This window comes from Thermostichus sp. MS-CIW-25 (assembly GCF_054060015.1).
Window position 1 is genome coordinate 1 of the sequence record NZ_JBSSCS010000016.1, and the last position, 55,402, is coordinate 55,402.

The 55,402-nt window shown below is 58.9% G+C and carries 55 protein-coding genes, 1 tRNA gene and 2 pseudogenes (1 of these 58 cut by a window edge); 31 read left to right on the forward strand and 27 right to left on the reverse strand.

Going from position 1 to position 55,402, the window contains the following annotated elements:
- Positions 1–141: 141 nt before the first annotated feature.
- From ACVWZ1_RS07380 to ACVWZ1_RS07410, 7 genes are all read right to left on the reverse strand, one after another.
- Positions 142–708, reverse strand: a complete 567-nt coding sequence (locus ACVWZ1_RS07380) for a GDYXXLXY domain-containing protein (protein ID WP_457502995.1) — start codon at positions 706–708, stop codon at positions 142–144.
- 26 nt (positions 709–734) lie between these two features.
- Positions 735–1,601: a bifunctional hydroxymethylpyrimidine kinase/phosphomethylpyrimidine kinase gene (gene thiD / locus ACVWZ1_RS07385; RefSeq protein WP_457502996.1), complete on the reverse strand. Its 867-nt coding sequence runs from the start codon at positions 1,599–1,601 to the stop codon at positions 735–737.
- Positions 1,602–1,774: 173 nt separating this feature from the next.
- Entirely contained in the window at positions 1,775–1,981 is a 207-nt protein-coding gene (locus tag ACVWZ1_RS07390) for a hypothetical protein (protein ID WP_414332282.1), read from the reverse strand.
- A 518-nt stretch (positions 1,982–2,499) separates the two neighbouring features.
- Positions 2,500–2,817 (reverse strand): 2Fe-2S iron-sulfur cluster-binding protein, encoded by a 318-nt coding sequence (locus ACVWZ1_RS07395; RefSeq protein WP_011434371.1) that lies wholly within the window; start codon positions 2,815–2,817, stop codon positions 2,500–2,502.
- Positions 2,817–3,074: a DUF1816 domain-containing protein gene (locus ACVWZ1_RS07400; protein ID WP_011434370.1), complete on the reverse strand. Its 258-nt coding sequence runs from the start codon at positions 3,072–3,074 to the stop codon at positions 2,817–2,819. Before ACVWZ1_RS07400 ends, ACVWZ1_RS07395 begins: the two co-directional genes overlap by 1 nt.
- Before the next feature lie 22 nt (positions 3,075–3,096).
- Entirely contained in the window at positions 3,097–4,233 is a 1,137-nt protein-coding gene (gene rlmB / locus ACVWZ1_RS07405) for a 23S rRNA (guanosine(2251)-2'-O)-methyltransferase RlmB (RefSeq protein WP_457502998.1), read from the reverse strand.
- Positions 4,234–4,266: 33 nt separating this feature from the next.
- Positions 4,267–4,698 carry a ribonuclease III domain-containing protein gene (locus ACVWZ1_RS07410; protein WP_414427940.1) on the reverse strand — a complete coding sequence of 144 codons (432 nt, stop codon included), beginning with the start codon at positions 4,696–4,698 and terminating at the stop codon, positions 4,267–4,269.
- 207 nt (positions 4,699–4,905) lie between these two features.
- Between ACVWZ1_RS07410 and ACVWZ1_RS07415 the strand changes: the two genes are divergently transcribed.
- Entirely contained in the window at positions 4,906–5,106 is a 201-nt protein-coding gene (locus tag ACVWZ1_RS07415; RefSeq protein WP_457502999.1) for a CsbD family protein, read from the forward strand.
- Positions 5,107–5,112: 6 nt separating this feature from the next.
- Here ACVWZ1_RS07415 and ACVWZ1_RS07420 read toward each other — a convergent pair whose 3' ends face one another.
- From ACVWZ1_RS07420 to ACVWZ1_RS07430, 3 genes are all read right to left on the reverse strand, one after another.
- On the reverse strand, positions 5,113–5,601 hold the full coding sequence (locus ACVWZ1_RS07420) for a photosystem I reaction center protein subunit XI (RefSeq protein WP_457466516.1): 489 nt from the start codon (positions 5,599–5,601) through the stop codon (positions 5,113–5,115).
- A 99-nt stretch (positions 5,602–5,700) separates the two neighbouring features.
- Positions 5,701–5,820 carry a photosystem I reaction center subunit IX gene (locus tag ACVWZ1_RS07425; RefSeq protein WP_011434365.1) on the reverse strand — a complete coding sequence of 40 codons (120 nt, stop codon included), beginning with the start codon at positions 5,818–5,820 and terminating at the stop codon, positions 5,701–5,703.
- A gap of 52 nt (positions 5,821–5,872) precedes the next feature.
- Positions 5,873–6,418, reverse strand: coding sequence for a Photosystem I reaction center subunit III (locus ACVWZ1_RS07430; RefSeq protein WP_414342216.1), 546 nt, complete (start codon positions 6,416–6,418; stop codon positions 5,873–5,875).
- Between the two features lie 195 nt (positions 6,419–6,613).
- Between ACVWZ1_RS07430 and tsaD the strand changes: the two genes are divergently transcribed.
- A complete protein-coding gene (gene tsaD / locus ACVWZ1_RS07435) occupies positions 6,614–7,714 on the forward strand; it encodes a tRNA (adenosine(37)-N6)-threonylcarbamoyltransferase complex transferase subunit TsaD (RefSeq protein WP_457466517.1) in 1,101 nt (366 codons plus the stop codon).
- On the opposite strand, the gene mnmG is transcribed toward tsaD, so the two are convergent.
- Positions 7,672–9,609, reverse strand: a complete 1,938-nt coding sequence (mnmG, locus tag ACVWZ1_RS07440; protein WP_457503001.1) for a tRNA uridine-5-carboxymethylaminomethyl(34) synthesis enzyme MnmG — start codon at positions 9,607–9,609, stop codon at positions 7,672–7,674. The two genes, tsaD and mnmG, sit on opposite strands and share 43 nt — an antisense overlap.
- Positions 9,610–10,106: 497 nt before the next feature.
- Here mnmG and thrC point away from each other — a divergent pair, with 497 nt between their 5' ends.
- From thrC to ACVWZ1_RS07460, 4 genes are all read left to right on the forward strand, one after another.
- Entirely contained in the window at positions 10,107–11,447 is a 1,341-nt protein-coding gene (thrC, locus tag ACVWZ1_RS07445; protein ID WP_457503002.1) for a threonine synthase, read from the forward strand.
- A 104-nt stretch (positions 11,448–11,551) separates the two neighbouring features.
- On the forward strand, positions 11,552–12,073 hold the full coding sequence (locus ACVWZ1_RS07450; RefSeq protein WP_011434359.1) for a fasciclin domain-containing protein: 522 nt from the start codon (positions 11,552–11,554) through the stop codon (positions 12,071–12,073).
- A 36-nt stretch (positions 12,074–12,109) separates the two neighbouring features.
- Positions 12,110–12,385 (forward strand): ubiquitin-like small modifier protein 1, encoded by a 276-nt coding sequence (locus ACVWZ1_RS07455; protein WP_011434358.1) that lies wholly within the window; start codon positions 12,110–12,112, stop codon positions 12,383–12,385.
- 26 nt (positions 12,386–12,411) lie between these two features.
- Positions 12,412–12,990 (forward strand): DNA-3-methyladenine glycosylase, encoded by a 579-nt coding sequence (locus tag ACVWZ1_RS07460; RefSeq protein WP_011434357.1) that lies wholly within the window; start codon positions 12,412–12,414, stop codon positions 12,988–12,990.
- A 196-nt stretch (positions 12,991–13,186) separates the two neighbouring features.
- Here the strand turns inward: ACVWZ1_RS07460 and ACVWZ1_RS07465 are convergent.
- A pseudogene (locus tag ACVWZ1_RS07465) lies at positions 13,187–13,370 on the reverse strand (hypothetical protein); the annotation flags it as partial.
- A 50-nt stretch (positions 13,371–13,420) separates the two neighbouring features.
- Between ACVWZ1_RS07465 and ACVWZ1_RS07470 the strand changes: the two are divergent.
- Positions 13,421–14,641 (forward strand): peptidase C39 family protein, encoded by a 1,221-nt coding sequence (locus ACVWZ1_RS07470; RefSeq protein WP_457503003.1) that lies wholly within the window; start codon positions 13,421–13,423, stop codon positions 14,639–14,641.
- Between the two features lie 322 nt (positions 14,642–14,963).
- Entirely contained in the window at positions 14,964–16,913 is a 1,950-nt protein-coding gene (locus tag ACVWZ1_RS07475; RefSeq protein ID WP_457503004.1) for an NHL repeat-containing protein, read from the forward strand.
- Positions 16,914–16,959: 46 nt separating this feature from the next.
- Here ACVWZ1_RS07475 and ACVWZ1_RS07480 read toward each other — a convergent pair whose 3' ends face one another.
- Positions 16,960–18,105 (reverse strand): energy transducer TonB, encoded by a 1,146-nt coding sequence (locus ACVWZ1_RS07480; protein WP_457503005.1) that lies wholly within the window; start codon positions 18,103–18,105, stop codon positions 16,960–16,962.
- Between the two features lie 299 nt (positions 18,106–18,404).
- Here ACVWZ1_RS07480 and ACVWZ1_RS07485 point away from each other — a divergent pair, with 299 nt between their 5' ends.
- A complete protein-coding gene (locus ACVWZ1_RS07485) occupies positions 18,405–18,881 on the forward strand; it encodes a VOC family protein (protein ID WP_414349864.1) in 477 nt (158 codons plus the stop codon).
- Between the two features lie 18 nt (positions 18,882–18,899).
- Complete coding sequence (locus ACVWZ1_RS07490; RefSeq protein ID WP_457503006.1) at positions 18,900–19,781, forward strand: Tab2 family RNA-binding protein; 882 nt, start codon at positions 18,900–18,902, stop codon at positions 19,779–19,781.
- Between the two features lie 440 nt (positions 19,782–20,221).
- Here ACVWZ1_RS07490 and ACVWZ1_RS07495 read toward each other — a convergent pair whose 3' ends face one another.
- Together ACVWZ1_RS07495 and ACVWZ1_RS07500 are read right to left on the reverse strand one after the other, a co-directional pair.
- Positions 20,222–21,607 (reverse strand): FGGY-family carbohydrate kinase, encoded by a 1,386-nt coding sequence (locus ACVWZ1_RS07495; protein WP_457503007.1) that lies wholly within the window; start codon positions 21,605–21,607, stop codon positions 20,222–20,224.
- A 165-nt stretch (positions 21,608–21,772) separates the two neighbouring features.
- Positions 21,773–22,258, reverse strand: a complete 486-nt coding sequence (locus ACVWZ1_RS07500; protein WP_414358164.1) for a 2Fe-2S iron-sulfur cluster-binding protein — start codon at positions 22,256–22,258, stop codon at positions 21,773–21,775.
- Positions 22,259–22,433: 175 nt separating this feature from the next.
- On the opposite strand from ACVWZ1_RS07500, the gene ylqF reads away from it, so the two are divergent.
- The 5 genes from ylqF to ACVWZ1_RS07525 all read left to right on the forward strand — a co-directional run bounded on the left by ylqF (position 22,434) and on the right by ACVWZ1_RS07525 (position 28,195).
- The gene (ylqF, locus tag ACVWZ1_RS07505; RefSeq protein WP_457503008.1) at positions 22,434–23,285 is read left to right on the forward strand and encodes a ribosome biogenesis GTPase YlqF; all 852 of its coding nucleotides are present in this window, start codon (positions 22,434–22,436) and stop codon (positions 23,283–23,285) included.
- 233 nt (positions 23,286–23,518) lie between these two features.
- Entirely contained in the window at positions 23,519–23,884 is a 366-nt protein-coding gene (locus ACVWZ1_RS07510) for an NAD(P)H-quinone oxidoreductase subunit M (RefSeq protein ID WP_011432289.1), read from the forward strand.
- A gap of 80 nt (positions 23,885–23,964) precedes the next feature.
- Positions 23,965–24,390: a DUF2996 domain-containing protein gene (locus ACVWZ1_RS07515; protein WP_457503009.1), complete on the forward strand. Its 426-nt coding sequence runs from the start codon at positions 23,965–23,967 to the stop codon at positions 24,388–24,390.
- A gap of 564 nt (positions 24,391–24,954) precedes the next feature.
- Positions 24,955–26,430: a glycogen synthase GlgA gene (gene glgA / locus ACVWZ1_RS07520; protein ID WP_457503010.1), complete on the forward strand. Its 1,476-nt coding sequence runs from the start codon at positions 24,955–24,957 to the stop codon at positions 26,428–26,430.
- A 157-nt stretch (positions 26,431–26,587) separates the two neighbouring features.
- The gene (locus ACVWZ1_RS07525; protein WP_457466527.1) at positions 26,588–28,195 is read left to right on the forward strand and encodes a glycoside hydrolase family 57 protein; all 1,608 of its coding nucleotides are present in this window, start codon (positions 26,588–26,590) and stop codon (positions 28,193–28,195) included.
- A gap of 118 nt (positions 28,196–28,313) precedes the next feature.
- Here ACVWZ1_RS07525 and ilvB read toward each other — a convergent pair.
- Positions 28,314–30,113: pseudogene (gene ilvB / locus ACVWZ1_RS07530) on the reverse strand (biosynthetic-type acetolactate synthase large subunit); the annotation flags it as partial.
- Positions 30,114–30,324: 211 nt separating this feature from the next.
- On the opposite strand from ilvB, the gene ACVWZ1_RS07535 reads away from it, so the two are divergent.
- Together ACVWZ1_RS07535 and ACVWZ1_RS07540 are read left to right on the forward strand one after the other, a co-directional pair.
- Complete coding sequence (locus tag ACVWZ1_RS07535) at positions 30,325–31,902, forward strand: phospholipid carrier-dependent glycosyltransferase (RefSeq protein WP_457503011.1); 1,578 nt, start codon at positions 30,325–30,327, stop codon at positions 31,900–31,902.
- Positions 31,903–32,011: 109 nt separating this feature from the next.
- Positions 32,012–33,076: a Gfo/Idh/MocA family oxidoreductase gene (locus ACVWZ1_RS07540; RefSeq protein ID WP_457503013.1), complete on the forward strand. Its 1,065-nt coding sequence runs from the start codon at positions 32,012–32,014 to the stop codon at positions 33,074–33,076.
- A gap of 339 nt (positions 33,077–33,415) precedes the next feature.
- Here the strand turns inward: ACVWZ1_RS07540 and ACVWZ1_RS07545 are convergent, their stop codons facing one another.
- Positions 33,416–33,643, reverse strand: a complete 228-nt coding sequence (locus tag ACVWZ1_RS07545; protein ID WP_414408210.1) for a Uma2 family endonuclease — start codon at positions 33,641–33,643, stop codon at positions 33,416–33,418.
- A 32-nt stretch (positions 33,644–33,675) separates the two neighbouring features.
- Complete coding sequence (locus tag ACVWZ1_RS07550) at positions 33,676–35,538, reverse strand: transglutaminase domain-containing protein (protein WP_457503016.1); 1,863 nt, start codon at positions 35,536–35,538, stop codon at positions 33,676–33,678.
- Between the two features lie 198 nt (positions 35,539–35,736).
- On the opposite strand from ACVWZ1_RS07550, the gene ACVWZ1_RS07555 reads away from it, so the two are divergent.
- Positions 35,737–36,594, forward strand: coding sequence for a sulfite exporter TauE/SafE family protein (locus ACVWZ1_RS07555; protein ID WP_457503017.1), 858 nt, complete (start codon positions 35,737–35,739; stop codon positions 36,592–36,594).
- Positions 36,595–36,648: 54 nt separating this feature from the next.
- Here the strand turns inward: ACVWZ1_RS07555 and ACVWZ1_RS07560 are convergent, their stop codons facing one another.
- On the reverse strand, positions 36,649–36,870 hold the full coding sequence (locus tag ACVWZ1_RS07560; protein WP_414357796.1) for a hypothetical protein: 222 nt from the start codon (positions 36,868–36,870) through the stop codon (positions 36,649–36,651).
- Between the two features lie 124 nt (positions 36,871–36,994).
- Here ACVWZ1_RS07560 and ACVWZ1_RS07565 point away from each other — a divergent pair, with 124 nt between their 5' ends.
- From ACVWZ1_RS07565 to ACVWZ1_RS07585, 5 genes are all read left to right on the forward strand, one after another.
- Positions 36,995–37,639, forward strand: a complete 645-nt coding sequence (locus ACVWZ1_RS07565; protein WP_457503019.1) for a DUF3038 domain-containing protein — start codon at positions 36,995–36,997, stop codon at positions 37,637–37,639.
- Positions 37,640–37,697: 58 nt separating this feature from the next.
- The gene (locus ACVWZ1_RS07570; RefSeq protein WP_457503020.1) at positions 37,698–38,660 is read left to right on the forward strand and encodes a DUF4335 domain-containing protein; all 963 of its coding nucleotides are present in this window, start codon (positions 37,698–37,700) and stop codon (positions 38,658–38,660) included.
- Positions 38,661–39,068: 408 nt separating this feature from the next.
- A complete protein-coding gene (locus ACVWZ1_RS07575; protein ID WP_457503021.1) occupies positions 39,069–40,106 on the forward strand; it encodes a CobW family GTP-binding protein in 1,038 nt (345 codons plus the stop codon).
- Positions 40,107–40,197: 91 nt separating this feature from the next.
- Entirely contained in the window at positions 40,198–40,524 is a 327-nt protein-coding gene (locus ACVWZ1_RS07580) for a hypothetical protein (RefSeq protein WP_238376924.1), read from the forward strand.
- Positions 40,525–40,526: 2 nt separating this feature from the next.
- The gene (locus ACVWZ1_RS07585; protein WP_011432797.1) at positions 40,527–40,748 is read left to right on the forward strand and encodes a hypothetical protein; all 222 of its coding nucleotides are present in this window, start codon (positions 40,527–40,529) and stop codon (positions 40,746–40,748) included.
- 45 nt (positions 40,749–40,793) lie between these two features.
- On the opposite strand, the gene guaA is transcribed toward ACVWZ1_RS07585, so the two are convergent.
- Positions 40,794–42,344, reverse strand: a complete 1,551-nt coding sequence (gene guaA / locus ACVWZ1_RS07590) for a glutamine-hydrolyzing GMP synthase (protein WP_457503022.1) — start codon at positions 42,342–42,344, stop codon at positions 40,794–40,796.
- A gap of 343 nt (positions 42,345–42,687) precedes the next feature.
- Between guaA and ACVWZ1_RS07595 the strand changes: the two genes are divergently transcribed.
- The 3 genes from ACVWZ1_RS07595 to ACVWZ1_RS07605 all read left to right on the forward strand — a co-directional run bounded on the left by ACVWZ1_RS07595 (position 42,688) and on the right by ACVWZ1_RS07605 (position 44,972).
- A complete protein-coding gene (locus ACVWZ1_RS07595; protein ID WP_457503023.1) occupies positions 42,688–43,713 on the forward strand; it encodes a hypothetical protein in 1,026 nt (341 codons plus the stop codon).
- Entirely contained in the window at positions 43,710–44,492 is a 783-nt protein-coding gene (gene rsmG, locus ACVWZ1_RS07600) for a 16S rRNA (guanine(527)-N(7))-methyltransferase RsmG (protein ID WP_457503024.1), read from the forward strand. The genes ACVWZ1_RS07595 and rsmG overlap by 4 nt, the downstream gene beginning before the upstream one ends.
- A 195-nt stretch (positions 44,493–44,687) precedes the next feature.
- Entirely contained in the window at positions 44,688–44,972 is a 285-nt protein-coding gene (locus tag ACVWZ1_RS07605) for an RNA recognition motif domain-containing protein (protein ID WP_011432793.1), read from the forward strand.
- 68 nt (positions 44,973–45,040) lie between these two features.
- Here the strand turns inward: ACVWZ1_RS07605 and ACVWZ1_RS07610 are convergent, their stop codons facing one another.
- Both ACVWZ1_RS07610 and ACVWZ1_RS07615 read right to left on the reverse strand, forming a co-directional pair.
- On the reverse strand, positions 45,041–45,874 hold the full coding sequence (locus ACVWZ1_RS07610; RefSeq protein ID WP_457503025.1) for a metal ABC transporter permease: 834 nt from the start codon (positions 45,872–45,874) through the stop codon (positions 45,041–45,043).
- A gap of 24 nt (positions 45,875–45,898) precedes the next feature.
- Complete coding sequence (locus ACVWZ1_RS07615) at positions 45,899–46,660, reverse strand: metal ABC transporter ATP-binding protein (RefSeq protein ID WP_457503027.1); 762 nt, start codon at positions 46,658–46,660, stop codon at positions 45,899–45,901.
- 63 nt (positions 46,661–46,723) lie between these two features.
- On the opposite strand from ACVWZ1_RS07615, the gene ACVWZ1_RS07620 reads away from it, so the two are divergent.
- The 4 genes from ACVWZ1_RS07620 to ACVWZ1_RS07635 all read left to right on the forward strand — a co-directional run bounded on the left by ACVWZ1_RS07620 (position 46,724) and on the right by ACVWZ1_RS07635 (position 51,717).
- Complete coding sequence (locus ACVWZ1_RS07620; protein WP_414357325.1) at positions 46,724–47,662, forward strand: metal ABC transporter solute-binding protein, Zn/Mn family; 939 nt, start codon at positions 46,724–46,726, stop codon at positions 47,660–47,662.
- A gap of 72 nt (positions 47,663–47,734) precedes the next feature.
- On the forward strand, positions 47,735–49,540 hold the full coding sequence (aspS, locus tag ACVWZ1_RS07625; RefSeq protein ID WP_457466537.1) for an aspartate--tRNA ligase: 1,806 nt from the start codon (positions 47,735–47,737) through the stop codon (positions 49,538–49,540).
- A 219-nt stretch (positions 49,541–49,759) separates the two neighbouring features.
- Complete coding sequence (gene fabI, locus ACVWZ1_RS07630; protein WP_011432788.1) at positions 49,760–50,536, forward strand: enoyl-ACP reductase FabI; 777 nt, start codon at positions 49,760–49,762, stop codon at positions 50,534–50,536.
- A gap of 32 nt (positions 50,537–50,568) precedes the next feature.
- On the forward strand, positions 50,569–51,717 hold the full coding sequence (locus ACVWZ1_RS07635) for an AI-2E family transporter (RefSeq protein ID WP_414341734.1): 1,149 nt from the start codon (positions 50,569–50,571) through the stop codon (positions 51,715–51,717).
- Positions 51,718–51,870: 153 nt separating this feature from the next.
- Here ACVWZ1_RS07635 and ACVWZ1_RS07640 read toward each other — a convergent pair whose 3' ends face one another.
- The 3 genes from ACVWZ1_RS07640 to ACVWZ1_RS07650 all read right to left on the reverse strand — a co-directional run bounded on the left by ACVWZ1_RS07640 (position 51,871) and on the right by ACVWZ1_RS07650 (position 53,565).
- The gene (locus tag ACVWZ1_RS07640; protein WP_011432786.1) at positions 51,871–52,767 is read right to left on the reverse strand and encodes a sulfatase-like hydrolase/transferase; all 897 of its coding nucleotides are present in this window, start codon (positions 52,765–52,767) and stop codon (positions 51,871–51,873) included.
- Positions 52,755–53,195, reverse strand: a complete 441-nt coding sequence (locus tag ACVWZ1_RS07645; RefSeq protein ID WP_414374744.1) for a LapA family protein — start codon at positions 53,193–53,195, stop codon at positions 52,755–52,757. Before ACVWZ1_RS07645 ends, ACVWZ1_RS07640 begins: the two co-directional genes overlap by 13 nt.
- Positions 53,196–53,493: 298 nt before the next feature.
- Positions 53,494–53,565, reverse strand: a tRNA-Val gene (locus ACVWZ1_RS07650).
- 156 nt (positions 53,566–53,721) lie between these two features.
- Here ACVWZ1_RS07650 and ACVWZ1_RS07655 point away from each other — a divergent pair.
- Positions 53,722–54,474 carry a segregation/condensation protein A gene (locus tag ACVWZ1_RS07655; RefSeq protein ID WP_414349871.1) on the forward strand — a complete coding sequence of 251 codons (753 nt, stop codon included), beginning with the start codon at positions 53,722–53,724 and terminating at the stop codon, positions 54,472–54,474.
- A gap of 151 nt (positions 54,475–54,625) precedes the next feature.
- Here ACVWZ1_RS07655 and ACVWZ1_RS07660 read toward each other — a convergent pair whose 3' ends face one another.
- Both ACVWZ1_RS07660 and ACVWZ1_RS07665 read right to left on the reverse strand, forming a co-directional pair.
- A complete protein-coding gene (locus tag ACVWZ1_RS07660; protein WP_011432782.1) occupies positions 54,626–55,081 on the reverse strand; it encodes a DUF6679 family protein in 456 nt (151 codons plus the stop codon).
- Positions 55,082–55,198: 117 nt separating this feature from the next.
- On the reverse strand, positions 55,199–55,402 hold the end of the coding sequence (locus ACVWZ1_RS07665; RefSeq protein ID WP_457503028.1) for a folate/biopterin family MFS transporter. It continues 1,224 nt past the right edge of the window; 204 of the gene's 1,428 nt are visible here — the last part of the coding sequence; its start codon lies off the right edge, out of view — the gene reads right to left on this strand; its stop codon occupies positions 55,199–55,201.

Sequence of the window (55,402 nt, forward strand, 5' to 3'; positions counted from 1 at the left end):
GGCTTGCCAACTGCAGGGCTACCGTTCGCGCCAGCGGGCCGGAGGCCTTAAGCCCGCCCTGTACTGCGAAGCAGTCAGGGTCGGGTAGTTTACAATATGGTGATTAATTGTTAAAGCGTTAAAGCCGGGCAGAATGAGCACTTAGTACCGATGCTCCCCTACCCAGAGGCCGACCAATGCTGCCTTGCCCCAGGGATCCACTTTCACTTCTGCCCGCGTGGCTTCAGGGTAACGCCGAATATCCTCTTCCAAGGCATCTCCAATCGCTTCGGGAATAAAAAATTCTTCGGTTCCCAACTTGAGCTGCTGCCCGTCAAACCAGCCTCGCAGTACTTTCTCTTCAGGCTGCAAATCTTTGGGCATCTCCCGGCTGACACCGATTGCTCGCCAAGGTTGAGTGGGATCCCCTGCGGGGGGAGCTAAGCGCAGATAAAGGATCCCTGGCGTCTCCAAATCAGGTAACCAACCCGGCAGTTGCTCTAGGGTGGAGCGCCGACCGACGACGTAGCCCAAGGCCACATACCGGCCCCGCAAAAGGTCATAGGGATCCACAGGGGCCGTTTGCAGGTAGATCGTGGTTCCGACAGCAAGGGTCAGCGCTTGCCGAGCCGGTATCAGCAGAACGATACCCAGTTGCAGCAGTAGGGGTAGCCAAAACCGCCATTTGGGCAGGGATCCCTTCCTAGAAAGATTCAATGGGCCAGCCATAGTAGCCAGAGAGAGGGACTTCTCTCTTATGGCACAGGTTCGCCGATCCCGGACAGAAGCGGGTAGAAGTGCCCCACTGGCCCCTGACCTGACCCGATGGCCAAAGGATGTCGCAGCGCTTCTGTTACATAGGCTTTGGCCGCCACTGTGGCCGCCAAGGGATCCCTGCCCCAGGCCATCTGTGCTGCAATGGCCGCCGAGAGGGTACAGCCGGTGCCGTGGGTGTGGCGGGTGGGGATCCGCTCTGTTTTCAGCACTTCCAGTCGCTCGCCATCGAACCACACATCCACCCCCTGCAGTTCCCCCGGCATACCCCCACCTTTGACCAACACCGCTCCACAGCCCAGGGTGCGAATCTGCTGAGCCGCCGTTTGCATATCCGCCAGGGACTGCAGCTGCAGCCCCGTTAAAATTTGCGCCTCATAGCGATTGGGGGTCAGCACCTGGGCCAAGGGGATCAGCCGCTCGCGGATGGCCTGAATGGCTTCATCTGCCAGCAACTTTGCTCCCGTGCGGGACACCATCACCGGATCCACCACCAGAGGCCGCAACGCCCAGCGCTCCACCTGACGGGCTACCTCCAGCACGATCTCGGCATTCAGCAACATGCCCGTCTTGATCCCTTGCACCCCAATGTCCTGCACCACGGCCTCAATTTGGGCGGCCACGGCTTCGGGGGGCAGCGCCTCGACCCGGCTCACCCCAAGGGTATTTTGGGCAGTCACGCAGGTCAGGGCAGAGGTACCGTGTACCCGTTGGAAAGCAAAGGTGCGCAAATCCGCTTGGATCCCTGCTCCCCCACCACTGTCGGATCCAGCGATGGTGAGGGCGACAGGGGGGTGCTGCTCGGCCAGCAGTGGAGCCGGAGTTGGTTCAGATGCAGAGACAGACATTGGCCAAACGACAAAAATGGGCAAGGGTACCGATAGCCATTTCCATCAATCAATATGAACCATCTCTTTAACGTAGCAATGAAACTGTTGGTTCTCGATTGGTCTGAGACCACTGGGGTATTGGGAAAACTCTTGCAGACGTCTGTCAAGAAGCTGACTAAGAGTGAGTTGTCCTAGTCTAAATCCGAGTAGCCCTCATCAGTGGTGGCGACCACCTCAACCCAGGCTCTATCCCCCTCCACCGCCGTCAAGCTCCAGCGCAGAAGCCGAGCCGGCTGGCCCAGCTCCCGGTCAACTTGCTGACAGAGGGATTGCTCCAGTTGCGGGGCAGAGAGAGGCGAGCTCAACGGCAGAGATAGGTGCAACAAATGCAACTTCACAGGAGTCGAGAACTGATCTCGCCAAGGAAACAGACTTACTTTCGATAACTTCTAACACTAAGAATCCAACAATATAAACTCAACAATATAAACTAATGTAGTATTTTCAGATTAGGCTGAGACAGCCGGGCTACTGAGAAAAACCTTTTGGGCCCCTGCATTATTGCTCCGCAACGCTGACGCGACCAAGGTTTTAGTTGTGGGTACAGTGTCCTAGTTTGAATCGAAATGACTACAACACCTAGTGACATACTCCCGACCCCGACTGCTGTCAGTACGGAGCGGGCTTCTCGCTTCATCGGGGAGCCTACGCAAGAACCCTCCACGAGCAGACACGGAATGTCCTACCGCGTAGTTGCACCAGATTCCGGCAAAAGCCGTTTTGTGCAACTACTCCTATCATACACCATGTGGGGGTATCTGTATCCCGGCACTGACCCTACGGGTACAGTGCGGGGCTTAGCTACCCCCACACCCCCATAAGCTAACAAGTAGACCTGAACAGAAATCCGGCACGGTTAGGAGCCAAACTGCAAACGGTAAACCTCTTCCTCTTGATCGGTCTCCACCTCCAAATCGGAGGTAGCATAGGCTACACACAGCAGCACAAACCCTTGGGCCTGCAGTTCTGGCCCAATCCCCATTGCCTCTGTCTGAGTCACAGATCCCGACTTCAGCCGCCCCGCACAGGTAGTGCAAACCCCCGCCTGACAAGAGGAAGGCAGCTCTATCCCGTGTTCAAGAGCAGCTTGTAAAACCGTCTGATCCGCAGAGGCAGGGAAGCGGTAGGTTTGGCCGCGGTGATGAAGGGTTACTTGATAAGCCGTAGCAGACATCAGGAACGGGCTCCCGACGGAGTACGGGTCACCGTCAGAGACTGTGGCTGGCGCATTTTCTTCACCAGAGCCTGGATCTTTTTGGCTCCTTCCTTTTGCAGGTCGGCGATGTAGTGGCCTTTGAGCCGCTCCGCCTCAGCTTCATCGGAGAAGGGGCCGTAGTAGTAGGTGCAGTCCTCGGTGGTGATCTCGATCCAGACCGACAGGCCGCGCAGCTTATCCAACAGACTGACCAAAGGGTTGCTCACGGGATCCATCCCCCATTATCAAGTCTAGCAATCATTGGATGTCCTTTTGCAATCCCTTAGATTCTACTACTTTTATTGACGATTTGTTGAGGAATGTATCAACCTCAGGGCGTTTGAGGTGGTGGGGAGAGCGCTGCCGGTGGATTTCGTAGAGGGCAATGCCGGCGGCCACAGAAGCATTCAAGCTTTCAGTACGGCCTGCCAAGGGAATGGACAGCAGTTGGTCACAATGGCGCTGTGTGAGCAGGCTAATCCCTTCCCCCTCGGATCCCACCACCAAGGCAATGGGCCGTTGAAAATCGGCTCTATAGATGAGGTCAGTCCCTCGGCTGGTGGTGCCATAAACCCAAAACCCCTGCTCTTTGAGGTATTCCAAAGCCCGATTCAAATTCACCACCCGCGCCACCGGCAAGGTGGAGAGGGCTCCCGCCGCTACCTTCATCACCGTCGAGGTGACTCCTGCTGCCCGCCGCTGGGGGATCACCATCCCCTGCATGCCAAAAGCCTCCACACTACGGGCAATGGCTCCCAAGTTATGGGGATCCTGGATCCCGTCTAGGACTACCAGCACCGGATTGGGGCTGGCCTGCCGGCTTCTTTCCACCAAATCCTCCAGATCCATGTACTGATAAGGCGTGGCTTGGGCAGCGATACCCTGGTGGTTGGCGCCAGCCGTGAGGGCGTTCAGCCGCTTTGGAGAGACTTCGTCGATAACAGTGCCCCGCGCTTTGGCTTCTTCCAACAGAGACAAAAATTGGGGGCTGTAGCGCAACCTCGGCAGGATCCAAACCCGGTTGAGGGTGGCTTGACTTCTCAGGGCGGCCAGTACCGTCTGGCGACCGTAGATGATCTCTTGCTCCAGCTCGGTCTCCGGATTCCCGTCGGCCTGAGGCTGAACTTCCCCTGGCAAGATCCCTGTCTCGCCAGTGGAGAGGCCGGGATCCAGCTCGCCTACTGGTTGAGGAGCCATCTTGCCTTGGGGCCACTGCCGTTGCGCGTCGCGACGGATGGGCTTCACTGGAGCCTCTCGGAGGGCAAGCTTGGGATCCCCGTCTCGGCGTTTGGGCCGCTGTACCCGCTTGCTAACGGATTGCCCTGCCCTTCGCGGCTGCAGTTTGCCCGAGCGAGACAGCCGTGAAGCAGGTTTGCGCTGAGAAGTCTTGGGCATGGGCGTGGAAGATGGAAAGACGGAAAGACTATCCTAACCTTCCCACTCGCCCAGGGTCTCAGCCAAAACATCAGTGAGGGCGAGGATATGGCGCAGCCGTTCGGGATTGGCCAGGTAGAGATAGCCCAGAACCGTTTCCAGGCCGCTGGCGTTTTGGTAGTCGGCCAGAGGCAGATGTCGGGGTGGGCGACCGCAGCCATTGCGACCCCAGCGGACAATTTCCTGCTCCTCGGGGCTGAGATGGGGCAACAGGGCCAACAGCAACTTGGCCTGAGCCGAGCCGCGTACCCGCCTCACCACCTGCTGATGATAGCGCTCCAGTCGATCCGGAGGAAATAGCCGTTGCCGCCGCACGTGCAGTTCGTAAATGGCGTCTCCCAGGTAGGCCAAGGCTGCGGGCGATAGGCGGCGAATCTCGGCCAAGGAGAGCCTTTCAGAAGTGGGTTCGGACAGCAGATCGTTCACAGCAGCTCACGAAAGATAGGCAGAAAAATCTCTAGAACCGCTGTTATCGGCTCATTGCAGAATTCAGTCCATGCTAAGACAAGCTTCCTCTGGTCTGCCAGCCCGACCCACCCTCTTTGCTGCCTTGCAGGTGATTTGGATCACGAGGCCCAAAGAGAAAAGGTGCTATCGAGTAGACAGGGCAAAGCCGGTGAAGGGGCCGATGTTATGAGCCTTGAAAAGCAAGTTGGAGCCACTGCCAAGAATCTGGAGAGCAAAATCCAGGAAATTGTGGGTGAGCTGGCCAGCGATCAGCGTGAAAGGCTGGAAGGTAAGGCCGAGCAAACAAAGGCAGCCACCCACCCTGGAGTCGAGGATGCTCGAGAAGCGATTAAAGACGTTGTGGATGATCCAACGGATGGCCAATAGCTCCAGTTAAGATGCGGGGACAAGGAGATCTGCATTCAGCAAAAGCAGGTAGGCGACGATCGCCCCCCCCATGCCCCCTACCAAGAAGCCGGCAGCCAATTCGCTCCAAGATTGGGATCCCTTTACCGGCCCTGTGTTGCGCTGCGAGGTGACAGAGCCGTAGAGAGAAAGGGCCGCCGTCAGGATCAGGATCAGGCCACAGGCTCCCAAAAAGCCGCTCAGCAGACCGATGGGCTCGTTGCGCAGCGGCCCCAGCTTGGCAAAGGGGCCGACCAGCCAATAGCCGTGGGCCATACCGATTTCCAAGCCCCGCCAAATGGAACTCAATCCCGGTCGGTTGATGGGCAGCCAGTCGATCAACAGCCGGACAACAGGTGTGTGGTTGATCGGTGTCCAGAGATCGCCAATTTGCGGATCTCCCTCAGGGACGGTGACACATCCCTCATCCATATTCAACCTATTCAACGGAGCAGGCTCGGCATTGGGTTCGACCATTTCAGCAACTCTGTGTCTGGTTCAAGAGAGGATGGAAAAAAGCTCAAAAAAGCAGGGATCCCGTCGGGCATGGTTGCACTGGGGATCCCTGGCCTACACTCAGAACGTCAAAATGTCGGGGAAGAAGCGATTGATCTCGATGAACAGGGCAAAAACGAAGCTGGAAAACAGGATAAACGCCACCGGAGCAGTGGTGAGAAACTTGGTGAAGTCAGCCATAGATGCCTCTCAAAGATTGAACAGATCGAGTTAGAAAGCCGGGCTCAGCTCCTCAGCGGGGCGAGATGGGCACAGCCGCTTCCGGCTCTCGAATTTCGCCACTGGCAATCTCCTTGAAAGCAGCAGCAGGCCAAGCCAAAGCCGTGAGGAAACACCGCAGCGCCAGCGGTACATCGATCAAGCTTTCTTTCATCTCGGGGCTATCCTCATCCCGAACCGCGATGAGGTAAGAACGCCCGGCCCAGCCCAGCCAACCGGCGATATAGAGGAAAAGCAGGCCGGGGATGAGAAACTCGCCCGCATGGTTCAACCGACCATCTGTAACCAGGTGGGGCAGGCCCTCTTCGCCGCAGAGCAGCTTGCTGTAGCGCTCAAAGCGCTTGCTGGTTTGGGCCAGCTTTTGCTGGTAGACGGGAGCCATAGCAGGGCTGGCGTTGAGGATCTTCTCCTCTAGGCTGCTCAGGCGTTCGTTCATCAGAGCCTGAAAAGCGGGAACTTCGCTGCAAGGTTTCAGACCGATCAAGGGCTCTGCCTGCACAGATTGGGCGAGGCCAAGCGCGATGCAAAGGGCCAAAAGAAGGCTTAAAAAGGTTCGCATAGCAGGATGTGTCCTTGAGGTAGGGGTCTAGGATCTGTCCAAATGCTAAGGGATGCTAAGTGCAGCAACAGGCACTAAACGGTTAGTATCATACTCCTGAGCGCCTCGCCCCGACGGATCCTGAGTTTTAGCTCACACAATTCTTAATTTAAGGATCCCAAGGCTTTCCTATTCCTTTCCCCAGCTTGCTCTCCCATGCCCCGCGTCCTTGCCATCGAAACCAGTTGTGACGAAACGGCTGTGGCTGTGGTGGCGGCGGATGCAGCCTGGCCGGGGTTTGCCCCACGGCAGCTCAGCTCCGTGGTGGCCAGCCAAATCGACCTTCATGCTGCTTACGGGGGGGTGGTGCCGGAGGTGGCCTCTCGTCAGCATGTGGAAACCTTGCCCTTTGTGCTGGAGAGGGCTCTGCAACAGGCAGGATTGGAGGTGGCCGAGGTAGATGCCATTGCCGTAACCTGTGCGCCGGGCCTGGTGGGATCCCTGCTGGTGGGGCTGATGGGGGCCAAGACCCTGGCTTTGCTTTACGACAAGCCCCTGATCGGGGTGCACCATCTGGAGGGCCATCTCTTCAGCGGCTTTTTGGCCGAGCCCGATCTGCGCCCCCCCTGCCTATGCCTTTTGGTATCGGGAGGCCATACCAGCCTGATTTGGATGAAGGACTACGGGGACTACCAGACGGTGGGCCGCACCCGCGACGATGCTGCCGGCGAGGCATTTGATAAGGTGGCGCGGCTGTTGGGGCTGGGCTACCCGGGGGGGCCGCAGATCGACCGTTGGGCCCAGCAGGGGGATCCAGAGCGGTTCCCGCTGCCAGAGGGCAAAGTGGATCATCCCTACGACAGCAGCTTCAGTGGCCTAAAAACGGCAGTGTTGCGCCTAGTACAGCAGTTGCGGCAAGAGGGCCAGGAGTTGCCCATTGCCGATATTGCCGCCAGCTTTCAAGCCTGCCTGACCGGTGCACTTGCCCAAAAAGCGGTGGCCTGTGCCGAAGCGCTGGGCCTCTCGACACTGCTGCTGACGGGAGGGGTAGCTGCCAATCGGGAGCTGAGGGCCCGCCTCACAGAAGCAGCCCGGCAAAGGGGGTTGCGGGTGGTGATCCCGCCGATTGCCCTTTGTACCGACAATGCGGCCATGATCGGGGCGGCTGGTCTCTGCCATTGGCTGAGAGGGGAGGTCTCGCCGCTGGAGCTGGGGGTAGCCTCGCGCATGCCCCTAGAAGGGATCCCTTCCCTCTACCTGGGTGGGGGCGGAGCTCATACAGAAGAACAGACGGGATCTGCCGCAGCCGTCCTCTGACGTTGCCTCACCTCAAGGTAGATGAGCAGCGCGTTGATGTCGGCGGGGTTGACACCGCCGATGCGGGCCGCCTGGCCCACGGTTAGCGGGCGCACCGCCGAGAGCTTATCCCGCGACTCTTTGGAGAGGGTGGGGATGGAGTGGTAGTCCAGATCGGGGGGCAGAGGGCGGTGGTACTGCTTGCTCACCTGCTCAATTTGGCTTTGCTGCCGCTGGATGTAGCCGCTGTATTTGACGGCAATTTCCGCTGCTTCCTGCTCAAAGGGATCCAGCTCCGCATCCCCCAGCCCCAGTTCCAGGAGATGGGAGTAGTGAATCTGGTTGCGGCGCAAGATCTCGGCCAGGGTGGCGGATCCCTTGATCCCCTGCCCTGTCAGTTGGCTTAGTTGGATGCCGGCCAGGTCGTGGGCCTTCACCCGCTGCGTTTCCAGGCGCTCGATTTCTGCGGCAATGCGCGCTTGCTTGGCTTGGAACAGGGCCCAGCGCCGGTCATCGATCAAGCCCCATTCTCGCCCCAGGGGGGTGAGCCGTTGGTCGGCATTGTCGGAGCGCAGGATGAGGCGGTATTCGGAGCGGCTGGTGAGCATGCGGTAGGGCTCCCGCAGTTCTTTGGTGCAGAGATCGTCGATGAGGGTGCCGATGTAGCTGGACTCCCGCGGCAGGGTGACCAGGGGCTTGCCTTGAACCAGGCGGGCGGCGTTGATCCCGGCTATGAGCCCCTGAGCTGCCGCCTCTTCGTAGCCGGTGGTGCCGTTGATCTGGCCGGCGCAAAACAACCCCTGCACCTTTTTGGTCATCAGAGTGGGGTAGAGCTGGGTGGCCGGCAGATAGTCGTATTCCACCGCATAGGCAGGCCGCAGCATGACGCACCGCTCCAGGCCAGGCAAGGAGCGCAACATCTGGATCTGGATTTTCTCAGGCATCCCCGTGGAGAACCCCTGGATGTAGAGCTCCGGCAGATCCCGCCCTTCCGGCTCAATAAAAATCTGATGGCTTTCCTTGTCGGCAAAGCGGACAATCTTGTCTTCGATGCTGGGGCAGTAGCGGGGCCCTTTGGCCTCCACCCAGCCGCCATAGACAGGGGTTTCGTGGAGATTTTCCCGGATGATGCGGTGGGTCTCTGGGGTGGTGCGGGTCAAGTAGCAATCCATCTGCTCCCTTGGCACCCACACCTCGGGGTCGAAGCTAAACCAGCGCACATCGGGATCCCCCGGTTGCCGCTCCATGACCGAAAAATCCACGCTGCGCCGATCCACGCGGGCAGGGGTGCCGGTTTTCAGCCGGCCCGTTTCAAAGCCCAGTTGGCGCAGGGTGTCGGTCAGCCCTTCCACGGCAAATTCCCCTGCCCGTCCGGCAGCTTGCCAGTGGCGACCAATCCAGATGCGCCCCCCCAAAAACGTGCCGGTGGTCAGGATCACCGCTCGGCAGCCGAAGATGGTGCCAAAGTGGGTGACCACGCCCACCACCTCGTCGTTGCGCCCCAACACCAAATCGGTGACAGTGCCCTCGCGAATCGTCAGGTTGGGCTGGTTTTCCACCACCGAGCGCATCACCCGCGCATATTCCCTTTTGTCGGTTTGTGCCCGCAGCGCCCACACCGCCGGCCCCCGCGAGCGGTTGAGCACCCGCTTTTGCAAATAGGTGCGGTCGGTAACTTTGCCCATCTCGCCGCCGAGAGCATCGATTTCGTGCACCAGCTGCGATTTGGCCGGGCCGCCGACGGCAGGGTTACAGGGTTGCCAGGCGATCTTGTCCAGATTCAACGTCAGCATGAGGGTGTTACAGCCCAGCCGCGCTGCCGCCAATGCTGCCTCACAGCCGGAGTGCCCCCCGCCAACCACCACCACATCGTAGTGATCGAGAAAATCAAGGCTATCCTGTCCAACTTTGAGCATAAGGTGGCAATTCCAAAATGAATAGCCGGGATCCCCGGTCTTTTAATTTTCAGGTTATTTCAGCTCGCTTATCCAGCTTAGCGATGGCGGCAACGGATAGGGTTATTTGCGACCGGCCTGAGGCAGGCAGAGCAGTAGGGAAAGTTTTCTGTTGCCCTGGGAAATAAAGTTGGGTAGAGGCTCAGTTCCCAGCCTAAGTCACCTGATTGAAGAGTTGAAGAGACCTCAGGGCGCTGGGATCAGCTCCCCCAAGGCTGCCGATAGCAGGGGATCCCAGAGGAAAGGGCAGAGTCGCCCAAGGGATGCTGCGGCTCATACAAACACCAGACAGCCCGCCTGAGAGAGCCAAGCACCGATTCCATTATCCTCAACCGGATCTAATCCAGACTATTTTAGTCGGGTTTAGTTGACGCGGCAGATTGCGGGTGATAAGATTCCCCCCAACGATAGGTAAGTTCAATCCAGCGCCCACCCTTTCCTTCACCTTGAGGCTGCCCATGTCCCAAACTCTTTCCGAACGCCCGCTCAGCCCTGCCGATTCCCCGTTGGCCTCTGCCTTGCACAGCTCCAAGGTGGGCTTCAGCCGTTTGCGCTGTCGGGAGTGTGGCGCCGAGTATGAGACGGTCGCCAAGCATGTTTGTGAGCTGTGTTTCGGCCCCCTGGAAGTGGCTTATGACTACGACTGGCTGAAGCGCACGGTTAGCCGTCAGAGCATCCAGGCCGGGCCGCATTCCATCTGGCGCTATCGGCCTTTTCTGCCAGTAACTTCTGAAAAGCCCATCGATGTGGGCACCGGCATGACCCCGCTGGTTAAGGCGGAGCGGCTGGGTCGGCGGCTGGGGTTAAAAAATCTTTACATCAAGAACGATGCCGTCAACATGCCCACCCTTAGCTTCAAGGATCGGGTGGTGTCGGTGGCGCTGACCCGCGCCAAGGAGCTGGGTTTTACCACCGTTTCCTGCGCCAGCACGGGCAATCTGGCCAACTCCACCGCTGCTATTGCCGCCCACGCCGGCTTGGACTGCACCATCTTCATCCCGGCGGACTTAGAAGCGGGCAAAGTGCTGGGATCCCTGATTTACAACCCCACCGTCATGGCGGTGGAGGGCAACTACGACCAGGTGAACCGCCTCTGCGCCGAGGTGGCGGATCGCTACGGCTGGGGCTTCGTCAATATCAACCTGCGCCCCTACTACTCGGAAGGCTCCAAAACCCTGGCCTACGAGGTGGTGGAGCAACTGGGCTGGCAACTGCCGGATCAGGTAGTGATCCCGCTGGCCTCGGGATCCCTGTACACCAAGGTTTACAAAGGCTTCCAGGAGTTTGTGAAGGTGGGGCTGGTGGCGGATAAGCCGGTCACCTTCCACGGCGCCCAGGCGCAGGGATGTTCGCCCATTGCCCAAGCCTTCCGCGAGGGACGGGATTTTGTCACTCCGGTTAAGCCCAATACCATCGCCAAGTCCATCGCCATCGGCAACCCTGCCGACGGGATCTACGCCCTGGACATTGCCCGCAGAACCGGTGGGCAGATCGCAACGGCCACGGATCCCGAGATCATCGCCGGCATTAAGCTCCTGGCCGAGACCGAAGGCATCTTCACCGAGACTGCCGGCGGCACCACCATTGCCGTGCTCAAACACCTGGCAGAATCCGGTCAAATCGATCCGGAGGCGGTTACAGTAGCCTACATTACTGGCAACGGTCTGAAGACCCAGGAGGCGGTTCAAGCCCACGTAGGCCATCCGCTGGTGATCTCGCCCAGGCTGGAGAGCTTTGAACAGGCTTTGGAGCGGGCCCGCACCCTGGAGCGGCTGGACTGGCAGGAGGCATCAGTATGAACTCGGTTTGCAGGGAAGACCCTCTCCATTGCCTCTTAACAGGATCTTAATGAAGAACTGTTAAGATCCCTGGCGTAGACCTATTGGCTCAGGAGCTTTGCACAATGCCTATCTTTCCTTCTGTTCAACGCCTTGTTCGCCGTTGGATCCCGTTGGCGGCTGTAGTGGCCCCGCTTGTCTTTGCTCCTGCGGCCCAGCCTCAAGGGCTAAACACCATTGCCGTTGAGCTGGAAACTTTGCCCAGCAGCTACTCGACGCTGGCGGCAGCTTTGCGGGCGACGGGCCTGAATACGGCGTTGGCAGGGCCGGGGCCGTTCACGGTCTTTGCCCCTTCCGATGTGGCCTTTGGGCAACTGCCGCCGGGTACGGTGGAGACGCTGTTGCAGCCGGCCAGCCGGGCTCAGCTCACCCGCATTCTCACGTATCATGTGGTGCCGGGGCGGATTACCTCGTTTGACCTGCGGCCCGGCCAATCGACCACTCTGACCACCTTGGCAGGGCTGCCGCTGCAGGTGCAGGTGGGATCCGATGGCAGCATCCGGGTCAACGGGGCTAACGTGAACCTGGCGGATATTCCAGTTTCCAACGGCGTGATTCACGGCATCGATGGGGTGCTGCTACCCTAGTTTTTTGATGTTGGTTAATGGACGAGGCATTGGGCTATGGCAGTCAAGGTGCTGATTCCCAACACGCTGCGGGCGCTCACCCAGGATCAGGGGGTGGTGAATTGCGAGGGATCCACCATCCGCGAATTGTTGGATGCTTTGGAACAACGCTGTCCGGGGATTAAGGCGCGGCTGTGCGATGAGAAGGGGGAATTGCGCCGCTTCGTCAACTTTTATGTGAACAGCGAAGACATTCGCTTCCTCAAGGGATGTGACACCCCTCTGCAAGATGGGGATGAGGTGAGCATCGTCCCTGCCGTTGCTGGGGGCTGAGGGCTGCCAAGCCTGCCGTGGACGCTGTGGAGTGGTTGAGCCAGCCGGCCCCGCTGGTGGCACCTGCCTTGCTGGGCATGGTTCTGGTGCGGCAATTTGCCGATGGGCTGCAGGTGCGGGCCCAGATCGTAGAGACGGAGGCCTACACGGCTGGGGATCCGGCCTGCCATGCCTACCGCCGCAAGACCCAACGCAACCAGGTCATGTTTGGCCCGCCAGGGCATCTCTACATCTATCGCATCTACGGCCTCTACCACTGTCTAAATATCGTTACCGAGCCAGAAGGGATCCCGGCGGCGGTTCTGATCCGGGCAGCTCAGTTGGATCGCCTGCCAGACTGGATCCCGGCCAACAAACAGAATCAGCCAGCACGGGCGGCGGCGGGGCCGGGCCTGCTCTGTCAAGCACTGCGGATCGACGGATCCCACAACGGCTGGCGGCTAGAGCGGGCGGAAGCCGGCCAGGAAGGCATTTGGCTGGAGGGATCCCCCTCTTGGCAAACGCAGTTGTCCATCGTCCAAACCACCCGCATCGGCATCACCCAAGGAGCCGAGATCCCCTGGCGCTGGTACATTGGTGGACATCCGGCGGTGTCGCGCTATTAGTGGGGGCAGGCGGACAATGCTCGCAGAAGGCAGTGGCTAAAGGACTCCGTCCCGCTTACGCGAACGGCAGGGGCTGCCTGGGCTGGTCAGCGGGGTTGTGCTGCTCTTGCTGGGGTTGCCCACGTTGGCCCAGCCTGTTCCAACTTTTCCAGGACTGATACATTTACGCTGAACACTGCTGAACATCACTGTTCAACTATGCAGCGATAGCATTCTGTTTGTTTCCAACCAGAATGGCGGTATCCCGCAAAGCTTTGAGTAGAATACCCAAAGCGCAGTTTCCGTGTCGTCTTACTACCAATTTTCTGCTTTGCTTTGGCTACCATGTTGGCAGACTCGAAAGTAAACAGAAAGATCAACTGGTAGTAATCCGTACTGAACATATTATACATTATTTTCAGTATAGTTGAGCTTATTATTGACTAGAGTCATGCTCTTGACGATGCAAGCCCAGACCCACTTCACCTATCGCACCGGGTTTCAGCGCTGGCGGGCGGGAGAAGCTCAGGGGTTTCAGGACTGGTCAACCCAAGGGATCCGCCTGAACGCCCGAGGGCAATTGGTCTTGGATCCAGAGGGTTTGCGGCAAGAAGTCAGCCTTGAAGAGCCTGAGGTGGCGCTAAGGACTCCGTCCCGCTTACGCGATCGGGGGCGCCCTTTCTATCCCCTTGGCCCCTACTGGGTGGGAGAAGCCACCAGCCCAGCAGTCCCCACCAGCTTCCCTATGGTCGGGGCAATCGCTTCCTGGAATGCCACCACGCCCCCCGGCACCTGGTTGGAACTGTGGATTCGGGCCAAGCTTTCAGACCGCTGGACAAAGTGGTATCACGGCGGGGTATGGGCTGCGGATCCCTTGACTCTGGCCAGCCACTCAGTGCAAGGACAAGGGGATGAGGATGGCAACCTGTACACGGACTTGCTGGTGCTCAAGGATACCCTCAACGGAGCAGAAGCCTTCCAGGTCAGGGTGCGCCTGTTCACGCAAGAGCCAGGCCGTTCTGCCGTTGTGGATCAGGTGGCAGTTGCCATTTCCAACGAGCCGGTCAGGCCCAGCCGCCTATCCCCTGGGGATCCCAGCCGCTGGGGCAAAATCTTGGATCTGCCTTGGTGCTCCCAGATGGTGTACCCCGATGGGGGAGAGGTCTGGTGTAGCCCCACCTCTTTGGCGATGGTGATGGCCTACTGGAAGCGGGATCCCCGCCCCTGTGAGGTGTTGGTGCGCGCAGCAGTGGCCGGTGTGTATGACCGGGTTTACCAGGGCCATGGCAACTGGGCTTTCAACGTCGCCCATGCTGCCGAGCAAGGTTTGTCCGGCGTGGTGGCGCGGCTGGAGAGCTTGGCTCAAGCAGAAGCCTGGATCGCGGCAGGGGTTCCGGTGATCCTCAGCTATGCTTGGGGTGAGGGAGAACTGGAAGGGGCGCCAATTCCCAGAAGCAACGGCCATCTGGCGGTGCTGGTGGGGTTTGCTCGCGGCAGCGGTGCGGAGCAGTTTAGCCACGGGGATCCCATCGTCCACGATCCGGCGGCCAAAACCAACGAAGAGGTTCGCCGTACCTACCGCCGCGAACAGCTAGAGTCGTTGTGGCTGGAGCACTCCGGGGGTACCGTCTACTTGATTCATCCGCGAGAGTGGCCTGTCCCCACTCTATAGCCGAACCGGGCGAACGCGGGCAGCATCGACTTACAGCGCTACCGCTATGGCCTGGATGATTTCCTGGCCGCTGAAACTGCTATCTGGTCTTTCGGTGGGGATTTGAGTAAGGATAGATGGAGTGAGGAGTGCGACTCACCTGCGGGTGAGGATGGTTGGTCATGAATAGGAATGCGGTTCAGGGGCCAAGGCATTGGTCGAGGTGGCTCCTGCGGCAGAGAGAGTGCTGGGCAATTCTCGCCGGTTTGTACGCTGATGAAGGTAAGCGTGGGGGTTTGGGTTTCCGCCATTTCCCAGTTTGTGGGAGGGGATGAGCTGCATCATGCCACGACGGGCTTCCCTGACACCGCTACCTTGGCCTGCGCTGAGTGCCTTGGTGCTGGCTCTCTCGGGCTGTGGCGAGCTTTCTTCTTCTAGTCTGTCTCCCAGCGTTGTTCCCCCTGCGGCCCTACAGCCGGTTTTAACTCCAACTCCTCTCCCTCCCTCCCCGCTTTCTCTGACTTTCGAGCAAGCCCGCCAGTCCGGCTTGTCGGTGCCCAGCAACCGCATCGTTCTGCTGCTCCAGGAACAGGGATCCGATCTGGTGGCCCAGCTACCGGCCTCAGAGGTGGATCGCTGGCTGGCTCGCACTCCCACCTGGCCGGGGGTGGAAGGGATCGACCTGAGCATTACCCTGGGCACCTATCGCCAAACCGCCACTGCCCCTCTGCGCCCGGGGCAACCGGCCACTTTCACCTTCACCAATCCTCCCGCCGGGGAAGCGGAGCTCAGCGCCATCGCCTATCGGGGATCCACCACTCTGGCGCAGGGGAAGGGATCCCTGACCCTTTCTGCCCGCTCTGAGGGTTCTGGCGGTGCTAACCGTCCTCCCCAAGACACAGAGCGCCAGCGCCGCCTTTCGATGTTGGTGCTCTCTGAGGTGGGGGTACCGCTGCTGCACACCAGCTCGGCAGCGCCCACCCTTGGCCAGCCGTTGCTGCTCTCAGGGGAAAATTTGGAGCGGGTGGAAACAGTTCTCTTTGCTGCAGCAGCCAATCCCGAGCGCATCCTGAGGGGGGAAATTCGCTCCCGCAGCGGTGACCGTTTGGTGGTGATGCCGCCTTCTTCTCTTTCCGGCTCAGTTTGGGTTGCTGTTGCGGATGCTTCCGGGCAAGGGTTGGGCACTCTGGTCTACGATTGGCCTGCCGCTACTCCTTCCCCCAGCCCCTCTCCCACCCCCGCTGCTCCAGCAGCATCGGCCTGGGTGGTGGAAACTTTGCTGGATGGCCGCACCTCGCCCGCGGCAGATCCTGTCGGCAACGCCCCTGATAACACCGGCACCGAGTCCAGGATCTACCTGCAGCAAATCAGCGGCATTGCTGTGGATCCTGAAGGAGCCTTCTATTTAGCCGATAGAGCCCAGCACCGCATCTTCCGGCTGTCTCCAGAGGGGGAATTGGAAGTTTGGGCCGGCACAGGCCAAGCAGGCCGCCGCGACGGAGCAGCCAATCAAGCTCAGTTTGACTCCCCACAGGGGCTGCTCTGGGATCCCAGGGGGGGATTGTGGGTGGCCGACAGCGGCAACCATTGCCTGCGCTATATCAACCTGCAACGACAGGTGAGCACCTTTGCCGGCACTTGTATAGCCGGATACCGAGATGGGGGGCTTGACCGAGCTCAGTTCCGGGAGCCATCTGGGCTGGCTTTGGGTTCAGATGGCAGCCTCTACGTTGCCGACCGCGCCAATCGCCGCATCCGCCGCATCACCCCTGCAGGTGAAGTGACCACGGTTGCCGGCACCGGCCAGCCGGGATCCGTCGATGGCCCAGCAGAACAGGCCCAGCTCCTGCAGCCCACGGCTCTGGCGGTGGATAAGGAGGGGAACCTCTGGATTGCCGATGGACATCGCCTGCGCCGGCTCTCTGCTGGCGGACGAGTGACCACCCTCTCCGGGGCAGAGCCAGGCTATCGGGATGGCCCCCTGGCAGAGGCCCGTTTTCAAACCCTGGGGGGGCTGGCCTTCGATGCGGCAGGCAACCTCTGGGTGGCCGACCGAGATAACCATCGCATTCGTCGTCTTCAGCCTGGGGGACAAGTTTCCACCTTGGCCGGACAGAATCAGCGCGGTTGGCAGGATGGCCCCACCTCGGCAGCCCGGTTTGAGCAGCCTGCCGGCTTGGTAGTCTTAGCGGATGGCAGTGTGGTGGTGGTGGATGCCGGCTTGCCGGGCTTGCGTCGCATAAGCCGCGTTGCCTCTGGGCCCGCCACCCCAACTCCTGTGGGATCCCTGTAGGCTCTTGCCAGGCCGCCGTCTTTTGGGTTTCGCAGGGATCCCCTCCTCAGTTGGCGGATCCCCCTACAGTCAACTGGCCCAGCACGTTGATATCAAAGGTGAAATTAATCGTCACCGAGTTGCCCTCATAAGCCTCAGGCAGGGGCAGGAAGGGGGCTGCCCTCTGGATAGCCGTCAGCGCCGCATCATCGGTTTGTTGGCTGCCAGACGTGCGCCCCAGGCGAATGCTCTGCAGATCGCCAGCTCGACCCACCGTAAAAATCACCACCGTGCGACGCGAGGTGCCGGTCTGTCCAGGGATCCAATTTTGCTCCACTTTCCGCTGCAAAGCGGCCAGCCAGGGGCCCCAATCCACATCGGCCCGCGCTGCCACACTGGGGGGATTGGGAGCGGATTGGGTGGGGTTGGCCAATCCACTAGCTCCACTGCCCTGGATTCCGGCTCCATTGCTGGGAGCAGAGGCACTGACCGGAGGCCCCAACTGGGAAGAGTCAGAGGGCCGCTGGGCGGGAAGAACCTCTGTCACCGGTTGCGGAGCGGGCGGAACGGGAGCCAATTGGCTGGGATCCGAAACCCGCTCGCTTGGCTGCACGGGCAAGGGCTCCGCAGTCGGCGGGGGAGTGGGCCTTGGGGAGGGAGCAGCCGCCACGGGCGGTGGAGTCTGGGTTGGAGTAGGTCTGGGGGCAGGCGTGGAAGGTGGCGGTGCCGCAGTCGGGGTCGCGGTGGGCTGAGGGGGAGCGGGGGTTGGGGTAGGTGTGGGCGTGGGTGGAGGGGTTGGAGTTGGGGTTGCCAGGGCAACTGCAGCCGGGGCAGGTGTTGGTGGAACAGGGGCAGGCTGCTGGGGTGGCGGCGGTTGGGGTCTTGGCGGCGGCGGCGGAGGGGCCTCCTGGGGAGGGGCGGCCTGAGATTGAGGTGGACTGCCTTGAGACGGAGGGGCTTCTACCCGCTCACCCCCATCGCGGGAATCAACTTCTGAAACCAGATCTGCTTCCTCTGGGGGCTGCAGATCTTCTGGATCCAGAAGGATAAACTCAATGGCTTCTTGTTCTGGCTCGCGAGTGAGCCAAAGCCGCCCCAAGTGGAGCAATCCCAGCAGCACCAGCACGTGCAGCAGCAGCGACAGCGCCACCATCCAAAAAAAGTTGCGAGATTCATCCTCGCGGCGGCGCTGCTCAATCCAGATGCTGGTCATAGCCAAGATTGCCCTTTCCTTTCTTCAACGCTCTCAACACACCGAGTTGTCTGTTGCAGACTGGGCCACGGGGGTAACACCCCAGCTAGTGTTATAGCATCCGAGCAGTTGGCACTCCTGCGCAAAGGCGTATAGTCTATCTCGGGCTCGGGAAGGGATCCCACCTTGCAGCAGCTCTAAGATCGCCTACCTTGAAAAGAGCGGGGATCCCATTAGCCGGGGAAAAGCCCCACAGCTCGGGGTGCTGGCTCTGATGTTGGCTGGTGGGGCACTTTTGGTGGCTTTTTAGGAGCGACGTTATGGAACCCATCCGCTTTCATCTGGCCTTTCCAGTTGCCGATATTGCCTTGGCCAAGGCCTACTACGGCGATGGCTTGGGCTGTGAGATCGGTCGAGAAACCTCTGCTGCCGTTATTTTTAACCTGTACGGCCATCAACTGGTGGCCCACCTCACCCACGAAGAGCTGACGCCCCAGCGGGGCATCTACCCTCGTCATTTTGGCCTGATCTTCCCTACCCAAGGGGATTGGCAGGCGCTGGCCGACCGTGCCTTGGCGCGGGCCTTGCCCTTTTATCAAGAGCCGCGCTGGCGCTTTGTTGGCACCCCCTTGGAGCATGGCACCTTCTTTTTGCAGGATCCCTTCCATAACCTGCTGGAGTTTAAGTACTACCGCCACGCTTCCGCCATTTTCGGGGAGCGGGAATTGGCCTTGGTCGGGGACAGTGCTTCCCACCGCTCGCGCGAACGATCCCCGGCCCGCTCAAGTGGCATGTAGTGCAAACAGGAGGAACCTTTGGCCACTCAACCCCTGCGTTCTGGCCCTGCGCGCGGCCCTATCTGGCAGATGGATTTCAACGCCGTCCCCCTGCGGGATGAGCAGAACCGAAGGGTTTGGGAGCTGTTGGTATGCGATCCCACCGGCCAGTTTCGCCAAGCGCAGTATTGCAGCAACCAAGAGGTGAACAGCACCTGGGTGGCACGACAGTTGCGGAGCTACCTGGAAGCTGCCCCACAGCCTCCCTCGGCCATTCGTGTGTTTCGAGCCCGCATGAGTTCCATCCTGCAACGGGCCTGCGATGCGGTTGGGATCCCGATGCTGCCCAGTCGTCGCGTTTACACCCTCAAAGCCTGGATGCGAGAACGGGCAGAGCGGGTTTACCCCCAAGAGACTCAGTTCACCTACAGCCCCGAACCTCCTGTGGATCCGGATCCGCCGGATCCCATCCGTCTGCCGGACAAGTTGCAGGGAGAACGCTGGGCCTTCGTGACCTTGCGAGCTGAGGATCTGCGGGAAGCCGACGCCTGGCCGATAGAATTTGGCGAGCTTTTTCCGGTTGCCTGGGACACTTTGACGCCCGACCCATTGGCACCAGTGGTGCGGAGCACCCTCATTCCCGGCTTGGTGATCGCCTCCCAGCGGGCTTTGCCGATGGCAGCCTGGATGAGCGGTATGGAGCCCGCTTACTTGAGTGTGGCAGACGGACGGCTCCTGTTCGAGGCAGGCCTCAACGATTGCTACCTATTTGCGCAACTGAGAGATGAAAAACTGCGAACAGAGGCAGAAGTCTTTGCCCAGCGCCAGCAGCAGGCCCAAGGGATCCACTTTCTCGCCATTCAAACCGATTTCAAGGCCCAGTCTTTCGCCGGCTTCTGGCTGATGCAACATCCCCTATGAACTATGAATATCAGTCGTTTGCAAGAGCAGAGTGCAGCCCGAACAACTGGGGAGATCATCATCGCTGTCTCAGAGGGAAAAACCTACAGTCATTCAAGGAGGAATGAGACTGTTCCGCTGCATGGCTTCCTGGCTCCTCTCTCCCTTTCCTAGGGATGGTCGCGGAAGCGGCGTGAAGCGTTTGGACGGCACCGCGGAGCAGTTGAGAAGTGCCTTGATCTATCTATAGTCTTTCAGCTTAGGGTGAGACGCCCGAGCTACGGAGAAAAGCTTCCTGACCTCGTGCATGATTGCTCCGCAACGCTGATGCGACGATGCGACGACGCAGCCCATGTTTTAGGTGGGCGTAGTGTCCTAGTTTGGATCGAAATGACTGTTGAAATGACCGTAGCAAGAACCCCAGCGCTACGGGGAAGCAAGCTGGTGGGGCAGGGAGCATGTCAAAGCAGGTTGCTCAGGCGGCTGTGAAAGGCTGAGTAGATCTCTGCGTAAGACTTCGCCCATTCTGGATCTGGTTGAACATAGCGTTCCACCTGCACCAATCGATCGGCAGCCTGTTGGACAGAGCAGCACCAATAGGCAGAAGCAGCCAAGATGGCTGCCCCCACAGCCGGCTCTGGGTGTTTCACCACGGCCAAGGGACGGGCAAGGATACTGGCGCGCAGGCGCAACCAAAGAGGGCTTTTGCTGCCTCCGCCGGTGGTGAACATCGGACTCTGTTCTGACACCGGGATCCCTTGAGCCGCCAACGTTTCCAGCCCCAGCCGCTCGACCATGGCTACCCCCTCTAACAACGCAGCATAAAAACGGGGGGATCCCTCTTCTGCCTCCGGCAAGAACCCGGCAAACCGGGGATCGACAATGGGAAAACGTTCTCCCGGCTGACAAAGGGGATAGCTGACCAGCCCAGTGGGCAGATAAGCCTGGGCTTGCTGATCCAGCACTTGCAAGTTGCCGCCAGGGAAGTAATGGGGCAAAACTCCGCCTCCACAAAAGGAAGCCGCTCCCGGCCACCAAACCGTTCGTTCGCGACAGTGGTGTGGAGCACAGTCCGGGTGCAAATGGGAATAGATGCTTGGGGTTTGTATGGGATCCGGACTGTTGGCCTTGAAAATGAGGGTTGTGCCCAAGCTGGTGGAAACCTGACCTAAGCGGGTGGCCCCTGCTGCCAATTGCCCGGCACAGCCATCCGTGATCCCTGCCGCGATCAGCACTTCCGGCCCCAATCCCCAGTCTGCTCGCACCGTTCCCAAAACCGTTCCCGGCGACACCACCTCGGGGAAATGCTTGGGGTTTAGGCCCTGCCGCGCCAACCACTCCTGAGGCCAGGTGTAGGCCTCCAGGTCGAAACCGCTCTTGAGGGCATGGGTGTGATCGGTCACCTGCCTGCGCCCCCCCAGTTGGCTCAGCAAAAAGTCCGCCGGATGGGCCAGGTAGCTGTCTCGATACTGATCAGGATGGGCTTCCGCCCACCACAGCCAACGGCTGAGGCCCCAACTGGCAGGGATCCCCAATTGCTTGGCCTGAGCCTGGCCCCGCGGGTCGGAATACAGCCACGCCTGTTCCAACGGCATGCCCCGACCATCCACCGGCAGAATGGTGCCGGAAGTGCTGCACGCACTCAGAGCGGCAATGGAATACCGATCCCCCAGTTGCGCGGTTAGTTGTCCCAGAAGGGCTTTCAGGGTTCGCAACCAGCGGCCTGGATTGGTCTCTGGGGGATCCCACCGGCGCTCGCTTTTGGCCACCACCTCTCCTTGTTCTGAGAGGGCCACCACCCGCATCCCAGAAGTGCCCAGATCGATCCCAAGAAACACAGGGGGCATAGGGGTACTCATCTCATCATCAGCTCATCATTAGGAAGGAAAATGCCTTGTCATGATGGAGTGCCCAAGGCCCAAGAATGCTCTCTGTATAGATGGGGTGGCCAAGTGGCTCAAACTGGCCTAAAGGATGGGAAAGAACTCCGGCCCGCTGTCGCGATCACAATTTCAAAACTCCTGGCTGCTCCGAGCCAACGCTTCTTGGATATCCAGATCCAGCCCTTTCACCGATTCCAGCACCGAGCGGGTGATCAGCTTACCCTCCTGCACCAAAATGGCGCCGGTTACAGGGTGCAAAAGCGGCTGTTCGGCCCGCCGACCGATCAACGCCTCGATATCCTGAAAAGCATTGATGTACATCCCGGCAGGCAATTCCACCACCACCCCTTCCCCCAGCACGCGCGCTTGGCAGGCCAGGCGGGAGTTGGGCTTGCAGGTGGTGATCGCCTCCAGGGTGCGCTGCTCCCGCTTGCTCACCGGAGACAAAGACTCCATCCCTTCCTTAACGTACACATGGCAGGTGGCACAGAGGCCGCGCCCGCCGCACTCTTTCAACACATTCAGCTCTTCCTGCAACAGTACCGAGAGCAAATTGCTGTTGGTGGCGATTTCAGACACTTGGGCAATGGGATCCAACCGCACGCGCTTGACCATAACCTTCCCTCTGTTACACGCCTTAACATTAGCTTGTCCATGAAATAAAGATCCCAGCCGCGTCCACATTGTATTATTGGCTACCTCGGTGGGCAGGTTGAGCCTCTTTTGGGGAATCGGGCTAGATTGGATCCCACTGCTGATTTCTGCTGTCCACTTCTAGGATTCTGGCGGCATGAGTTCTCCGGCCATCCAGTGGTATCCCGGCCACATTGCCAAGGCGATCGGCCAGTTGCGGGAAGAGTTGCAGCGAGTGGATGCGGTCATCGAGGTGTTGGATGCGCGGATCCCTTCGGCCAGCCGTCATCCTGAGCTGGGCCGGTGGCTGGGGGAAAAACCTCGTCTTTTGGCTCTGAACAGGGTGGACTGCATTGAGGCCAGGGATCTGAAAGCTTGGCAGGAGTATTTTTTACGGCAAGGGATCCCTGTCTATCCCACCAATGGCCGCTCAGGAGAAGGGGTGAATCGCCTCAAGCAGGCGGTCTTGCACTTGGGGCAATCGGTCAACACGCGGCGTCAACAGCGGGGCATGCGACCGCGGGCCGTTCGGGCGGTGGTGGTGGGCTTTCCCAATGTGGGCAAATCTGCTCTGCTGAATCGGCTTTTGGGGCGGCGGGCAGCCGAGAGCGCAGCACGTCCTGGAGTGACGCGGCAACTGCGGTGGGTGCGGCTGGGGGGAGAGTTGGATCTGTTGGACTCGCCGGGCATCCTACCGCCCTCTCTGCCGGATCAACAGGCGGCTTCTCTGTTGGCCATCTGCGATGACATCGGCGAAGCGGCCTACGATCCCGAACGGGTGGCGGCCTACTTTTTGGATCACGTGCTGAGGGTGCAGCCCCAAGCCCGATCTCTCCTACAAAGGCGCTACGGTTGGCCGGATCCGATCCCTCCCGGTGGTGCTGCAGTGCAGGAGTTGGCCGAGCGGCGGTATCAAGGGGATCCTCAACGGGCAGCACGGCAAATTCTCAACGACTATCGCAAGGGCTTGCTAGGGCCGCTGGCCTTGGAACTTCCTCCCAATGCGTGAGCCCCCTACAAGAAAGTCACGTTGTTGCTATGGGCAGGGGAACCGCAACGCTGTCGCGATAGGCCGCTGTGGGAACTTGCTCACCTCAATGTGCAGGCGCTCCAGTAGGGGAATAGCAGCGGGCATAGAAAAAGCTTGGGCCGAAGTAAGCCGAGGGCAAATAGCGGATCCCCCACAAGCGCTAGGTAATGATACGCTGTTTAGCAGGTTAGATCCGGAGCGGAGCCATCGCAATGCTGAAATGCACCACTCGCCACGTCCACATTTTTGCCGGTGAAGTTACTGCAGACAACAACTTCGTGCCCCGCGACGACCTGTTTACCCTCGATGTGGATCCGGACAACGAGCTGGTCTGGACTGATGCTGCCCTGCAAAAGGTCTATGCCCGTTTCGAAGAGTTGGTGGAAGAATACCGGGGGCGAGACTTGACCGAGTACAATATCCGCCGCATTGGGTCTGACCTGGAACATTTCATCCGCTCCCTGCTCAAGCAAGGGGAGATCGCCTATAACCTGCAGGGGCGTGCCCCCAACTTCAGCATGGGCTTTCCCCAGATCCCTGCTGAAGAAATTGTCGGCCAATACATCCCCAAGGGCTAGCTCTTTGCCGGTTCTGGACAGAGTTTTTGATTGTTCTGCATCTAAGGCTTTTACCCATCTGATTGTCGGAGCGTTTCCCCATGTCTGGAGAACCCACCCCCGAGGCCGCTGCTGCCGAGAAACCCGCTGAAGCTGCCAAGCCTGCTGCTGAGGATTCCCCCAAAGCCGCTGCGAAAAAAGTTGCTAAGGAAGAAAAGCCCTTCGAGCAACAGATCACGGAAGAGGTGATCCCGGCAGCCATTGCGGCTTTTCAAAAGCGCGGAGTCAGCGATCTGGAGCTGCGCCTGGAAGGCAAGACGCTGGTCGGCGCGTTTGCAGGAGGCAAGAAGCAATTTAGCGTGCTGTTTGCTGAGGGATCCTTGAATGGCCGCAAGTTCTTCCGCTGTACCACCGAAGGATCCCCGGCCAGCACCATCGAGTCTTTTATGATCGACGAGCGGCGCGTGGATGCCAACCTATTCGTGTTTTATTTGGTGCAGCGCCTTTACGCTCAGCAGTGGTATTGAGTTCGCGTGACCTTGAAGGATCCCTGCCTGAGGAACGGTGCTCATGGATCCCATGTGAAAAACGTTCTGGTTTGGCAAAGCCGGGATCCATCCGGCCCCGTTCTCTGGCATGCCTCTGGCATGCCTAGATCCTAAACAGGGTACTTCGGTTGCTGCTTTCTCGGAAGATGAGCTGCACACTCGGATCGAAGAACGGTGCCCATATGCCGGGGTCAACCGTTCATAGCCGTTTCAGGTTAGGGTAAGACGCCTGGGCTATTGAGAAAAGCCTTCTGGCCTTGTGCATTATCGCTCCGCAACGCTGACGCGACCAACGTTTTGAGTGGGGGTGCAGGGCCCTAGTTTGAATCAAATGACCCTAATTCCGTAGAGAGCTGCTCCCGTAGATCAGGTTCCTGAGCAAATGGCGCCGCTTGAGCCTGAACCCAGTCTGCCCAGAGGTTATCTAAAGTGAGGATCCCTAATTGTGGGGATCCCTTGCCGCTGCGAGGGATGTTCTGTCGGGGCCAAAAACGATTATCGTTTTGTGAAGAAAGGTAAGGCTCTGCTACAGGAGATCTCGAAATGTACATCGTGCAGATTGCGTCTGAATGTGCCCCGGTCATCAAGGCGGGGGGACTGGGGGATGTGGTGTACGGCCTCAGCCGGGAGCTGGAAGTGCGGGGGCACTGTGTCGAGCTGGTTTTGCCCAAGTATGACACCATGCGCTACGACCAGATCTGGGGCTTGCACGATGCCTATCGCGATCTCTGGGTGCCCTGGTACGGGGGGGCCATCCACTGTTCGGTGTACTGCGGCTGGGTGCATGGCCGCCTTTGCTTTTTCATTGAGCCTCACTCAGGAGACAACTTCTTTAATCGCGGGTGTTATTACGGCTGCCCGGATGACAACATGCGTTTTGCTTTTTTCAGCAAGGCGGCTTTGGAGTTTCTCCTACAAAGCAACAAACGCCCGGATGTGATCCACTGCCACGACTGGCAGACAGGGTTGGTGCCGGTGCTGCTGTTCGAGATTTACAAGTACCACGGCATGGCAAATCAGCGGGTGTGCTACACCATTCACAACTTCAAACACCAAGGCTTTGGTGGCCCAGAGATTCTTTGGGCTACCGGCCTCAACCGCGAACCCTATTACTTCCACTACGACCGTTTGCGCGATAACTTCAACCCCTTTTCTCTCAACTTTATGAAGGGGGGAATTGTCTTTTCCAACTTCGTTACTACGGTTTCTCCCAATCACGCGCTGGAGGTGCAATTTGGCGACTACGGCTATGGACTGGGCCATACCCTCTACCTGCACCGGCATAAGTTTCGCGGCGTTTTGAACGGCATCGATTACGACATCTGGAACCCGGAGATCGACCGCTTTATCCCCGTGCGCTACACTGCTCAAACGCTGGAAAATAAAGCTAAAAACAAAAAAGCTCTGCGGGATCGGCTGCTACTGCAGGATGTTGACAAGCCTATCGTGGCCTATATCGGGCGATTGGACGAGCAAAAGGGCGTGCATTTGGTGCATCATGCCATCTACCGCTCCCTGTTCAAAAATGCCCAATTTGTTCTCCTGGGATCCGCTACGGAGCGAGGGATCGGCGCTTGGTTTGCCCACGAGAAAAGCTACCTCAACAACAACCCCGATGTTCACATTGAGTTGGGCTTTAACGAAGAACTTTCCCACCTTATCTATGCGGGGGCAGACATCATCGTAGTGCCCAGCCACTACGAACCCTGTGGACTCACTCAGATGATTGGCTTGAAGTATGGCACAGTTCCGGTGGTGAGAGGAGTGGGTGGCCTGGTGGATACCGTCTTCGACCGCGACTACGATCCCCACAAATTGCCCGAACAACGCAATGGTTACGTCTTTTATCACACAGATCCAGCTGCTTTGGAGTCGGCTCTGGATCGGGCCATCGACCTTTGGTACACCGCTCCTGACCAGTTCCGTCAACTGCAGATTCAAGGCATGAGCTACGACTACTCCTGGAACTATCCTGGCAAGGAGTATCTGGAGATCTACGACTTCATTCGTCACCGCTGAGCCCAACAGCGATCCCCAGCGATCCCAGCTCTTGACCCCAAGGACGAAATGCTGGACGATAGGTAACAATCTTGGGCTTAACCTTCTCTACAGATTTGCTGCTGAAGAAGGTGGGCTCGCCCCGTTATTTTTTCCCACCTAAGGATCCCTGGCCGCTATGGGTTATCTCGCCTTGGTACTCCACGCGCACCTGCCGTTTGTGCGCCACCCTGAGCAAGACTTTGTGCTGGAGGAAGAATGGCTCTACGAAGCCATCACGGAGACCTATGTGCCGCTGCTGCACATGTTCGAGGGGCTACAGCGAGATGGCATCGACTTTCGCTTCACCATGTCCCTGACGCCGCCCTTGGTGTCGATGCTGCGGGATCCCTTGCTGCAGGAGCGCTACGACCACTATCTAACCAAATTGGAAGAGCTGGCCCAGCTGGAGTACGACAAAAACACCACCAACGGCCACATTCGCTACCTGGCGGAGCACTACATCAAGCAGTTTGCCATGGTGCGGGATCTCTGGGAGCGCTACGACCGGGATCTGGTGCGAGCTTTTAAGCAGTTTCAAGACAGCGGCAACCTGGAGATCATCACCTGTGGGGCTACCCACGGCTACCTGCCCTTGATGCAGATGTACCCGCAGGCAGTCTGGGCGCAGTTGATTGTAGCTTGTGAGCACTACAACGAGCACTTTGGCCAATGGCCGCGGGGGATCTGGCTGCCGGAATGCGCCTACTACCAAGGGCTGGAGCGGATGATTGCCGATGCCGGCCTGCGCTACATGATCACCGACGCCCATGGTCTTCTCTATGCCAAGCCACGGCCCCGCTACGGCATGTACGCCCCCATTTTTACCGAGACTGGCGTTGCCGTTTTCGGGCGGGATCACGAATCCTCGCAGCAGGTGTGGTCGGCGGAAGTGGGCTACCCCGGGGATCCGGTTTACCGCGAGTTCTACAAAGACCTGGGGTATGAAGCCGACTACGAGTACATCAAGCCCTACATCATGCCCAACGGCCAACGAAAAAATACTGGCATCAAATACCACCGCATTACCGGGCGCAATCTGGATTTGGGGCAAAAGCAGCTTTACGACCCCTACTGGGCGCGGGAAAAAGCGGCAGAACATGCGGGCAACTTCATGTTCAACCGGCAGCGGCAGATTGAACATCTCTACAGCGTGATGGGACGTCCGCCGCTGGTGGTGGCCCCCTACGATGCCGAGTTGTTTGGCCACTGGTGGTACGAGGGCCCTTGGTTTTTGGATTTTCTCATCCGCAAGAGCTACTTCGACCAGTCCACCTACCGCATGACCCACCTGGCCGAGTACCTGAAAGAGAACCCCACCCAGCAGGTGTGCAAACCTGCCCAGTCCAGTTGGGGGGCGCGCGGCTTCCACGAGTACTGGCTCAACCCCAGCAACGCTTGGATTTATCCCCATTTGCACAAGGCCACCGAGCGGATGATCGAGCTGAGCCGTCGCGAGCCTGCCGATGACCTAGAATGGCGGGCCTTGAACCAGGCGGCGCGAGAATTGCTACTGGCTCAATCGTCTGACTGGGCTTTTATCATGCGCACAGGGACGATGGTTCCCTATGCAGTGCGCCGCACCAAGTCCCATCTGCTGCGCTTCAACCACCTCTACGAGAAGATCAAAGAGGGTCAGTTTCGGCGAGAAAAAGCCACCCCTGAAGAGGAGCAGTGGCTGGCCAAGGTGGAATATATGGACAACATCTTCCCCAATATCAACTACCGGGTTTACCGACCCCTCTAAGCAGTGTTGATCCCAACTCTCCTCTCCCTTTGGGAGAAGGGCTGGGGGTGAGGGTCAGGAGTCGGCAGAGAGAGCTTGGGATCCCACCTTTCCTAGCCGGATGGCCAGGCCACCGATTCTAGAGCTTGGTGCCGCACTCGGCGCAAAACTTGTGCAGGGTGGGGTTTTTGGTGCCGCAATTGGGGCAGTAGATCAGCTCGGCGGCTTGTTCCAGTTGCCGCTTCTCCGGCAGCCCGATCATCTGATAGTTAGCTTTGCCGGCAGGCACCATCGGGTAGCAGTTTTCATCCCGCTTGACCACAAAGTCGGCCACTACCGGCCCCTCGTGCTTGAGGATCTCCTGGATGGCATCTTCCAGTTGATCGGGGTGATCGACGCGGATCCCTTTCACCCCAAAAGCCTCGGCTAGCTTGACAAAATCCGGCATTCCGGGAGACATATCCGAGTGGGAGTAGCGCTCGCCGTGGAAGGCCTGCTGCCACTGCCGCACCATGCCCTGCCAGCCGTTGTTGATGATGGCCACTTTGGTGGCAATGCCGTACTGAGCCACTGTGCCCAGCTCTTGCATGTTCATCTGGAAGCTGGCGTCGCCACTGATGCAGATCACCTCTTGATCCGGCAGGGCCACCTTGACCCCCATCGCCGCCGGGAACCCGTAGCCCATAGTACCCAGCCCAGAACTGGAGATCCATTGGCGCGGCCCGTTGCGCAGAAACTGTGCGGCCCACATCTGATGCTGGCCGACATCGGTGGTGTAGTAGGCGTGGGGAGCATGACGACGAAAGGCATCGATCACCTGTTGGGGGGCAATCACGCCTTCGTAGCTGGGCACCTGCAGGGGATAGTCCCGCTTCCAGCGCTCGATCCGATCCAGCCAAGCCTGAGTTAGGCCTGGAGTAGAAGGCATTTTGCTCAGTTGAGCCAGCATCTCCACCAGAACAGTGCGCACATCCCCCACAATCGGCACATCGGGCGCACGGTTTTTGCCCACCTCGGCTGGGTCGATGTCGATGTGAATGACTTTGGCGTGCTTGGCAAATTCATCTAGCTTGCCGGTCACGCGATCGTCAAAGCGGGCCCCCACCGCAATGAGCAGGTCGCACTCGGTGACGGCGAAGTTGGCATAGGCCGTGCCGTGCATGCCCAGCATCCCCACCGACAGGGGATCGTTCTCATCGAAAGCCCCTTTGCCCATGAGGGTGGTGGTCACCGGGATCCGATAGGTGTGGGCCAGCTCGGCAATTTCGGCGTGGGCACCGGAGATGATCGCCCCACCTCCCACATAGAGCAAGGGCCGCTTGGCCTGCAGGATCAGCTTGGCCGCCGCATGGATTTGCCGTGGGTTGCCTCGCACGGTGGGCTTGTAGCCGGGGATGTTGATCTCGCTGACGGGTTGATAGTCAAACTCTTCTAGGCCCACATCTTTGGGGATGTCGATCAGCACCGGCCCGGGCCGCCCTGTCCCGGCAATGTGAAAAGCCTCTGCCACGATCCGAGACATTTGGCGCGGATCCCGTACCACGTAGGAGTGCTTCACAATGGGCAGGGTGATGCCAAAGATGTCTGTCTCCTGGAAGCCGTCGGTGCCAATCAAATGGCGGGGCACCTGCCCGGTGATGACCACCATGGGTACAGAGTCCATCATGGCGTTGGCGATGCCCGTCACCAGGTTGGTCGCCCCTGGGCCAGAGGTAGCAAAACACACCCCCACCTTGCCGGTGGCGCGAGCATATCCGTCGGCGGCGTGGGCAGCCGCTTGTTCGTGGCGTACCAGGTAATGTTTGAGCAGCCCCTGAGACTCGGCTTTGTACAGCTCGTCGTAGATGGGGAGGATGGCTCCCCCCGGATAGCCAAAGATGTGTTGCACCCCATGCCGGTGCAGGCTGTCCACCAACGCATATCCACCAGTCGCCACGGTGTCTCCTCCCCACTGAGATGACCGAACGTCAAACGCCCGCTCTCAGGAGCGCCAGCGCAGACAGGGTACTGGCCAGAAGTTGGCCAACTTTGTATTCAATTCTACAGTCTAGCAGTGGTTTGCTTTGGAATCGCTTAGGCTTTCACGGTCGGCTAAAGTAACACTGGGGATCCCTAGGGATCCTCGCCGGAGTGTTGAGAGTGCCCTATCCATGACTGGAGAGCCAACCCCCATTGACCCCGGGCCGGAGCGGTCTCAGGGCAGCTTGCTGCTAGCTGTGCCCATCCTCGGATCCCCGCACAGCGCTGTGGGATCCCGACAGTGGCTGGTATGGGGAGCGCTGGGGATCTTTCTGGTGGGTCTGGGGTTGCGCCTGTGGCGGCTGGACGAGTTCCCGGCACCTGTGTTCGATGAGGTGTACTTCCCGGAGTTTGCCCAGAACTACCTGGATGGCAAGCCTTTTTACGATGTGCATCCCCCCTTGGGCAAGTACTTCATTGCCCTTAGCATTCAGGTGTTTGGCCGCAACGAGTGGGGATTCCGCTTCGCCACTGCTTTTTGCGGATCCCTGATCCCTCTGTTGCTGACCGGCTTAGCCTACCGCCTCACCTACCACGTGGGCTTTGCTCTGTTGAGCGGGGTTTTGCTGCTGACCGATGGGGTGTTTCTGGTGGAATCCCGCTTTGGCCTGATCAACGTGTATCTGGTAGCCTTTGGGCTGGCAGCGACCATTCTGTTGCTGAGAGGTCTAGAAGACCAAGGCTGGCGACGGGCCGCTCACTTTGCCTGCTCCGGGATCCTGTTGGGGGCGGCAGCTTCGGTGAAGTGGAATGGCCTCTGGTTTACCTTCATGTTTGCTCTGTTGGGGATCCTCGTCTGGGGGGTGGTCTGGCTGCGCCCGCAGTGGATCCCACGGTTGGGCATTTTGAGCCAGATTCGTCATCTGCGCTGGTGGCACTATGCGTTCTGCTTCGTCCTCGCTCCGCTGGCCTTTTATGCCATTCAGTGGATCCCGCACCTGCAGCTGAATCCCCAACAGGGACTAACTCTGGATTGGAGCTGGACGGGCATCCAGAATTATTTCCGATCCCTGGTGCTCATCAACCAATCCATCTACGGCGGCCACATGGCAGCCCACCTGGTGGTGAACGAAGAGACCCCTGTTCACCCCTACTGCTCCACCAGCTTGCGATCCCTGGTGGCTTGGTTCCCGGCTTTGCGTCCTTGGCTGACTACGCCCTTGGCCTCGGCAGGAGCTTGGTCCTGGCCAATTCTGGGCCGCCCCGTGGCCTACTACTTCGGCAGTCAGGGCAACCTCTGGCAAGCTGTTCATGGCGTGGGCAATCCTTGGCTGTGGTGGCTGGGGACGGGATCCATCTTGGTGCTCGTCTGGCGGGGGATCCGCCGCTTTCACGGTCTCGAAGCCTTCATTTTGATTGGCTATGCGGCCAATTACCTGCCTTGGTTTAGGGTCAGCCGCTGCGTTTTTATCTACCACTACATGAGCGCTCTGGCGTTTAGCACCCTAGCCCTGGCTTGGTTGGTGCTGCTGGGCTGGCAGAGCTATCGCCGCTTTTGGCGCGGGGCGAGCATCACGGCGGTGGCCTTGGTTTTGGCGTCCTTTGTCTTCTTTTTCCCCGTTTGGCTTGGCCTGCCCCTCAGTCCAAGCGGATTCTACGCCCGCATGTGGTTTCGCTCTAGCCCGGTGCCGCTGTTCTGTTTCAGCCCCCAATCCTGCCAACAGCCCCCGCTGCACCTGCCGCCCATCCCCGGCTTGAACTGGATTTAAGGGAGGCATGGTAAGCTTTGTGAAGTTTGTTTCGTGAAATGCGGCGCTCCGTTACCGAAAGATGGAGCGAGGTTCGCGAAACCCTTGTGGTGGAGGTAGTGGAAACGTCATGGCCCGATCTTGCCCGAGTTCTGCCAACTCTCCCCGCCGTCCACTGGCTTATTCAGAGCAAGCTGTCCCGGTTGGGGTGATCGGGGTAGGCAACATGGGCCAGCACCACACCCGCGTTTTCAGCCTGATGAAGGATGTGCGGGTCGTGGGGGTAGCGGATATCAACGTGGAACGGGGATTGGATGTGGCCAGCCGCCACCGCGTTCATTTCTATGAGGACTACCGCGATCTGCTGCCCCATGTAGCTGCCGTGGCCATTGCCGTGCCGACGGTTCTGCACCACGAGGTGGGTATGGCCTGCCTGGAGGCCGGGGTACATGTGCTGATCGAAAAGCCCATCGCTGCCAGCATCAGCGAAGCAGAATCGCTGGTGAACCGAGCTGCCGATTGCAATTGTATTTTGCAGGTGGGGCACATCGAGCGCTTCAGCCCTGTTTTCCAAAAGCTGGGCCAAGTCTTGCAAAGTGAAGAACCTCTGGCTTTCGAGGCTCACCGTCTCAGCCCCTATTCCGACCGCGCCAGCGATGTGTCGGTGGTATTCGACTTGATGATCCACGACATCGACCTATTGCTGGAGCTGATCCCATCTCCCGTGACCCAGATTACCGCCAGCGGCAACCGCATCTCCAAGCTGGGCTACCTGGACTACGTCACGGCTACTCTCACTTTTGCCAACGGTGCCATCGCCACCCTCACTGCCAGCAAGGTCACCCACCGCAAGGTGCGCAAAATTACCGTCCACTGCAAGAATGCCTTGGTAGAAGCAGATTTTCTACACAATGAGATCTCGGTGTACCGCCAGGGATCCGTCGGCAGCACCAGCGACTACGGCCAAATGCCCTACCAGCGGGATTGTTTGATTGAGAAAGTCCACACCGACAATATCGACAAGCTGCATGCCGAACTGGAGCACTTCATCAATTGCGTGCGGGGGGGCAACCAACCTTCTGTGGGTGGGGAACAGGCCCTGAAAGCATTGAGGCTGGCCTCGGAGGTAGAGCGGATTGCTTTGGATGGATGTGCCTGGAGCGAAGCCAAGCCCCGCCGTAGTCTCCTATCCTAGTCTTTAACGCAAGCCCCAGATGGGGGCAGAGCCCTGTTGTTGGCCCATAGCCATTCCAGCATCAGGCTGGGGAAGAAAAAGCGACATTCGCGCCCGCGGAGTGCAGCTCTATTGACAGCTCCCCATTCGGGTGGCAGCTTTTCGAGCGAGCAATGGGGCTCCCACCAGACTCAGGCAAGAGGTGGCATCCACAGCTGTGAAATCGGGCACGCAAGCCCCGGCAGCAACGGCGAGTCCAATTCGAGTCCAATTCATCTTTCCCAAGCAAGTTTTGATCAACACCAACTGCCTTTGCTGACGCCGGTAGACTTCCACTTGTTGCTGTTGCCAGTCCACCACTCAATACTCCTGTAGCCCAAGCCGACTGTAAAGCTTGAGCTTAGTTTGCTTATCTTGGCCAATATTGCGAGCTCCAGGGCTCAGCACTTCTACCGCCGATTCTGGGGCACTGTGGAGTTTGCCATCCGCCCCTAACGCTGTTCTCAGTCGAGAGCGGCTTACCCACACCACATCAGGAGCCACATTGTTATCTTCGGCAAAAATCACTCCCGGAGCAGTGTTGGCCAATCTCAGGCCCGTTTTCTCACTCTATTCGCCTTTCAAATTTCTTCTAAGATGCGAAATTGCACATGGTTAATGGCCAGCTCCCCAATTGAGGCTTGGTCGGTGTTGATCGTCTCGAAAGGGATCCCTTTGGCGATCTCGGTATGGGTCCAGGGCAAGCCCATGAAGTAGCGCTGCGAATAGGGGCGCTCCCCCCGATCGTCGGGGTTCGACTCCATCGGCACCCAACCCCAGCCGGGCAGATAAAACTCAATCCACACGTGGTTGTACTGGGGAAACAGCGGGATCCCTTTCAGTTCTGGGTGAGGTGGGCATTTGTAGCGCCCCACCGTGCGGCAAGGGATCCCATTGAGGCGGGCCAAAGCCAACAGCACCCCCACATATTCACCACAAGAACCGGAGCCACGCCGCAAAACCTCATCCGGCGGATCGATGCGAGAGGTGACCCGGTAGGAGAGCTTGTCGTAAACATAGGCCCGGATATTGAGCATTTTGCGCAGCAAGTTGGTCTCGCTGCCGACGACCCGCCGCGCTGCCTCTCGAACAATCGAGGTGTCCATGGCCAGGTAGTCATCGTCCACCAAGTAGCGATCCCGCAGCTCCCTGGGCAAAACGGCAGCCTCTACATCCAGTGGATCGATGCAGTACTTGATACTGTAGAGATCCAACACCGCCCGCCAGCCAAACAAGCGCACCTCATGGGCCCCCAGGGATCCCAGCGAAAACACCGCCACCTGTTGGCCGGATTGCTCTTCCACTTCAAACGGCAGACCTACCCAGTGCAGGCTGCGCACCCGTTGGCGAAGGCTGTTGCAGGGTAAGGCAATTCGCCAGACCAAATCGGGCAGGAAGCGCGGCTCTTCTTGGGCAATTTCTTCCACATAGGTCAGCTCCACCCGATAGCCGTGGGAGAGGGTGTAGGTGGCGCGTTCCCCCAGACACTGGGGCTGAAAAACTACCGGACAGGCAATGGGGGAATCCTCGGCCTCGGTTCCACTGCCGCCAGAGGGGTCGGGGGAGCTAGGGGGATCCAAAGGCCGCAGGCGCAGGGGAGCCACCCAGGTTTTGTCGCGCAGGGCCACCGACAAGGGATCCGGAGCGTTGGGGTTGTCGTGGATATAGGCTTCTTCGTGGGCGTAGGCTACCCAGAGCTGCCCCCGCCAGTAGGCCAAGCCTGTCGGCCCAGGAGAAGGGGTGAGGATGCGGGCCAATTCTCGCCCGGTCTGGCGCTCCAGCACATAGATCGTCTCTTCCACCCGATCACTCACCCAGAGGTAGTCTCCCTGCACCGCAATCTGTTCTCGGCCAACCCCAGGGGCAGGCATCTCCTGCACAATAAGGCCACGGCTGGGATCCAGTTGCAGGATTTTTTCCCGTCGGTAGCAGGTGGCATAGAGGTAGCGGTTTCCCATGTGGGGATCGATCCAGAGGGCGATCCCTTCGATAGGGTAGGGGCACCTACACACTGGAAAGGCTTCCAGGGATCCCGGTTGCTGCAGAGCGGACATGGGAATGCGCAAGATTTGCCCCTCTTGCTCCCGACTGAGCCAAATCCACGCTTGATCCCCTTCTGACTCTACCCACAAACCGTAAGCGCCTTGGAAAGAATGGACATGATGGGGATTGAGCAGCAGGGTGTTGTGCTCTTGAATTTCCACCAAATAGCCCCTCACCCGATCCAAGCCCAACAGGCGATCTCCCCAGGTGGCCAAACCTTCCAAAGCAACCAGCCCCAGAGGTTGCAGAGGGGCCACAGTTCCCTGTTGCCGCCCAGATGGAGGCCACCAAGCAGGCTGGGATCCTCTTGCCGTGGAACCTAGATTTTTCAGAGCACCCAGATCATTTGCCGGATGGATGGCAACCATGAAGGCTTCCTTGCCTATGGATGAAGTTGACATGCTGGCGCGATCTGCACCAAGGCGGTACGACTGTCCAATATTTACTGTCCAACATTATTATGATGCGCCTCTTTTCAACCCCACACCCAAGGCTTCTCGACCGATGTATCCCTGCTAGTCTTGCCAGGACTGGAGAATGTTACGATGATGGCGGCTTTTTGGCCAGCAAGATAGAGCAGCGGTGGGGAGTGGTAGGGGATGGAGTTGGCCTTGGCAATTGGCGGCCTGGTGGCAGGGATCCTAGCCGGGGTGCTGGGCATTGGCGGTGGAACGATCCTGGTGCCCTTACAGGTCAGCTTGGGGATACCACCGGTTCAAGCTGCAGCCACCAGCAACCTTTCCATCGTTATGACCTCGATTGCAGGCAGCATCCAAAACTGGCGGATGGGCATGCTGGATCTGAAACGGGTGATCCTGCTGGGGATCCCAGCGTTGCTTACGGCTCAAGTAGGAGCAATTATCGCCAGTCGCCTTCCCAGCTATCTGCTGTTGGCAGCGTTTGGAGTGTTGCTGCTGGCCAACACTTACCTGGTGCAACTCAACAAAAAGGTGGTTATCCAGGCCCAAGAATTGGGGGCTGACGTCAGCGGTGCCGAGCACCTCAGCGGGACGGAGTCCTCAGGGCAGATGTCTCCCTGGTTAGCCCGCGCCCTGACCGGTGGCGCTGCCGGTTTGTTGGCCGGGCTGTTTGGCATCGGCGGTGGGGTGATCCTGGTGCCAATGCAGATCCTGCTGCTGAAAGAGACGATCAAAGTGGCGATTCAGACCAGTCTGGGGGCCATTGTAATCACAGCAGTTGCTGCCACCGCCAGCCATGCGGGCCTCAGCGATTGGATCTGGAATGGCCTGGGGTTGGGGGACGGCACTATCCACCAAAATGTGCTCTGGATCCCTGGTTTGATCTTGGGGACAGGGGGGTTAATCGGTGTACAGATCAGCACACGCACCCTGCCCAAATTGCCCGATGAAACCGTCGGACTGCTGTTTCGGGGCTTTCTGACCATCCTTTCTCTCTACATTTTTTGGCAAGCTTGGCAAAGCTACCGAGCCCTGTGAAGTGATCCTGGTCTGCCTGAGCGCTCAAGACAGCAGTCCTTGGTCATTTCGATTCTACGTTGGACGCGCTTTCCCCTCAGAGGACAGGGATCCTGCTGTTTGGGATAGGGCACCTTGTTTGCAGGGGTCATGCACAGGGTAGCTGCCAAAGAGCTTCAAGGTTTCGGCAATCGATTCCAGCGCCGCAATCACCTCGGCATCCAGATAGGGCTGGCCAACAGGATTCTCCAGATCGACAAAGACATAAGTCCCTGCCTGTCGGATCCCGTTAGCCAAGCCCTTGCCCAGAGCAAAGGCCAGAAAGTCTTTTTTTCCTGCAAGCGCGGGGGGGTAGGTTGCAGGTTTGGCTCGGACAAGAGATCATAGAGTTTCGTCAAAACCCAAAGCTCCCATTGACAGCGTGACGGTGGAACACAAGCACATTCAGTTAGACAGTCGGCCCGCTGGCCTGAGTACAGCCACCGGTACCATCAAAGCCCAGTTGGACTTGCTACTGCTGGGGCTGGAGTCCCTGAGCGGAGAAAGTTCCGAAGCGGTTCTGTCCGCAGCCAAAGCCCTCAACTTGGAAGAGCAGATTGGCGATCGGGTGACTCTCTGGCGACTGCGCAATGCTAACCCCTTGCGCCGCAGCAGCGGTGGGCGCAAAAAGGTGGATATCGAAGAGGCCCGCGCCCTGGTGATGGTGATTGCCTATCTGGCTGCTCAGCAACAAGCCCGTATCCGCAGCACCTTGGAGCAACTGGAAGCCGCTGTCGATCAAGAGCTCAGCCCCTTCCGTCAGCCGCTGGTGGGAGATTACTTGGATGAATTCCTCTCTCACTACCGCAGCCGCATGGTGGATGGGGACGTGCGCGATGAGAATAGCCTCACCGAGCTGGCCCTGCGCATCTTGATTGAGCTGATGTTCTACAGTAGCCCGAAAGGCGCTCAGCGCCTGTGGAAAGCCTTGCTCAGCCGTCCTGAGATGGATTTGCCTGCCGGCAGCGATCTGGAAGAAGAGGGGGTAGCCCACAGCTCCGGCCCCGATACCTCACCCTCTTCTTGAGGCAGGTTCGTCAATTATCACCTCTGTTATCGCCTCTGTAGCCCTCTACCCGTGTTGTTTGCCCGCAGTTGCCATGCCCAGCCTCACCCTGATTAGCCACACCTATCAACAACCCACTTCTACGCTGACTGTACGGGGAGAAGCCCCTGCCGATTCCAATTCTTCAGACTCCTCTGCAACGCCGCCGCTGCAAGCCATCCAGCGCAGCTTCGAGTGTCAGTTGGAAATCCGCCAGGGGGAGACAGTCAAAACTTTACACGGCGATAACGTTTGGCTCAACGATTTGATCACCGTAATCGACCGCTACGTGGGATCCCACTTGAGTGGGGAACCCAAGGGAACCTTCAGCGGTACCGTGGCCATCCGTCCGCTTGATTTTATTTTTCATCGTCTCACGGTGCGCCAAGGGGAAGATCGCATCGCGCAGGTGGATTTGTCGATGACGCAGTTGTACGACCTGCTGGAGAACCTCTCCCAGGTGGCGGATGACATTCCCCAACTGGCCAATCTGGGAACTCCGGTGACGCGGGCTTGGTATCGACAGCCCACTGGGATCGCGGCCCTGCTGGTGGGAGGGATCGCAGTTGTGGCCGGTGTTGGGATCTGGGCCAGTCGCCCCCCTAGGGATCCCACAGCTTCCCCTTCCCCGCAAGAGCAGCTCACCATCCCTGCCTTGACGGGTCAATCGCAGCCTTTGGCCACATCCCCTCAAGAATCTGACCCAACAGCGGGAAGAGAGGCAGCAGGGGCGGATCCCCTTTCCCGTCTGCGAGACATTTTGGCAGAGCAGTGGCAGTCTCCCCCCGATTGGCCAGAGAGCTTGGCCTATCGAGTAACTGTAGATGAGACGGGATCCCTGCTGGCTGCCGAGCCGGAGAATGAGCTTGCCCGAGAGCGCCGAGCCGAAACCCCATTTGCCGACCTGCCGGAGCTACCGCCGGATCCCTTGCCAACAGGCGCACAACAGTTCCGCGTCAGCCTAGAGCCGGGCAACCAGGTGGAAGTAACCCAGGACAGGTAGGCATCCCGACAGGCCAAGCTGGGGTGGGTCAGCACTATAGTCTACCTAGGGATGTTATCGATAGTCACTTCAGGTTAGGGTGAGACCCGTGGGCCACTGAGAACAGCTCTCTGGCCCCCTGCGTTCAACGTTTTAGGTGTTGGGTGCATTGTCCCAGTTTGAATCGAAATAACCCTACTTTCAGGGCCAGGGGATTAGAGGAAGCAATCTGACCCTGAAGAGTAAGCCAGAAAGAGAGAGGCCGCCGAGTTGGGAGAGCCAGGGCCACACTGGCGACGCCGCCAATGCCGAGGCGCAAAGGCTCTACTGATCGCATCTGAAGGGTTTAATCGGCTTCAGACAGCTAGGGCAATGAGGACAAGAGGATAAAGTGGAAGAGTTCCCTCTATATCGGATCGCTGCCACTCTATGACCGCAACCATCGAAGTGCCTAAGCAAGGCTTACCTGTCACCATCATCACAGGTTTTTTGGGCAGTGGGAAAACCACCCTTCTCAACCACATCCTCAACAACCAGAAAGGGATGCGCACAGCGGTGCTGGTCAACGAGTTCGGCGAGATCAGCATCGATGCGGAGCTGATCGTCTCCAGCGAAGAAGACTTGGTGGAGCTGAACAACGGCTGCATCTGCTGCACCATCCGGGACGACATCGCCGAAAGCGTGTTGCGGTTGATGGAACGTTCCGACAAGATCGACTACCTGGTGGTGGAGACTACGGGATTGGCGGATCCCTTGCCGGTGGCCCTCACCTTTTTGGGGCCAGAATTGCGAGATCTGACGCGGCTAGACTCGATTATCACCCTGGTAGATGCCACCAACTTTGCCCCCGATCTGTTCAACAGCAACGTGGCCTACAGCCAAATTGCCTATGGGGATGTGATTCTCCTCAACAAAATCGATTTGGTCGAGGAAGCCGAGATCGAGCGTCTGGAAAAACGCATCCGCGAGATCAAAGAAGATGCCCGCATTTTGCGCACCGTCAACAGCGCAGTTCCCCTGGAGCTAATCTTGGATACCGATTTGTTTCAGGCCAGTTCCTTGCCCCAAGAAGAAGCCCATGATCACGACAGTCACGACCACCATGACCATGAGCACGATCATGACCACCACCACTCCCATCACAGCCACATCGAGGCTGACGGCTTTAACTCCCTAGCCTTTGAGAGCGATCAGCCCTTCTCTTTGGATGCTTTCCAAAATTTTCTCAACGAGTTGCCCGATGCAGTCTTTCGTGCCAAAGGGGTGTTGTGGTTCGAGGAAAGCCCAGAGCGACATATCTTTCACCTCAGCGGTCGGCGCTATACCCTCAGCAGCGATGAGTGGCCTCGCCAGCCCAAAAACCAGTTGGTGCTCATCGGTCAGCGCCTCGATACAGCCCAGCTGCGGAAAAAACTCCAGGCCTGTATTGCCCGTCCGGCCACGCGGGGTCAAGGGTTTGGTCGCTGAATCAGGACTTGGCGGCAGTCCAGGCTAAAGAAAGTCGGGCTACATTCCAGCAGCCTCGATCATGAAGCCCTGAGGTGATGGCCCACTCTCCATGTCCGACATCTTTGTGATGATCCGCAATCAGGCCAACAACGCGCTCACCTCTATCGATGGGATCCCTTTTCTCAGTTTCCTGGAGCGAGAGGGGCAGTTGATTGCAGAAGAAACCATTGAGTTGATCTATGCGGACGCTGGATTTGATGACCTGCCAATTGGAGAATACACTGTGGGGGTACGGCATGAACGGGTGGAGCCCCCGAAAGCCACCTGCCCGGTCAGTATTGCCTCTGAGGACGAGGTTGTTTTGGTAACATTTGTTTACCTTGAGCCCGAGCGGGTTCTGCTGACTATTCACGTCTCTGTGGAGAAGAGGTTGTAGCCATGACTGTCAAGGTCATCCCATCGCGCTCGATCAAAGCCTTTCGCTATCGGGTGTTTTGTTTGGGACAGGATCTCTGGAATGCCCGGGATCCGATTAGCCGTGCCAACCTTGCTCTGCAACTGGCGGATGCCGCTACGACTTTGGCCCGAATGGAAGTCCAAGCCGCTCAGCCCTTCAGCTCAAGCCCTTCCTATTCCCTGCCGGAAGCTGGCCATAGGTAGCCATCGATCCAGCCGGGAATCGAGGCCAGACGCAAGGGATCCCGCCTACTCCCACTCGATGGTGCCAGGGGGCTTGGAGGTGATGTCGTAAACCACGCGGTTGATGCCGGGCACCTCGTTGACGATGCGGTTGGAAATGGTGGCCAAGAGGTCGTAGGGAACTCGCGCCCAATCGGCGGTCATACCGTCTTCGCTGGTAACCAGCCGCACCACCACCGGGCAGGCATAGGTGCGCTTATCCCCCATCACCCCCACCGACCGCACTTCCGGCAGCAGCACGGCAAAGGCTTGCCAAAGTTTGGGATAGTAGCCGGAGCGGTTGATCTCCTGCCGCACGATCATGTCCGCTTCTCGCAGGGTTTCCAGCCGTTCTTTGGTAACCTCGCCTACAATGCGGATGGCCAGCCCCGGCCCCGGAAAAGGATGGCGGCCCACAATCTCTTCCGGCAGACCCAAAGAGCGGGCCAGTTGCCGCACCTCGTCTTTGAAGAGCTTGCGCAAAGGCTCTACCAGCTTAAAGCGCAGATTTTCGGGCAGGCCGCCGACATTGTGATGGCTTTTGATCTTGACGGCAATGCGTTCTCCAGTAACCGGATCCACATGGGTATTGGCAGACTCGATCACGTCTGGGTAGAGAGTGCCTTGGGCTAAGTACTCAAAAGGACCCAGCCGCTGGGATTCTTCCTCAAACACGCGAATAAACTCTGCCCCAATTCGTTTGCGTTTTTCTTCGGGATCGGTAACCCCCTGCAACTGCCGGAGAAACCGCTCCTGGCCATCCACGTAGTGGACGGGAATGTGAAATTGCTCTTGGAAAAGGCGCAGCAGCCGCTGGGGCTCTTCCTTGCGCATAAACCCTTGGTCGATGAACACGCAGGTGAGCTGGTCGCCGATGGCCTTGTGCAGCAGAAAAGCCAAAGTAGAGCTGTCTACCCCCCCCGAGAGGGCCAACAGCACCTTCTTATTGCCCACACGGGCACGTACCTCTCGAACGGCTTCCTCCAGAAAAGCTGCCGTTGTCCAGGTGGGCTCGCAACCGCAGATGTGATAGACAAAGTTGCGGATGAGAAAGGCGCCAGCCTCTGAGTGGGCCACCTCCGGATGAAATTGCACCCCGTAGAGACGACGCCTTGGATCGGCAATGGCGGCACAGGGGGTGTTGTCGGTAGAGGCCAAGGTGTGAAAGCCCGGCGGCAGTTCGGTAACCGAATCCCCGTGGCTCATCCACATGATGCTGTTTTCCGGCAGGTTGGTGAGCAGGTCGGTGGGATCCAAAATGTGCAGAGCGGCACGGCCATATTCCCCCTTCTGGGCTGCCTCCACCTTGCCCCCCAACTGTTGCACCATGAGTTGCATGCCATAGCACACCCCCAGAACCGGGATCCCCAGGTTCCAAATCTCAGAGTCACACACCGGAGCGCCTGGCTCATACACCGAGTTGGGGCCCCCGGAGAGGATGATGCCTTGCGGTCGCAATTGCCGCAGTTGCTCAGCAGAGGTGCGATAGGAAAGGATTTCCGAATAGACGTGGGTTTCGCGGATGCGGCGGGCAATGAGCTCAGAGTACTGGGATCCAAAATCGAGAATGACAATCATCTGAGGCTGCACCTCGAGGGGGAAGAGAAAAGACTGGGATCAAGCATAAGAGTTGAGGGGATGACAGAGCCTCACACAGTGCAGAATACCCAAGCTTGAAAAATTGGGTTTAGATTAAGAAACCTAACTTGAGTGCCTCTCTATCCTAGCAAGGGGAAGGTGCCCTGCTGCCGTCCCTCAGAACTGTCCCAAAAGCCGCGATTGGTTTTGCCCTGCGAGAGGGTTTATACCGGTAACTGGTGATGGTTTGCAATACAGACCCACGGCCTATCGACTTATGATCAAGCAAGGCTGAATGGTCGAGATTAAGGCGGATATCGGCAGGGATCCCTAGAGCTGCTTCATGTCCATCGCTGCTGAATCATTTCAAACTTACCTTCGTCGCCGCCGTCGCCGGCTTGCCCACCGCCTCAAACGACAGCAGGGGTGGGGTGTGATTTTGGCGTTGTTGGCCCTGTATCTCCTCAGTTGTGATGGACTGGGGGAGGGTGGATCGCCGCCGCGACTGTGGACGGGGCAGCCCTTGTGGTTGGTGGTGATCCCTCTGTTGGGGGGAGGGCTGTACAGCTTGGGCGCGGGGCTCCTCTGGATGCTGGGGCAGCGCCGACTTCCCCAGGGATCCGCAGGTTCTGCGCAGCTTTTGGCCCAGATGATCAGCTTGCCCCACTTGGCTTTGGCTGCCCTACTCTGGTTGGGGTTGGCGATTTGGGGAGAGCATCTTCTGCCTTTCCTGGCACGGCAAAAGCCCCAATTGTTGGCGGGCCTGTTCGTCAGTTGGCTGCTGGCTCAGGGGTGGAGTTTTCTGCAAACGGGGTGGGTGGTGGAGGCTGGGCAACTGTGGGCCGACTACCTGCAGGAGCTGCGCGGTTCTGTATTACAGCCTTGCTACCAGCGCCTGGAAGCCTGTCGTCGCTCGCTTCATCTTTACCACGCCATTTGGCAAGACCTGCAACTGGAAGAACTGGAAGCCCAGCACCTGATTCAACTGTTGTCTGAGTCGTTGCTGCCGCTGACCCTGCCGCTCAAGATCTATGCTCAGCGGGTTCACCATTGCTGTCAGCAGTTGGCAGCCCTACTGGCGCAAATGCAGGAGCGGGTAGAACGGCTGGAGCAAGTGCTACTGAATGTGGAGCTGGAGTTGGCCTCCTATCAGTTGCTCCAAACTCAGCCCCAGCCGATCAACTTGCTGGCGGAAGACTGGGCCAACTGTCAGGAGCTGGATTTGCAGGAGTTGGTCTGCCTAAACCAAGAGCTGCTGGGCACCGACCGCTCTTTGCAGGGCTTGACCCAAGAGCTGAAAGGCTGGGCCGACAGAGCCATCCCTGCCGGATTGAAACTGGGATCGCCATGGCTGGGATCCCTGGGATGAACAAGGCTGACGCTCCTTCCTCTGAGCCTCCAGAGCTCAAGGCCCTGTGGGAAAGCTGGCTGGCGGATCTGGGTTGGCAGCCCTCTGAGCAGCAGCAGCAGCAACTGCAACAGCTCTATCCCTTGGTGATGGCCGGAAACCGAACCCAGAACCTGACCCGCATCACCGATCCCATCGATTTTTGGGAGAAACACCTGTGGGATTCTCTGCGGGGCCTGCGCCTGCTGGGATCCTGGGAGGCAATCCAAGCTCAACCCTGGCGGGGGATCGACATCGGCACCGGGGCAGGGTTTCCGGGGATCCCGGCCCAAATTGCCCTGCCTCAGGCCAGCTTTACCTTGCTGGACAGCACCCAACGCAAGATTGCCTTTGTGCAGGACATCTTGCAGAGGCTCTCTCTCACCCAAGCGCGGGCGGTGGCTCAACGGGCCGAAATCTGGGGACAAATCCGGCAGGAACGGGGCAGCTATGATGTCGCTCTGGCCAGGGCTTTGGCCTCGGCGGAGATCTGCGCCGAGTATTGTCTGCCACTGCTCAAAGTAGGGGGGCGTGCCATTCTCTATCGTGGCCATTGGACGGAGGCAGAAGCCCAAACGCTGGAGCGGGCCCTCAAGATCCTGGGCGGAAAACTGATCCATGTAGAAGCCTTCACCACACCCCACAGCCGTGGGGTGCGCCACTGCCTATTGCTGGAGAAAGTGGCCCCAACACCGCCTCTCTATCCTCGCTCTCCTGGCATCCCCAAACGCCAACCCTTGGGCCAAAGTAATCGCCCATGAAGGTTAGGATCCTGAGTTTCCATCTTGCTACAAAAGTTCTCCCAATTCTCGGACAAAAAGCTGGAAGGATGGCTTTGCAAATGCCATTGGGAAGACTAAGATGTGGTTGGCATGAGGTTCGGATTGAGCGAATGGTTTAACCAGGTGAGCCTCCGAACTGAACGCTAAAGGGTAAGGTTCGGAGTTTGCTACACCATGACCATTTTTGTAGGTAATTTGTCCTTCAAGGCCAGCGAAGAAGACCTGCGACTTGTGTTCGCCGAATACGGCACCGTTAAGCAAATTAAGCTGCCGGTGGATCGGGAGACTGGCCGTAAGCGAGGTTTTGCCTTTGTGGAACTGGAAAACGAAGCCGATGAGCAAAAGGCCATCGACGAGCTGGACGGTGCTACTTGGATGGGCCGGGATCTGAGGGTCAACAAGGCGTTGCCTCGGCAGACCAGCGCAGGCGGTCGGGATGGCCGCTCTTCCCGCTTTTGAGTTAACATGCATCTACCCTTTCTCAGATGAGGTTTGAGCCAGGGATCCCAACCCGCGATCCCTGGCCTCTAGTATTTACCCAAGAGCGATCTGCCCAGAAAAGCCAGGCCAAACCAGGCAGAGGCCACCAGGACAATGGCTGGGCCGGAGGCGACGTTGAGGTAGTAGCTGGCGTACATCCCCAACAGGCTGGCGCTCACCCCGAACAGGGATCCCAGCAGCATCACCTGGTGCAGTTGAGGCACTAGCAGATAGGCGGTTGCTGCCGGCGTGATCAGCATGGCCAACACCAAGAGCACGCCCACTGCCTTCATGCTGGCCACCAACGTCAGGGAGGTGAGCACCATCAGCCCCCACCCCAGCCGCTCGGTGGGCAGGCCGGCTGCTTTGGCCCCCAAGGGATCGAAGCTGTAAAAGGTCAATTCCTTGAAGAAGAGGGCCACTAACCCCAACACCAAAAGGGTGATGCCCACCACTGTCAGCACATCGACAGCATTCACCCCCAGGAGGTTGCCGAAGAGGAAGTGGTTGAGATCGATGCGAGCCCGCCGTTGGATCAAAGTGATCAACAGGATCCCCAAGGCAAAAAAGGCCGAAAAGACGATCCCCATGGCTGCATCCGGCTTGAGGGGGCTGGCGGAGCGGATCCATTGAATTAAGAGGGCGCTGAGGAGACCGGCCACAAAGGCTCCCACAAACAGGTTGAGGCCCAGCATGTAGGCAATGGCCAGGCCCGGCAGCAGCGAATGGCTGATGGCATCCCCCAGGAGGGCCAAGCTTTGCACCAGCAGATAGCTGCCCACCACGGCACAGAGAATGCCGACGGCCACCGCCACCAGCAGAGCCCGTTGCATGAAGGCAAAACTCAAGGGATCCGCCAGGCTGTGCCAGAGCCATTCCATAACGTTGTTGACCTCAAACTCTCCCTAGGCAGCTGAGTCCAGCAGCAGGGCTCGGCCATAGGCCCGCTGCAACACCGCTGGCTGCAACACCTCCCGCGGGGATCCCTGGGCAATTAAGACACGGTTGAGGAGGAGCACTTCGTCGAAGTAGGCCCGGGCCTGCCCCAAATCGTGGTGCACCACCATCACGATGTGGCCGGCATCTGCCAGCTCCCGCAACACCTGGAACAAAATAGCTTCGCTGGGCTGGTCGATCCCGGCAAAGGGTTCGTCAAGGGCGTAGATCTCCGCTTCTTGCGCCAAGGCCCGCGCCAGGAACACCCGCTGCTGTTGTCCCCCCGACAGCTTTCCAATGGGGCGATCCCGGTAGGCCCCCATCCCCACCCGCTCCAGGGCTTGAGCAGCCCGCTGCTGCCCCTTTTTCCCGATGCGGCGAAACCAGCCAGCAGCTCTCACCTGCCCCATCAACACCACATCCCACACCGTGGCGGGAAACGACCAGTCGATGGCCGAGCGCTGGGGTACATAGGCCACTTGCTCTCCCCGCAGCGCTTGTCCGCCGTAGCGCACTTCCCCCCGTTCCAGCGGCACCAACCCCAACAGCCCCTTGAGAAAGGTGCTTTTGCCGGCTCCGTTGGGCCCAAGGATGCCCGTGAGGCGGCCCGGCGCGATTTCAGCTTGGATCCCTTGCAGCACCCGCAGGCTGCCGTAACGCACCGTCAGATCCCGCACCACCAGGGATCCCCTGGCCGGGCGAAGAGGGAGAGGAGCAGATTGCTTTTTCATTTTGCTTTCATTTTCGAGTAAGTCCAGTGTACCCTAAAGGGGTACCTAAATCATGAAACGATAATGAAAAGTCCTGTCTTCCTTTGGGGGCGGCGCCGTTGGGTAGCGGCCTTCGGCTTGGCGATCAGCAGTTTTCTGGCCCTAGCCGGTTCGGGTTGGGCGCGTCCCCGCGTTGTGGCCACCACCACACTGATCGCCGATTGGGTGGAGCAGGTGGGCCAAGATCGCATCCAGCTCACCAGCCTGCTGCAGCCGGGGATGGATCCCCACATCTACGAGCCGGCACCGGCGGATGGGATGGCCCTAGAGCGGGCAGACTTGGTGTTTTACAACGGCTACAACCTGGAGCCGGGGTTGATGCGCCTCATCGAGGCCACAGCCCAACAGGCGCGGCGGGTTGCCTTGGCCGAGATCCTCGATCCCATCGTCACCAATGAGGAGGATGGGATCCCCACTCCCGACCCCCACGTGTGGGGCAATGTGGAAAACGTCATCCGCATGGTGGAGCGCATCGCCCAAGAGCTGGCGGAACAGGTGCCTGGCGAGGCGACCTTCTTCCAAACCAATGCTGCTGCCTATCGAGCAGAGCTGGAGGAGCTTCATGCCTGGATTGGGGAGCAAATTCAGACCATCCCCCCTCCCAACCGGGTTTTGGTGACCACTCACGATGCCTTTGCCTACTACACCCAAGCCTACGGCCTGAAAATGGGGGGATCCCTGCTGGGGATCAGCACCGAAGAACAGCCCAGCGCCCAGACAGTGGCCCGCTTAGTGGAGGAGATCCGCGCTCTGCGGGTGCCGGCTATCTTTGCTGAGACCACCCTCAACCCCGCTCTCCTCCAAACGGTGGCCACCGAAGCCGGGGTCAAGGTAGCCGAACAGAAACTGTACTCGGACTCTTTGGGGGAGCCAGGCAGCGGCGCCGAAACTTACGTTGCCATGATGCGCCACAACACCTGCACGATTGTGGTAGCCCTGGGCGGATCCCCTGAATGCTCTTGAGAAGCTGAGTCGAGGCAGGAGGTCTGAGTTTTGTATGATAGGGGCTCAGACCCTTGTTCTCTCACCTCTTCCATGCCTGCTGTCATCCATCGCCCGGCCCGCACCCTCTACTGTGGCGAAGTCCGCCCGGCCCACATTGGCCAGACCGTCACCCTCTACGGCTGGATCGACCGCCGCCGCGACCACGGGGGGGTGATCTTTCTGGATTTGCGGGATCGCTCTGGCATTGTGCAACTGGTGGCGGATCCGCAGAAAACTCCGCAGTCATATCCACTGGCGGGGGAAGTGCGCAACGAATATGTGGTGCGGGTAACGGGAACTGTCCAGCAACGGCCCCCCGACTCCTTCAACCCTCGCCTGGCCACCGGCGAGGTCGAGATCTACGCCGAACAGTTGGAAGTGCTCAGTCCAGTCGGCAAGCAGCTCCCCTTCAGCGTCTCGGGAGAAGAAGCAGAGGAAGTGCGAGAAGAGATCCGCCTGCGCTATCGCTACCTGGATTTGCGGCGGGAGCGCATGTCCCGTAACCTGCAACTGCGCCACCGGGTCATCCAGGCCATCCGCCGTTTCCTAGAAGACGAGGAGGGCTTTGTCGAGGTGGAAACTCCCATTCTCACCCGCTCCACCCCAGAAGGGGCCAGAGACTACCTGGTGCCCAGCCGCGTCAACCCCGGCGAGTGGTTTGCCCTGCCGCAGTCGCCCCAGCTCTTTAAGCAGCTGCTGATGGTGGCTGGCGTGGATCGCTACTACCAGATCGCCCGCTGCTTTCGGGATGAGGATCTGCGGGCAGATCGGCAGCCGGAGTTCACCCAGTTGGACATGGAGATGAGCTTCATGGATCAAGAAGGGATCCTGGAGCTCAACGAGCGACTGATCTGCCATATCTTCAAAACTGTCAAAGGGATCCACCTGCCCCGTCCCTTCCCGCGCCTGACCTATGCCGAGGCCATGGCCCGCTACGGCTCCGACAAGCCTGACACCCGCTTTGGGATGGAGTTGGTGGATGTTTCGGAGGTGTTTCAGGGATCCCGATTCAAAGTCTTCGCCAAAGTGCTGGCTGAGGGCGGTTTGATCAAAATCCTGCCAGTGCCCGGCGGCGATGAAAAGATCTCCAACACCCGCATCAAACCAGGCGGGGATCTGTTCAAGCTGGTCACCCAGTATGGGGCGGGCGGCTTGGCCTTTATCCGGGTGCGGCCCGACAGCCTCGATACCATCGGCGCCCTGAAAGAGAGCTTGAGCCCCGAGCAGGAGAAGCGGTTGCTGGATCTCACCCAGGCCAAGCCAGGGGATCTGTTGCTGTTTGGGGCAGGGCCGGCGGCAGTGGTGAACGAGTCTTTGGGCCGGCTGCGGCTGCACCTGGGCCAGGAGCTGGGTTTGATCCCAGAGAACGCCTTGAATCTCCTCTGGATCACCGACTTTCCCATGTTTGAGTTCAACGCCGAAGAAAATCGCCTGGAAGCCCTGCACCACCCCTTTACCGCCCCCCACCCCGACGACTTGGCCGACCTGAAAACGGCGCGGGCCCAGGCTTATGACCTGGTGTGGAACGGCGTGGAAGTAGGAGGGGGATCCCTGCGGATTTACCAGCGGGAAATTCAGGAGCAGGTTTTTCAAGCGATTGGCCTCACCCCCGAACAGGCGCGGGACAAGTTTGGCTTTTTGTTGGAAGCCTTTGAGTATGGCACCCCGCCCCACGGCGGCATTGCCTACGGCCTGGATCGGCTGGTGATGTTGCTGGCCGGGGAAGATTCCATCCGGGATGTCATCGCCTTTCCCAAAACCCAGCAGGCGCGATGTTTGCTCACCGGCGCTCCTTCCAGCGTTGAGGCGAAGCAGCTCAAGGAACTGCACGTGGCTTCCACCTATCAGCCCGGTTGAGGGAGGTATCTTCCAACGACCACGGGTGCTCGATGATTTCGGCACGGGTAACAGGGCTGCGGAGATCCAGCAGACAATATTCCTTTTCAACCAAAAGGACTTTCATTGTGGAAGCCGGGCCTTTTTAACGGGACTTCAGGAGTGCCTGGGATCCCTTCTCCCAGCCCCAGCTCCCACCTGTGGGAGGATAGAAAGGAATACACCCCTACTTTTTTTGCCATGCTACAGCTGACGGGAAAGAAAGCCTTGGTAACCGGCATTGCCAACGAGCGCTCCATTGCCTGGGGCATTGCTCAGCAACTGCACAAAGCGGGGGCCAGCCTAGGGGTTACCTATCTGCCGGACGAGCGGGATCGCTTCAAAACCAAAGTTCAGCAACTCACGGATCCCTTGCAGCCAGATTTTCTCCTCCCCTGCGACGTGCAAAGCGATCAGCAGATCAGCGATCTGTTTCAGGGGGTAACCGAAAAATGGGGTCAGGTCGATATTCTGGTTCACTGCCTGGCCTATGTCAAAAAAGAGGAGCTGAGCGGCAACTTCAGCGATATCTCGCGGGAGGGGTTTGCCCTGGCCATGGATGTGAGCACCTACTCCCTGATTGCCCTCTGCCGGGCTGCCAAGCCCCTACTGAGATCCGGCAGCAGTGTCCTCACCTTGACCTACTTGGGAGGAGTGCGAGTGGTGCCCAACTACAACATGGCTGCCGTCACCAAAGCGGGCCTGGAAACCTGTGTCCGCTACTTGGCTGCCGAGCTGGGCCCTGCCGGGATCCGGGTGAACGCCATTTCTGCCGGCCCAATCCGCACCTTGGCCTCATCGGCCATTTCCGATTTTCATGCCATGCTGCATGCTGTGGAGGAGAAAGCTCCCCTACGGCGCAATGTCACTCAAATAGAGGTGGGCAATGTGGCGGCTTTTCTGGCCAGCGACCTGGCCAGCGGCATTACCGGCCAGGTGATCTACGTGGATAGTGGGTATAGCATCCTGGGTTTTTAAGCGCTTTGGGATCCCTTGGGGATGGCTCCGGCATGAATCGCTTCTCACCCTTGCAGCGGTTGCTGCTCACCTGGATCTTGATCGTCATCAGCGGCTGGCTGGCCATACAGGTGGGTCGGCTGTTTGGGCATTTGCTCACCACCATCCTGACAGCGGCGGTGCTGGCCTTTTTGCTCAACTACCCGGTGCAGGTGCTGCGGCGCTATCGGGTCAGTCGAGGTTTGGCGGTCACCCTGGTCTTTGCTCTCTCGGTGGTGCTGCTGGTCTTGGTGGGGATCGCCGTGGTGCCGGTCTTGGCCAAGCAAGTGGTGCAGCTGGGGGCGCGGATCCCAGAGTGGGTGGACACCTTACAAAATTGGCTCGACCAGATTAGCCTTTGGGCCGCCGAGCGCAACATCAACCTTGGCCAGACGGAGCTGGTCAATACCCTTCTCAACCGCCTGCAGGCCAGCGCCGAGAAAATTGCCGGCCAATCCCTGGATCTCCTTCTGGGTACGTTCAACCAGGTGATCGACTTGGTGCTGGTGCTGGTGTTGGCCCTCTACATGCTGCTCTACGGGGGCCAGTTCTGGCAGGGGTTGCTCAGCCTCTTCCCCAAACCTTGGGGGCCGCGCATTGGCGAAGCCCTAGCCCTCAGCTTTCAGAACTTCCTCATCAGCCAGTTGGTGTTGGGGTTCATCATGGCCCTGATGCTGGTGCCGGTTTTTGGGTTTTTGCGGGTACCTTTCGGGCTCCTGTTTGGCCTGCTGATCGGCCTGCTGGAGGTCATCCCCCTGGTGGGGGGGGTGATTGGCATTGGGGCGGCGGCGGTGTTGCTGGCCTTTCAGGACATTTGGCTCAGCCTTAAAGTGGTGCTGGTTTCCCTGATCGTGCAGCAGGTGAAGGATCGGGTCATCGCCCCCCGCCTGATGGGAGAGCTGATCGGGCTAAATCCAGTGTGGATCTTGATTGCCCTGTTGGTGGGGGCGCAACTGGGGGGCATCCTGGGCGTGATCGTCGCCATTCCCCTCAGCAGTGTGGTGAAAAGCCTTTACGAGATCGCCCGCTCTGCCGACCTGGCCGCCGAAGATGGGTTGGGTTCCGGTGTAAAAGGATCCCCGCAAGGGCTCCGTCCGAGTAGCGCCAACGGCGAACCCCGCCGGGATCCTACCCTGCCCAAGCCGGAGACCCAGCAGATCTAGCTGCTCCAAAAGGGAAGAGGCTCTGCCCATGCGATTCAGGCGATCGCGTTAACCGGCAGGCAAACAGAGGCTCAATCCTGGTAAGCCCAGTTGCTGGGCTATCGATGGCCACCCTTGTCCTCAGGGAGAGGGGCTGGGGGTGAGGGCCTCATCCTAGCGAATCTTGCCCTCGATAAAAGGCACCTCCAGCACTTTTTCGTGGTGGATAGGGCCGTGGCCGAAGTAGCCTCCCTCCCCAAACAGTTCGCCGTGATCGGCTGTAACCGTGATGTAGGTGTTTTTGGGAACCAGGTCGAACAGCTGTTCAAAGATCCCATCCAGGTAGCGCACCGCCTGGATCTGTCGCTGCCGTAGCTCTTCCAACTGGGCCGAATCGAAAAAGGGGATCCCGTCCTCTTCTCCTTCATCCAGCCGCTTCAACACCCCATTCACCCCCGAGATGCGGGGCCACAAGCTGGGATCCTCATCGGGCAGCGCGTAGGGATAGTGAGTTTCGCCCACGTTTAACAGGTAAAAGCTGGGGCGATCCGGCTCGAAGCGCAACTGTTCCACCATGGCCGCCATATCGTTGTGCTGGGGCATGAGGCGGTAGGAATCGAAATCCCGATTCAGCAGCGTGCTGGGGTTGAGCACCGGCATGGAGACCATGGCGTGGGTGGTGTAGCCCAGTTGATGCTTCAGCAGCGTCGGCAAATAGAGATGAGGCAGCAGATGCTTGAACTCAATGGGTTGCCGGGTGCCGAGCCGCTCGTTGTAGCGCAGATAATCTTGCTTGTAGTGCTCGGACGCAAAAACGTGGATGGGGCTGGTGTGGGGCAGCAGGCCCATGAGCAGGTTGTAATGGGCAGGGGCCGTCCAGGAAGCGTAGCTCCAGCGCTTTTCCAGAGGGCCCAACTTCAGCAAGTGCTTGGGGTTGGCCGCCAGCAGGCTGTCGAAGCGGCAACTGTCTAGGACGATGAGCAGATAGTTGTTCTGTCCCCGCGGTTCAGGGCGGGGGTCGGGCTCAGACGCAGGAGCGGCAGACGATTTCCACCAGTTTAGGAATCCCATCCTTCCTCCTCCTCGTCGGCGTAGGGCCGCTGGACAATCCGCCAGTTGGGAGCTGCTGCCGCATCGTCGTCCTCAGGAGCGGGATCGCGAATGCGTTCCGGCGGGATATTGGAATAGGAATAGCGGCCTGCTTGGGGATCCGGCTCGTACTCCGGCAGATCTTGGGGCAAATAGTGGTCGGGGGGAATCAGCTGGGCTTCCAAAAAGCGAACTCGGTCGCTCAACTGAGTTAACTTACGGATTGCCTGTCGCTGGAACACCCGGTCGTGCAATCGCCAGGAGCCTACATACAAAAATCCCAGCCCCATCCCTGCCCCATAAGAGGCCAATAGCACCAACGACAAAGGAATCGGGGATCCCGATTGCCCACCCACCACAACCCTTGCCGGGGATCCCCAGTTTTGGATGAGGAGAACGAGCAGGCTCAAGATCCACAAGCCCAGGAGTATGAAGCGAAGGTTTCTGATCGCGTTAGCGGGACGAAATTCTTGCATGGCCTCAACCCTACCCTTTATTAGGCTACCATTCTTCCCTTTCTCCACTGGCCTGGCAGCAAAGACGCTGGAAGCTCAAGCGGAGTTGTTCTCAACAGCCATTAGCCCTCTCCCTAAGGCGCGCTTCAGGGAGATCCCGGGGCGGAAAAAGTCGTTTCTAGCCGCCTGTATCTCTCCTCCAGGAGAAGGACTTGGACTGTTGAAGCTCGCTGCAGGAGCAGGTTTGCGGGTATGGGCGGTACAAGATTCGAACTTGTGACCCCTTCCGTGTGAAGGAAGTGCGCTACCACTGTGCTAACCGCCCGCAGATACCACTCTAGCAGCTATCGACTAGAGCAGGATCTCTATATTACCACGTCAGCGATTGAGCCAGAGGATTCGGATCGGCATGGGAGATGGCTAGAGATAGCCGGGATCCGGCCTGAGGGCTACAGTAAGGGTCAGGGAGCTGTGGGGCGCTATGGCCTACTCACCGACCGAAGAGGCAATTGCTCTGCTCATTGATTTGGCAGAACGAGGCGAGATCGATCCCTGGGATGTGCAGGTCATCGAGGTTATCGATCGCTTTCTGGCCCGTATGGCTCCCACCAGTAGCAGCCATGACCTGTCTGAGTCGGGACAAGCCCTGCTCCACGCTGCCATGTTGGTCTATCTTAAGGCGATGGCTTTGGCAGAACCAGAAGCAGAAGAAAGTGAGCCCAGCCCGGTGGAGGTAGAAGTGGATCCCTGGCCAAGCTGGTCTTTGGCACACTTGGATCGCGTGTTGCAACCCAGGGCAGCACCCCGTCTTCAACGTACCCGGCCCATCACCCTCAAAGAACTCATCGCCCACCTGCAAGAGCTGGAAACCCTGCTGGAACACCAGCCCGAAGCTGCCCCAAAGCCGCTGGCCCAACGGATTTCTCGCCAGCAAGCGCTGTCGGCCATCACTCAGCTAGCCCACCCGGAAAACCTTTTGGAAACCACCGCCGAGCTAGAATCTCTGCTGGCTCAGCTTTGGCAGCAGGGTCTGACCCAGATCAGCTTTGTCGATCTCCAGCAACACTTTTGCCAAAAAAGCTATCAAAACGGCAGCAGCGGGACCATTCACCCCATTCAAGTCTTCTGGTCATTGCTGCTAATGGCTGCCCGCTCTCAGGTGGAGCTGTGCCAAGAGGAGTTCTACGGCCCACTGACCATCCGACCCTGCACAACTGAGGGCCTGGCAAAGTAGATCCCGCCCTTGGGATCCCCTTCATCTGCCAAGGTGAACTCTAGAGAACTTTTCTGGCCGTGGCCGGGCCATCCACCTCTAGGCTTCTGAGCTGGCGTCTGAACCTGAGGATGTCAAGCGCTCTTCTGCGCCGCTCTGGCAAACGGAGAACTCAATCCGTGCCTTCAGCATCGTGCCGGGCACGATCCGCCCGTTTGAGATCTTCCCCACTGGAGCGCACCGGCAGCTCGGCAGGAGCCTCCCGATCCAGGTAGTAATCCTCCACGAGGCGCTCGCTGCTGGGGTGATCTTCTCCTTCGGTAGGCAACAGTGGCGGATGCAGCAATTCAGCCGGAGGGCAGTCTTCTGAGGTGAGCAAATCTGACGTGCTGAGCATCCCCTTGGGAATGGTGGAAAGGCGCTGAGCAACAGCTCCAATGCTTTCCAGGCGAATCATCTCCTCCCAGGAGCAGATCTCCTCCTCATCTTCTGTCTCGTAGCGAACTAGGATGGTGTCCCCTTCGATATCGAGGATCTTGGCCCGTTCCAGCCAGCGTCCCTGATCCCGCAGATAGATCCACACATCCTTGCCTTCGCGGCTGAGTTGATAGATCCTACGATGAAGCACGGTCCCCTCCTGAAGTGAAAGATCCGAGTGAGTTGTGGGGGCTACCCAGCTCATCCCTCCATCTTAGCGGCTGGACACCGAGGCTGTATGCCTTTCCCGAGGCCAGACAGAGTCTCTTTAGGTTGGGTCGGTTTCGGCCAGAGAGACCCCTTCCATCGCCAAGGCTGTCTCCGCTTCTTCTGCCTGCACATCCCGCAGAAAGGATTCCAGAGAGGCATGGGCTTCCGCCTCCAGTTCTGCTCCGCCAAGGGTCATGCTCTCTTCCGGCAGCCAGCCCAAAAACGGCAGGGGCAAGAGGGTAGAAAGGTTGGTCAGGATCAG

Bases quoted from the DNA above. Each gene is read 5' to 3' on its own strand.
- ACVWZ1_RS07380 (WP_457502995.1), bottom strand. From the start codon at position 708: ATGGCTGGCCCATTGAATCTTTCTAGGAAGGGATCCCTGCCCAAATGG.
- thiD (WP_457502996.1), bottom strand. From the start codon at position 1,601: ATGTCTGTCTCTGCATCTGAACCAACTCCGGCTCCACTGCTGGCCGAG.
- ACVWZ1_RS07395 (WP_011434371.1), bottom strand. From the start codon at position 2,817: ATGTCTGCTACGGCTTATCAAGTAACCCTTCATCACCGCGGCCAAACC.
- ACVWZ1_RS07400 (WP_011434370.1), bottom strand. From the start codon at position 3,074: ATGGATCCCGTGAGCAACCCTTTGGTCAGTCTGTTGGATAAGCTGCGC.
- rlmB (WP_457502998.1), bottom strand. From the start codon at position 4,233: ATGCCCAAGACTTCTCAGCGCAAACCTGCTTCACGGCTGTCTCGCTCG.
- ACVWZ1_RS07415 (WP_457502999.1), top strand. From the start codon at position 4,906: ATGAGCCTTGAAAAGCAAGTTGGAGCCACTGCCAAGAATCTGGAGAGC.
- ACVWZ1_RS07420 (WP_457466516.1), bottom strand. From the start codon at position 5,601: ATGGTCGAACCCAATGCCGAGCCTGCTCCGTTGAATAGGTTGAATATG.
- ACVWZ1_RS07425 (WP_011434365.1), bottom strand. From the start codon at position 5,820: ATGGCTGACTTCACCAAGTTTCTCACCACTGCTCCGGTGGCGTTTATC.
- ACVWZ1_RS07430 (WP_414342216.1), bottom strand. From the start codon at position 6,418: ATGCGAACCTTTTTAAGCCTTCTTTTGGCCCTTTGCATCGCGCTTGGC.
- tsaD (WP_457466517.1), top strand. From the start codon at position 6,614: ATGCCCCGCGTCCTTGCCATCGAAACCAGTTGTGACGAAACGGCTGTG.
- mnmG (WP_457503001.1), bottom strand. From the start codon at position 9,609: ATGCTCAAAGTTGGACAGGATAGCCTTGATTTTCTCGATCACTACGAT.
- thrC (WP_457503002.1), top strand. From the start codon at position 10,107: ATGTCCCAAACTCTTTCCGAACGCCCGCTCAGCCCTGCCGATTCCCCG.
- ACVWZ1_RS07450 (WP_011434359.1), top strand. From the start codon at position 11,552: ATGCCTATCTTTCCTTCTGTTCAACGCCTTGTTCGCCGTTGGATCCCG.
- ACVWZ1_RS07455 (WP_011434358.1), top strand. From the start codon at position 12,110: ATGGCAGTCAAGGTGCTGATTCCCAACACGCTGCGGGCGCTCACCCAG.
- ACVWZ1_RS07470 (WP_457503003.1), top strand. From the start codon at position 13,421: ATGCTCTTGACGATGCAAGCCCAGACCCACTTCACCTATCGCACCGGG.
- ACVWZ1_RS07475 (WP_457503004.1), top strand. From the start codon at position 14,964: ATGCCACGACGGGCTTCCCTGACACCGCTACCTTGGCCTGCGCTGAGT.
- ACVWZ1_RS07480 (WP_457503005.1), bottom strand. From the start codon at position 18,105: ATGACCAGCATCTGGATTGAGCAGCGCCGCCGCGAGGATGAATCTCGC.
- ACVWZ1_RS07485 (WP_414349864.1), top strand. From the start codon at position 18,405: ATGGAACCCATCCGCTTTCATCTGGCCTTTCCAGTTGCCGATATTGCC.
- ACVWZ1_RS07495 (WP_457503007.1), bottom strand. From the start codon at position 21,607: ATGCCCCCTGTGTTTCTTGGGATCGATCTGGGCACTTCTGGGATGCGG.
- ACVWZ1_RS07500 (WP_414358164.1), bottom strand. From the start codon at position 22,258: ATGGTCAAGCGCGTGCGGTTGGATCCCATTGCCCAAGTGTCTGAAATC.
- ylqF (WP_457503008.1), top strand. From the start codon at position 22,434: ATGAGTTCTCCGGCCATCCAGTGGTATCCCGGCCACATTGCCAAGGCG.
- ACVWZ1_RS07510 (WP_011432289.1), top strand. From the start codon at position 23,519: ATGCTGAAATGCACCACTCGCCACGTCCACATTTTTGCCGGTGAAGTT.
- ACVWZ1_RS07515 (WP_457503009.1), top strand. From the start codon at position 23,965: ATGTCTGGAGAACCCACCCCCGAGGCCGCTGCTGCCGAGAAACCCGCT.
- glgA (WP_457503010.1), top strand. From the start codon at position 24,955: ATGTACATCGTGCAGATTGCGTCTGAATGTGCCCCGGTCATCAAGGCG.
- ACVWZ1_RS07525 (WP_457466527.1), top strand. From the start codon at position 26,588: ATGGGTTATCTCGCCTTGGTACTCCACGCGCACCTGCCGTTTGTGCGC.
- ACVWZ1_RS07535 (WP_457503011.1), top strand. From the start codon at position 30,325: ATGACTGGAGAGCCAACCCCCATTGACCCCGGGCCGGAGCGGTCTCAG.
- ACVWZ1_RS07540 (WP_457503013.1), top strand. From the start codon at position 32,012: ATGGCCCGATCTTGCCCGAGTTCTGCCAACTCTCCCCGCCGTCCACTG.
- ACVWZ1_RS07550 (WP_457503016.1), bottom strand. From the start codon at position 35,538: ATGTCAACTTCATCCATAGGCAAGGAAGCCTTCATGGTTGCCATCCAT.
- ACVWZ1_RS07555 (WP_457503017.1), top strand. From the start codon at position 35,737: ATGGAGTTGGCCTTGGCAATTGGCGGCCTGGTGGCAGGGATCCTAGCC.
- ACVWZ1_RS07575 (WP_457503021.1), top strand. From the start codon at position 39,069: ATGACCGCAACCATCGAAGTGCCTAAGCAAGGCTTACCTGTCACCATC.
- ACVWZ1_RS07580 (WP_238376924.1), top strand. From the start codon at position 40,198: ATGTCCGACATCTTTGTGATGATCCGCAATCAGGCCAACAACGCGCTC.
- ACVWZ1_RS07585 (WP_011432797.1), top strand. From the start codon at position 40,527: ATGACTGTCAAGGTCATCCCATCGCGCTCGATCAAAGCCTTTCGCTAT.
- guaA (WP_457503022.1), bottom strand. From the start codon at position 42,344: ATGATTGTCATTCTCGATTTTGGATCCCAGTACTCTGAGCTCATTGCC.
- ACVWZ1_RS07595 (WP_457503023.1), top strand. From the start codon at position 42,688: ATGTCCATCGCTGCTGAATCATTTCAAACTTACCTTCGTCGCCGCCGT.
- rsmG (WP_457503024.1), top strand. From the start codon at position 43,710: ATGAACAAGGCTGACGCTCCTTCCTCTGAGCCTCCAGAGCTCAAGGCC.
- ACVWZ1_RS07605 (WP_011432793.1), top strand. From the start codon at position 44,688: ATGACCATTTTTGTAGGTAATTTGTCCTTCAAGGCCAGCGAAGAAGAC.
- ACVWZ1_RS07610 (WP_457503025.1), bottom strand. From the start codon at position 45,874: ATGGAATGGCTCTGGCACAGCCTGGCGGATCCCTTGAGTTTTGCCTTC.
- ACVWZ1_RS07615 (WP_457503027.1), bottom strand. From the start codon at position 46,660: ATGAAAAAGCAATCTGCTCCTCTCCCTCTTCGCCCGGCCAGGGGATCC.
- ACVWZ1_RS07620 (WP_414357325.1), top strand. From the start codon at position 46,724: ATGAAAAGTCCTGTCTTCCTTTGGGGGCGGCGCCGTTGGGTAGCGGCC.
- aspS (WP_457466537.1), top strand. From the start codon at position 47,735: ATGCCTGCTGTCATCCATCGCCCGGCCCGCACCCTCTACTGTGGCGAA.
- fabI (WP_011432788.1), top strand. From the start codon at position 49,760: ATGCTACAGCTGACGGGAAAGAAAGCCTTGGTAACCGGCATTGCCAAC.
- ACVWZ1_RS07635 (WP_414341734.1), top strand. From the start codon at position 50,569: ATGAATCGCTTCTCACCCTTGCAGCGGTTGCTGCTCACCTGGATCTTG.
- ACVWZ1_RS07640 (WP_011432786.1), bottom strand. From the start codon at position 52,767: ATGGGATTCCTAAACTGGTGGAAATCGTCTGCCGCTCCTGCGTCTGAG.
- ACVWZ1_RS07655 (WP_414349871.1), top strand. From the start codon at position 53,722: ATGGCCTACTCACCGACCGAAGAGGCAATTGCTCTGCTCATTGATTTG.